The sequence below is a fragment of the Massilia aurea genome, assembly GCF_040790145.1.
GTDB lineage: Bacteria > Pseudomonadota > Gammaproteobacteria > Burkholderiales > Burkholderiaceae_D > Telluria > Telluria aurea_C.
This window is the reverse complement of the sequence record NZ_JBFMMP010000008.1, coordinates 115,344-173,014: the sequence shown is the minus strand read 5'-3', so window position 1 is coordinate 173,014 and position 57,671 is coordinate 115,344. Positions and strand designations below refer to the sequence as shown.

Here is a 57,671-nt window from a genome sequence, read left to right as displayed (position 1 = left end):
AATAATAATTGCGGCCGAAACGGGCCCAGTGCGCGGCCAGCAGCTGTTCGACCGTCTCGCCGCGCACGGCCAGCAGATTAAGCCAGAACAGCACGGCCCACAGGCCATCCTTTTCGCGAATGTGGAACGAGCCGGTGCCGTAGCTCTCTTCGCCGCACAGGGTCACGAGGTTCGCATCCATCAGGTTGCCGAAGTACTTCCAGCCGGTGGGCGTTTCGAAGCACGCGATGCCCAGGGCCTCGGCCACGCGGTCGGCGGCCATCGAGGTGGGCATCGAGCGCGCGATCCCGGCGATGCCGTCCGCGTAGCCCGGCGCCACGGTGGCGTTGGCGGCGATGATGGCCAGGCTGTCCGATGGTGTCACCGCGATGCCGCGACCCACGATCATGTTGCGGTCGCCGTCGCCGTCGGAGGCGGCGCCGAAGTCCGGTGCATCTGGCGCGGCCATCGCGGCGATCAGCTCATGGGCATTGACGGGGTTCGGATCCGGATGGCCGCCGCCGAAGTCTTCGCTCGGCACGCCGTTGACGACGGTGCCGGCCGGCGCGCCGAGGATGCCTTCGAGGATCGTGCTGGCGTACGGGCCGGCCACCGCGTGCATGGCGTCGAAGCGCATCGAAAAGCCGCTCGCGAACAGGCCGCGGATCGCGTCGAAATCGAACAGGCGGCCCATCAACTCGGCATAGTCGGCGACCGGGTCGATCACCTCGATCACCATGTTCTCGAGGCGCGTCGTGCCCAGCACGTCGAGATCGACGGCCGGCGCATCGCTGATGCGGTACTGCGTCACCGTCTGCGTGTGCGCGAAGATCGCGTCGGTGATTTTCTCGGGGGCCGGGCCGCCATTGTCGATGTTGTACTTGATGCCGAAGTCGCCATCCGGCCCGCCCGGATTATGGCTGGCCGAGAGCACGATGCCGCCCTGGGCCGCATGCTTGCGGATCACGCAGCTCACGGCAGGCGTGGACAGGATGCCGCCCTGCCCCACCAGCACGCGCTCGACGCCATGGGCCGCGGCCATGCGCAGGATGGTCTGGATCGCGTCGCGGTTGAAGTAGCGGCCATCGCCGCCGACGACTAGGTGACGGCAGGCGCCCTCGCCCAGCGTCAGGAAGATCGACTCGACAAAGTTCTCGAGATAGCCGGGCTGCTGGAACTCGGTGACTTTCTTGCGCAGCCCCGACGTGCCGGGCCGCTGGCCGGCGAACGGGGTGGTCGCGACGGTCTGGATGGTCATGCTCTCTCCTGTCAAAAGTAATCGTCCACAACATGGTCGGACAGTGCCGACAATGTTGATAAAACGTTACGATACGACAGACGCCTGATTTGCGGCGCGCATTCGCGCTATAAATTTCACACGGCGGCCTTGACCGGCGCCGCCTTGTCCGTCACCAGAAGGGTCAGCAGCGCGGCGACGAGCATGCAGGCGCCGCCAAGCACCAGCGTCAATACCGCGTGGCCGCCGAACAGGTGCTTGGTGACGAAGCCGAGCAGCAGGCCGCTGACGATCTGCGGGATCACGACGAAGAAGTTAAACAGGCCCATGAAATACCCCATGCGCTTGGCCGGGAGCGAGCCGGCCAGGATCGCGTACGGCATCGTCAGGATCGACGCCCAGGCGATGCCGATGCCGATCATCGGCACGACCAGCATCTGCTTGTCGGTGATGAGGAACACGCTGGCCAGGCTCAGGCCACCGATGGTGAGGCACGTCGCGTGCACGATCTTGCGACTGGTGGCGCGGGCGAACACCGGCAGGATGAACGCGGCCAGCGCCGAGACGCCGCTGTACACGGCGAACATGATGCCGACCCAGCTGCCGGCGTCCTGGTAGGCGGCCGACTGTGCATCGGTGGTGCCGTAGACGGTGTCGGCAATCGCGGTGCCGGTGTAGATCCACATCGCGAACAGCGCGATCCAGGTAAAGAACTGCACGAACGCCAGTTGCACCATCGTGCGCGGCATCTTGGCGAAGCCGCCGAAGATTTCGCCGATGGCCACGCCCACGCTGCGCGAGGCGGCGCGCTCTTTCTTGAACGCCTCCATGTCGGGCGGCGGCAGTTCGTCGGCGAACACCACGGTCCAGGTCACGGCCAGGAAGAACACGAGGCCGCCGGCGTAGAACGCGTAGCGCACCGTATCGGGGATCACGCCGCCGACGACGGCGTTCGACACGCCCAGGCTTTCGAAGAAGGTCGGCAGCAGTGACGCGATCACCGCGCCGCAACCGATGAAGAAGGTCTGCATCGCGTAGCCGGCGGTCTGCTGCGACGGATCGAGCTTGTCGCCGACAAAGGCGCGGAACGGCTCCATCGACACGTTGATCGCGGCGTCCATCATCCACAGCACGGCCACGGCCATCCACAGCGCCGTGGAGTTCGGCATCAGGAACAGGGCAATGGCGGCCAGCACGGCGCCGACGAAGAAGAACGGCCGGCGACGGCCCCACTTCGGGTGCCAGGTGTTGTCGCTCAGGTAGCCGACGATCGGCTGCACCAGCAACCCGGTGACCGGTGCTGCGAGCCAGTAGAGGGAAAAGTTTTCGGGGTCGGCGCCGAGGGTGGCGAAAATGCGGCTGGTATTGGCGTTTTGCAGCGCGAAGCCGAACTGGATGCCGAAGAAACCGAAGCTCATGTTCCACAACTGCCAGAACGACAGGCGCGGCTTGAGCACGATCGATTGCATATCCATGGGTGTCCCTAATCTGGCCCGCCGAAAATACGGGCTATGTTATCTATATCTGTAGCAAAATAACATGAGGGTATGCGAGTGTCAATCGTGACTATCCCATAGAGAGACTGGGCGACGGTTCAGTGGTGCGGATGGGGTTTTGTAGTCAAACAACAGTGGCAAAAAGCTGACGCGACCCCAGACCGCCACCCCAAAAACGTCGTTCCCGCGGAGGCGGGAACCCAAGTCCGTTGTGCGGCCACTTACAGTTGATGTAGTGGCGGCACGAAGAAACTTGGGTTCCCGCCTGCGCGGGAACGACGTGCTCAAGTACGTAGAGAAAGGGTTAGTCCTTGCTGCTCTCACCCTTGCGATGCGGCTTCTTGCCCGGCATCGGCTTGTCGGTCACGCGGCGGTCGGCGCCGCTTTTCGTGAACGGCTTCTTGGCGCCGGGCGCCGCCACGGCTGGCGTTTCGCCATCGCGCGTGATTGCCAGCTGGCGGCCGGCGACCCAGATCGACTTGAGCTGCGTGAACAACTCGGCCGGCATGTCCGACGGCAGGTCCAGCGTCGAATAATCGTCATAGATCTCGATGCGGCCGATGTGCTTCGACGGGATGTTCGCCTCGTTGGCGATCGCGCCGACGATATTGCCCGGCTTGGCGCCATGGGCAAAGCCCACTTCGATGCGGAACGTCGCCATGCCTGGCTCCGGGTCGCGCAGTACGCGCTCTTTCTTGAAGCCCGGCTCGCGCGCAGGGCGCGCCGGACGCTCTTCCCAGTCGCCACGTGGTGCGCGCTCGTGGCTGCCGCCAAATTCGCGCTGCGACGGCATGCTTTCGGGACGCGTCTCGCGGTCTGGTTTGGTCAGCAGCAGCGGCTCGTCGCCGCGCGCCATCTTGGCCAGTGCGGCGGCGATGTCGATCGCCGGCACGTTGTCGTCGCGCTCGACGTCTTCGATCAGGGCGCGGAAGACTTCGAGGTTGCCTTCGGCGAGCGTGGCGCGGATCTGGTCCTTGAAACGCGTCATGCGCACTTCGTTGACGGCTTTCACGGTCGGCAGTTCAAGTGGCGAGACCGGCTGGCGGGTAGTGCGTTCGATCAGCTTGAGCAAGCTGCGCTCGCGCGGGGTGATGAACAGGATCGCTTCGCCGCTGCGGCCCGCGCGGCCGGTACGGCCGATGCGGTGGGTGTAGCTCTCGGGATCCGATGGCACGTCGTAGTTGATGACGTGGCTGATGCGCTCGACGTCGAGGCCGCGCGCGGCGACGTCGGTCGCGACCAGGATGTCGATCTTGCCGCGCTTGAGGTTATCGATCGTGCGCTCGCGCTGCTGCTGGGCGATGTCGCCGTTGATGGCAGCGGCCGAGAAACCGCGCGCCTGCAGCTTGGTCGCCAGTTCTTCGGTGCCGAGCTTGGTGCGCGCGAAGATGATCATGCCGTCGAATGCTTCGGCTTCCAGGATGCGGGTCAGCGCGTCGAGCTTGTGCATGCCGGCCACCAGCCAGTAGCGCTGGCGGATATTGTCGGCGGTGCCGGTCTTGGCCGCGACCGTGATCTCTTGCGGCTCGCGCAGGTAGGTCTTGGCGATGCGCTTGATCGCTGGCGGCATCGTGGCCGAGAACAGCGTGGTCTGGCGCGTGGCCGGGGTCTTTTGCAGAATCTGCTCGACGTCGTCGATGAAGCCCATGCGCAGCATTTCATCGGCTTCGTCCAGCACCAGCGTGGTCAGCTTCGACAGGTCGAGCGAGCCCTTCTGGATGTGATCGATGACGCGGCCTGGCGTGCCGACGACGACGTGGACACCACGGCGCAGCGACGACAGTTGCGGGCCGTAGCTCTGGCCGCCATAGATCGGCAGCACGTGGAAACCCTTGATGTGGGCGGCGTAGCTCTGGAACGCTTCGGCGACCTGGATCGCCAGTTCACGCGTCGGCGCGAGCACCAGCGCTTGCGGCGCGGTCTGCTTGACGTCGATGTTCGACAGGATCGGCAGCGCGAAGGCCGCGGTCTTGCCGGTACCGGTCTGGGCCTGTCCCAACACGTCGCGCCCTTCCAGCAACAGGGGAATGGTGGCTGCCTGGATCGGCGACGGCGTTTCGTATCCGACGTCTTTCAATGCTTTCAGGACAGGCGCCGAGAGATTGAGGTCGGAAAACGATGGGATTGGGGTGTCTGACATAGAGGAAGTTGCTCTTAATAGTAGGTACGAAAGCGACAGTTTATACCGTTGCCTCGTTAGGGGCGCGAAATTGCAGGGACGCAACGGTTAAACCGCTGAATCCGAAAAATGAAAAATGCCCTTGCAGGCGCACCTGCAAGGGCATTGGCGACTTGGGCAGCACCGCATCGAGCAGCGCCACCATCGCGAAAATACCGGATTACAGCTTGTAGTTCAGGCCGAACAGCATCTGGCGGCCATACTTGGCGTAGCCACGTGGACGGTCTTCGGTGCCGGCGTAGCTGCGGAAGGCGGTGTCGGTCAGGTTGTTGACCTGGAACAGCACGGACAAACCTTCGACTTGCTTGAAGTCATAACCCAATTGCAGGTCGACTACTTTATCAGCTTTTACGTAAGTCAGCTCGGTTGCACCGCCAATTCCGCCAATTTCACCCACAAAATCGCTGCGATAGCGCTGGCTGACGCGGGCCGAGAAGCCATTTTTCTCGTAATACGCCGTCACGTTGAACACGCGCTTGGACAGGCCCGGCAGCGGGATCGCGAGGCTGCCGAAGCGCTGGTCGACGATCGAGATTTCGCTGTTGGTGAACGACGCGTTGGCCGTGATGCCGAAGCCGTCGAGCATCGGGTGGATCATGTCGAGCGGGGTCGACGCGGCAAATTCCAGGCCGCGCAGGCTGCCGCCCTCGCCGTTGCGAGGCTGCGTCAGGGTGCCGATATTGGTCAGCGCACCCTGCAGGTTGAACTCCGAGAAGTCATTCGGCACGGTCACGTTATAGATGTACGAGGACAGGTCCTTGTAGAAACCGGCAGCCGAGATATAGCCCTTGTTGCCGAAGTATTTCTCGTACGACAGGTCGACCTGCTTGGCGCGCCATGGGTCCAGTTGGGCATTACCGCCGTTGCCCCATGGGGTGCCGGTGGTCTGCGCGGTCAGGCCCACTTCCAGGGCCGCGTTCAGCTGGTTCAGCTTGGCGCGGGCCAGCGTCTTGCCGGCGCCGAAGCGCAGGAATTGCTGGTCAGGCAGGCTCCACGCCAGGTTGATGCTTGGCAGGTAGTCGGTGTACTTCTTGCCGTCGGTCTTCGGTACCAGGTCGGCGAACGGCCAGGCGCGCAGCGTGTTCGCGGTCGAGCTCTGGTCGGTTTCAATGACTTGCATGCCGATATTGCCGCGCAATGGCATCGACATCAGTTCGGTGTCGATGTTCAACTTGGCGTAACCGGTCTTGACCTTCTCTTCGATCGACCAGTTCTTGGTCGCGCCCCATGGCACCAGCACGGCCGGCGTGAACGGGCCGAAGTTGTTGGCGAGCACCGCGTCGATATCCCAGCTCAGGCTGTTTTGCAGGCCGTACAGGCCTTGCGAACCGTTGATCACGCCAGGCGCGAAGGTGCCGGCGCCGATTTTCGAGAAGCCCGTTTCCAGGTGCTCTTTTTCTTTTTCGCGCTTGGAGTAGTTGAAGCCCAGCTCCAGGCTGCGGAAGTGCGCGTTGTCGAACTTGCGCTCGATGCTCGTGCGGAACGAGGTCATCTTGTCGGTCATGTTCGGGGCATTGACATAGCCTTCGCCGAACTGGCCGCCAATGGCGATCTGCGACGGATCGTCGTAGCTGCCGGTCAGGGCCAGGGTTGGGATCGTGCCGCCGTTGTAGCTGTAGTTCAGCGTCTGGCGCGCGGCGCGGCCGGCGTTGATCTCGATCAGCTGTTCCTTGTGATCGGCCTTCGAGCGACTGATGTCGACGATGCCGACCCAGTCGCCGGTCGTGTAGCGGTTGTTCCAGCCGAATGCGGTCAGCTTGTCGTCGCGCGTCTGGCGGTTGTTCCGCACGACCGGATTGACGTTGTTGGCGGTGCCACTGATCATCGTGCCGTTCACGACGGTCGGGTTCGAGAAGCGTACTTCGCCGTCATCCTTGAGCGGCATTTCGATGCCGCGGCGAATTTCTTCCTGGTCGAAACGCGAGTGGTACACGTCGAGCGTCGAGCTGAAGTTGCGGTTTGGCCGCCATTCGAGCACACCCATCAGGCCATCGCGCACCTGGTTGCCGGTAATGGCCATCGACTTCATGCCTTTTGGCACTTTGACGGTCGAGCCGGGCACGACATTGGTGTCGTCCACCCAGTCCCACGTTTCAAACTGTTGACCGACGTTCGGCTTGTCTTGACGTGCGTAACCGATTGCCACACCGATCGTGCGGTTGGCGAACTGGTCGATATACGAAGCGCTGACGCGGCTGCCGGTGTCGGGCGAGCCGGCGCTGATTTCGCCTTTGGAATTCTTTTCGCCGCGCACATTGACGGTCACGACGCGTTCGCGCAGCGACAGCGGCTTGATGGTCTGCAGGTCGACCGTGCCCGACAGGCCCTGGCCAATCACGGCGGCGTCGCCGGTCTTGTACACGGTGACTGCGCTGATCAGTTCAGATGGATACTGGTCGTATTCGACGGTACGGTCCGAGCTGGTGGTGACTTGTTCGCGGCCGTTGAGCAGCGCGGTCGACAGGTCGCCCGAGGTGCCGCGGATGCTGATCGACTGGGCTTGACCGTTGACGCGCTGGGCCGACAGGCCCGGCAGGCGGGCCAGCGATTCGGCGATCGACACGTCCGGCAGCTTGCCGATGTCTTCCGACGAGATCGCTTCGACGATGCCGGTCGATTCGCGCTTGACGGCAATCGCGTCCTCGATGGCACGGCGGATACCGGTAACGGTCACGGTGGCAACTGGCACGTCGCCGGTTGCGGCGGTGTCAGTCGTGGCGGCGGTCTGCGCCTGCGCGCTGCCGGCCATGATGGTGACGAAGATGGCGCACCCGGCGGCCACTGGGCTCAGCTGGAATGTGGAACGCTTGTTGGCGAAATTTTTCATGATCTCCTCAGAACGACGTAATTTCCCGCGAGCAGCTTTTACCGCCTTATCCGGGACTTTGTTATGGCACGCCTCAACAGCAACGCTGGGCGGGATTCTGTATTAAAACTAGATGCACTGTCAACGGGAGTGTATTGCTGTTGTGCGCGGGATATAGTCCTGAACATATTCATTTAAAAACAATTAGTTACGATATATGAATGCATTATGCCATCCTGACAAAGCTGTGTAGTCCGGCTACAAACGCTCTAAAAAGCAACGAATCAACCGCAAATTCACCAAATCGGTGCGCCGGATGTAGTAAAACCTTCACCCCCTGGTTGACGCCCTGTAACTTCACTACAGAAATTTGGCATTTTTACAACAGGCGAAAAAAATCCCCCGGAAGCCTGGAGGCTGCCGGGGGATTCCTGGAAGTGAAACGCTGCTACACAGCCAGTTCGATCATCAGAACTTGTAGTTCGCGCCGAACTGGTAGGTGCGGCCGTACTCGACGCGACGGGTGATCGAATTGCTGTCGTTCGTGTATTCCTGGTACGGCGCGTTGTTCCAGTTGTTGGCCTGGGCAAACACCGACAAGCCCTTGGCGAAGCCCGACTGGATTTCATACGACAGCTGGAAGTCGACGATGGTCTCGCCCTTCACGAACGTGTACTGCAGCGTGTCCGAAAAGTCCGGCGACTGGCCCAGGAAGTCCGAACGCTTGCGCGCTGCGGCGGCGATCTGGAAGCCGTTCTTCTCGTAGTACAGGCGCAGATTGCTCACCTTGCGCGACAGGCCCGGCAGTGGAATCGACTGCGCCGAGGTCTGCACGTTGCCAAAACCCAGGGCCGGGATATCGATCGCCGAGCTGGTGTTCGAGTAGTTGGCCATGATGCCGAAGCCGTCCAGCCAGTCGCTCGCCATGTTCAGCGGAATGTTCACGGCCAGCTCGTAACCCTTGATGCTGCCGCCTTCGCCGTTTTCAGGGCGGTTCAGTACGCCAATGGTCGAGCCGGTGAAGTCGCCGGTGGTCGGCAGCGGCGTGGTCGAGGTTGCCCATGGCGCGAAGTCGTATTCCGACGGCGTGCGCAGGATGAAGGTGTCGAGCTTCTTGTAGAACACGGCCGCGCTGACGTAGCCCTTCTTCGCGAAGTACTTTTCGTACGACAGGTCGAACGCCTTGGCCTTGAACGGTTGCAGCTGCGGATTGCCGCCGCCGCCGCTCAGGAACGGATTGGTCACGCCGGTGTTGACGCCAAAGCCGATTCCGCCGCGCAAGTCGTCCAGGTTTGGCCGCGACAGCACCTGGGCCAGGCCCATGCGCAGCACCTGGTCGTTCCTCAGGTCGAACGACAGGTTCAGGCTTGGCAACACGTCCCAGTAGCTGGCGCCATCGACGACGCGCACGGCCGGACACGCATCGGCAGTTTCGCCGGTGCAGTTGCCGCTGTTGTAGCCGCCGCCCGTTTGTTTCGTGTGCACGAACTGGGTGCCGACGTTGCCGCGGTATTCGAAGCCGAACAGCTCACCATTGAGGTCGCCCATCAGGTAGGCGGTCTGGACGGTTTCTTTCACATCCCAGAACTTGGTCAGGATGTCGGCATTGATTTTCGTGGCCAGCTGGTACACGGTACCGAGCGAGCCGGATGGATTCCACGAGGCGATCGGGATACCGGTGGTGCCGGCAACGGCCGTGCCCGTGCCTGGCATCGGCAACGCGGCAAACTGGGCGCCGCCCAGGATCTCGAGGCGGCCTTCTTCGCCGCTGCGTGCTTTTTCGCGGTCGGTGAAGTTGTAGCCGAACTGCACGGCCGACATCGGGCCCCACTCCACCGGACGCTTGGCGTTCAGGCGGATCGACTTGAGTGTGTCTTCCACATACGGCTGGGCCAAGTAACCGGCCTGCGGCAGGATGTTGGTGGCGGTGCCCGACCAGCCGTTCACGTCGGTCAGTTGCGCGACGGCACGATCCGAATAGTTCAGGCCGGTGCGCCAGGCGACGTCGGTGAAATTGCCGCCATTGAAGCCCGACCACGAGATCGTGTCCAACGGGCTGGCATTGCCCGGCAGGCCGGCGGTGGTTTCGTAGCGCGCGCTCAGCTTGGTCGCTTTCGACCAGGTGATGTCCGCGCTGGTGCTCCATTCGCCCAGTTTGAGCTCGTTCTTCCAGCCGACCGTTTTCAGGTCATCTTCCGACGTTTCGACGTGGTTGCGCACCACGCCCTTGTAATTGGTCAGCGTGCCGCTGGTAGCGATGCCGTTCTGCACGACGACGTCCTGCAGCACGCCGGCCGGGTCATACAGGCCCGACGTGTTCGAGCCGACCGCGCCTTCGAAGCCGCTGCGCTTCAGGCCCGTCTCGCCAGCCGAATAGAACAGGTCGAGGGTCGAACGGAAATCACGGTTGGGGCGGAACTGCAGCGACATGAAGGCGCCGTCACGCTTGTGCGACGTCGATTCGGTGTCGGCGGTAAAGCCCAGCGGCACCAGCACATTCTGGCCGTTGTACGGCAGCGCCGCGGTGTTGCCGCCCCAGGCGTCGAACTTGCGCTGCTCGCCGCCGGTTTCGTCGTACGAGGTGATGCCCAGCGCGATGCCGAACTTGCGGTCGGCAAACTGGTCGATGTACGAGAACGAGACGCGGTCGCCATCGCCTTCTTCGGCGGTGCGCACGCCCAGGCGGCTCTTCTTGTAGTTGGCGGCGATCACGCGCTTGCCGAAGTCGAGCGGCTGCACGGTCTTCAGGTCGATGGTCGCAGCCAGGCCCTGGCCGATGACGCTTGCGTCCGGCGTCTTGTAGATCACGACGCCGCCCATCAGTTCGGATGGGAACAGGTCGAATTCAGGGTTGCGGGCATTGCCGGTCGAGGCCATTTCGCGGCCATTGAGCAGCGTGCCGTTGAAGCTTGGCGACAGGCCGCGCACCGAGATTTCGGAGGCGCGTCCCGAACCGCGGCTGCGCTGGGCGGTCACGCCCGGCAAGCGCGCGATCGATTCGGCGACGGACGTGTCCGGCAACTTGCCGATGTCTTCGGCCGAGATCGCTTCAACGATCGAGTTCGAATTGCGCTTGATCGAGATTGCGGCTTCGATGCCGGTGCGGATGCCGGTGACCGTGACGGTCGAGACCGCGTTGCCGGGGAAGACAGCAGGCGCGGCGGCAGGCGCAGGGGCGACGACGGCGGCTTCTGCCGGGGTCTCGACCGTGGCGGCGCTGACTGGCGTATTCGGTGCAACAGGGGTGGCTTCTTCGCTGCCCGAGGCTTGCGCGTAAACATTGCCAGCCATGACCGACAGCAGCACGGCGCAGCCGGCGGCAAACGGGTTCAGCGGGAATGCGAAAGTGGCTGCGGTGCGACGGGCGCGGGTGGCCCGAATGGCGATGGCTTTCATGTGTCTCCTCGATTGACTTTTTATCAGCCCGCCGCACAAGCGCCGAACCGTATGTATCGAGAATGATGGCAGCTTTGCGCGCCTAAAACATCGAGCACGTTGTACTTGGACTACAGATTTAATGCCAGGAGGCGACATTCGCACCGAATCTGAAGGCAATCTGAAGATTCGCGGCGACCGCCCCAGTAGGCGCAAGCCGATTACACGCCTCGCGAATGATTGTTGTGCGCCGGGGTTTATAGTAATCTCCCGCCAACACAACAATATCCAGCCACATCGATTTCTCGGCCCTGCCAATCCTGTAGTCCGACTACGCGCAGGCTGAACAGAACGACCTGGCTCTACAGATCATGAGACAACTCCTCGCCACCATCGTGCTCGGCAGCGCTTCGCTTGCCGCTTTCGCCCAGGCTCCAGCCATCGACCGCATGGAGCCGCCGTTCTGGTGGGCCGGCATGCATGACAACAAGGTGCAGTTGATGGTGCATGGCGAGGCGATTGCCGACCTGACGCCGACGCTGAACTACCCCGGCGCGCGCATCGCGACTGTCACGCGCACGCCAAACCGCAACTACCTGTTCATCGACCTCGTGCTCGACCCGAAGGTTGCGCCAGGCAGCTTCGACATCACGTTTACCGGCGCCGGCCGCACGGCCACGCACACGTACCGCCTGCTGGCGCGCGAGCCGGGCTCCGCCACGCGCCAGGGCTTCTCGAGCAAGGACGCGATCTACCAGATCATGCCGGACCGCTTCGCCAATGGCGACCCGTCCAACGACAATGTCGCCGGCATGCTCGACAAGGCCGACCGCAAGGGTGGCCTGGGCCGCCACGGTGGCGACATCCAGGGCGCGATCAATCACCTCGATTACATCGCGGGCATGGGCTTTACGCAGCTGTGGCCGACGCCGCTCATCGAAAACAATGGGCCGGGCTACTCGTACCACGGCTATGCGGCGACCGACCTGTACAAGATCGACCCGCGCTACGGCAGCAACGAGGATTTCGTGCGTCTCTCGACGGAGGCTGGCAAGCGCGGCATCGGCATCATCCAGGACGTGGTGCTGTCGCACATCGGCTCGCACCACCGGTGGATGAAGGATCTGCCGGCGCCGGACTGGATCAACTACGACAACAAGTTCGTGCCGACGCAGCACTACCACACGGCGGTGCAGGACCCGTACGCGTCGAAGGAAGACGCCGACAACTTCACGCGCGGCTGGTTCGTCAAGAGCATGCCCGACCTGAACCAGTCCAATCCGCTGCTGGCCAACTACATCATCCAGAACAATATCTGGTGGATCGAATACGCGAAGCTGTCGGGCCTGCGCATCGACACCTTCGGCTATTCGGACAGCGCGTTCCTGTCCGAGTACACCCGCCGCATCATGGCGGAATACCCGAACCTGAACCTGGTCGGCGAAGAATGGAGCACCAAGGTGCCGGTCGTGGCGCGCTGGCAGCGCGGCAAGGTCAACTTCGACGGCTACCGCGCGTACACGCCAAGCCTGATGGACTTCCCGGTCGCCGAAGCGATGCGCACCGCGCTGGCCGACAAGGAAGGCGGCAACGTGTTTGCCGACGTGTACGAGACGCTGTCGCTCGACTACCTGTATCCGGAACCGGGCAACCTGGTGCTGTTCGCGGACAACCACGACATGTCGCGCATCTACAGCGTCGCCGGTGAAGACTTCGACAAGTACAAGATGGCGATGGTGTTCATGATGACGGCGCCGCGCATTCCCCAGTTCTATGTGGGCGACGAGCTGCTGTTTACCAGCCCGACCAAGAACCGCGACGATGCCAGCTACCGCGTCCCGTTCCCGGGCGGCTGGGCCGGCGACAAGGTCAATGCCTTTACCGGCGTGGGCCTGAAGGACAAGCCGCGCGCGGCGCAGGCATTCGTGCGCAAGCTGACCAACTGGCGCAAGGGCCAGCCGGTGATCCACAGCGGCCGCATGATGCATTACGGGCCCCAGAACAATACGTACGTCTACTTCCGCTATAGTGGAAACGGCAGCGAGGGCAAGAAGGTGCTGGTGGCGTTCAACAACAACGCCAAGGAGATGACACTCGATGTCGACCGCTTCCGCGAAATGCTCACAGGCGTCAACAGCGGCGTGGATGTCTTGACCGGCAAGACGTTCGACCTGCGCTCCAAGCTGACCCTGGCGCCGCGCGCGTCGGTGATTCTGGAACTCGAGGCGCCACGATGAAGCGCAGCGCGATCGCACTGGCCGCCCTCTTCGCCTGTGGCGGAGTAGAGGCGCAACTGCAGGCGCAGACCGACGCGCCGTTGTTCGTGCGCGGCGCCTTCAATGGCTGGGGCACGGCCGATGCGCTGGCGCCGCAAGGCAAAGGGATCTACCAGGCCGACGTCAAGGTAGCGCCGGGCAACCACGCCTTCAAACTCGGCAGCGGCGACTGGGCTGCCGAGTGGGTGATCGATCCGGACAAGAGCGTCAACGTGGCGCCCGGCGAGACCCACGTTCTGCAGCGCCAGTCGGGGCCGGAGACGTTCCTGTTCGTGCGCACGTCGGGCACCTACCGCTTCACGCTCGACGCGAGCGATCCAGCCAGGCCGGCGCTGAAGGTCACGCGCATTGCAGACGCGAATAACGCCAACGCGCCCGATCCGCATGCCGGCCATGCCGTTGCCGTGACCGAAGCGTGGCCGACCTGGGACGGCAAGGCGGAAACCGTGCGCTACTCGACGCCGGACGCGAATGCGCCCCTGCGCCAGTACGTCCAGTCGAGCACCATGAGCTTGCGCGATCCCGGCCCGCAGCACGTGCAGTATGCCGAGCAGGATGGCCTGCCGCGCGCCCGTACCGGCAACCTCGCCTTCGACGCGCTGTTCGCGCTGGCCGGCGCCGAGATGCGGCTCAATTCAGTCAGCCAGATCAAGGACGGCAACTACAACGGCGGTAACGCGATCGATTGCGACTGCTTTTCCACCGGCGAGAAGTGGGCGTATGTGTGGACGCGCGACCTGTCGTATGCGGCCGACCTGGGCCTGGCCCTGCTCGACCCGCAGCGCGTGCGCAATTCGCTCGACTTCAAGCTCTCGGGCTGGCGCGATGGCGTCACGCCGGTGACGCAGATCCCCGCTTCGGCCGATGGCTTGCAGATCGTGCAGGACACCGGCAGCGGAGGCAGCTGGCCGGTGAGCACCGACCGCCTGACGTGGGCGGTTGCGGCCGAAGAAACGCTGCGCACGCTGCCGGCCGCCGAGCGCGCGCCGTTCGCGCAGAAGGCATTGGCGGCGCTGTCGAACACGATCGAGATCGATCGCGTGGCGGCGTTCGACGCGGCCACCGGCCTGTACACGGGCGAAGAATCGTTCCTCGACTGGCGCGACCAGAGTTACGCGGCGTGGATGCCGGGCGACCTGGCGTCGATGGCAAGTTCCAAGGCGCTGTCGACCAATGTCGTGATGTTCCAGGCCTTGCAACTGGCGGCGAAGCTGGCGCGCGAACAGGGCAATGTGACCAAGGCCGATCGCTATGCACGCTGGGCCCTCGATCTGAAACACGCGATCAACACCGAACTGTGGCTGGCCGACGAGGGCATGTACAGCAGCCTCACGGCCGGTCACCTGGACGGCGCGCCGCTGCACAAATTCGACTGGCTCGGCCAGGCGCTGGCGATCGTCAGCGGCGTGGCCGATGCACAGCAGACGGCATCGATCCTGGCGCGCTATCCGCACGGGCCGATGGGCGCGCCGGTGATCTGGCCGCAGCAGATCGGCGCGCCGGTGTACCACAACCGGGCCATCTGGCCCTTTGTCACGGCGTACGGCTTGCGCGCCGCGGTGCACGGCAACAATGCGGCGGTGGCCGATGCCGCGTATCAGACACTGATGCGCGGCGCGGCAGTGAACCTGTCGAACATGGAAAACCTCGAGTGGCTGTCGGGGCAACCGTTGCTGCTGGATGAAAAGACGCCGGGCTTGAGTGGCCCGGTGATCAATTCGCGCCGTCAGTTGTGGTCCGTCGGCGGGTACCTCGGCATGGTGGTCGAGAACGTGTTCGGCGTGAGCGCGCTCGATGATGGCATCGCGCTGCGTCCGTTCGTGACCGCGAAGCTGCGGCGCGAGACGTTCGGCGACGCCAGCGAGATCGCGCTGCATGACCTGCGCCTGCACGGCAAGCGCATCGACGTGGTGCTGCGCCTGCCGCCAGCGGCGAAGGGCGATGGCTTTCACCGGGTCGAGCGCATCGTCGTCAACGGCAAGCCGGTCACGGACACGCTGCGCACGCGCGACCTGCTCGCTGCAAATCGCATCGAGATCACCTTGGGCAAGCTCGTTCCCGGCAATGGGACGATCCGCCGCGTGACGGCCAGTCCGTATGAAGAATCGCCCGTTACGTTCGGACCGCGCGAACCGCTGATCGAGGCGCTGGCACGCCAGTCGCCGGGCGCTGTGGCGTTGACGATCGGCGCCAATGGCAATGGCGCGAACGTGACTTACCGCGTCTACCGCGACGGCACGCTGGTGGCCGACAAGCTGCCGGCCGGCGCATGGATCGACAAGCGGGCCGGCGTGGCCTCGTGCTACGCCGTGGAAGCGCGTTTCGCCGACAGCGGCAATGCCAGCCACCACAGCCAGCCGCGCTGCGCCGATGCGGGCGTCGAAATTGGCGTGACCGACCCGCGCGTGACGTCGAACCTGACGGCTACCGCACCGGATGCGCGCTTCGCCCTGCCGGCCTTGCGCGACTGGGGCCGGCCGCAAGACCGCTTCGCCGTCGATGGCATTCGCATCGATGGCGCAGGCGACTATCGGGTGCAGGTGCGCTACCACAATGGCGCGAACCAGGTGAACCTGGGGATCAGCGGCGGCGTGAAGTGGCTGGCGCTCAAGGACCATGCCGGCAAGGTGGTGGCGCAGGGTGTGATCCAGCTACCGCACGCGCCGCTGTTCAAGGGCGCGACGCCGACCGTGTACTCGACGCCGCTGGCAGCGCGCTTGAAAGCAGGCAGCTACCGCCTGGAGATGACGGACTTCTACAATATGAGTTATCTGGAGAGTAACCGCACCTTCACGGGCGCGGGTGGGGGCAAGCCGGCGAACCGGTTCGATATTCACGGGGTGCGGGTGCTGCGGGTGAAATAGGGATCAGTTCTTAACGCCGCGCCATATGAACCGTCGTACCCGCCACCGGCGGCTACGACTTCCCGCGGAGGCGGGAACCCAAGTTCGTAGCACGCCGGTAGCATTAAACGTCGCCACCAGGCATGCAAAACTTAGGTTCCCGCCTTCGCGGGAATGACGGTGTTGTCGCTATCGGGCCTCACGTCAGCCTTCGGCGCCGCCAGCAACAACTTGAGCCGCCCTTCCAGCACGCGAAACTCGAACGGCGTCGCCATCTTGCTCACCTCGCCATCGACGGCGACCTTCAAGCGCTTGCGCCCATACAGCGACGGCGTGCGCACCGTCATGCGCTTGAACGAAAACGCGACAACGTCGTCGGCGCCGCCCAACTTGCCCAGCGCACCACGCACCAGCAGCCCCAGCAGCCCGAGCTTGCCCATCGGCTTGGGCGCCAGTGCCGCCAGTTGTCCGTCTTCGACCGCGTCGGTCAGTTGCTCCATGCCGACCTGTTCCATCTGTAGCCGGTTGTTGCCGACAAACAGTGTTGTGGTGCGCAGGCGCTGCTCTTTGCCATCGAGCTCGAGCCGGATGTGCAGGTGGCGGTGCGCCCGCAACGTCATCTTGATGGCCGAGAGAAACGCAACGACCCGGCTGCGACCAAATTCGCGCTTGTCGTGTTCGCGCTCTTCGAGCAGTGCCGGATACAGGCCGACACTCGCATTGACAAGGAATATCTTGTCGTTGAGCATGCCCACCTGCACCGGCTTGATCGTGGCGCGCAGGAGCGCGTGCACCGCCTCGGCCAGGTCTTCCGGGATGCCGTGGGTGCGCCCGAAATAGTTGAAGGTGCCCTGCGGCAGCACGCCGAACGGGCAACCGGCCAGCACCGCCTGGTGCGCCACCGTATTGATGGTGCCGTCGCCGCCGGCCGCCACCAGCACGCCATTGCTGGCGACGGCCTTTGCGGCCAGGTCGCGCGCAATCTGTTCGAGCCGCTCGGGCTCGTCCACTACTTCAAGATGGCACACGCGGCCACCCGCCTCCATGACCTCGTTGATGGTGGAGATGCGCATCTCGGTTTCGGCGTGCCCCGACCCCGCGTTCAGGACGATGAAGAAAGGAGCGTCAGGTAACAACTCGGTGGCTGGCATCGCGGGGTCGATTCGGTAAAAGATGGTTGATCGAGAATGCAGCCATCGTATCACCGGCATTGCCACCGCTAGGTGCGTTACTCAACCGTCGCGTGCAGGCGCCAGATCGGCCATGTAGACGTTGACCGCCGGCTGGTCCGGCGCCAAAACGGCCAGGCGCTCGAAGCGCAGGCCCAGGCGCAGCAGCAGCGTGATCGACGCCGCGTTCGCCGGCGCCGTGAACGCCGCCAGGCGCCCGATGCCGAGTGCGCGAGCATGCGCCATCACGGCCTGCGCCGCCTCGAGCGCATAACCCTGCCCCCGCGCTTCGGGCAGGAACGCGTAACCGATGTCGACATGCTCGAGGAATTCGCGCTTGACGAGGCCCGACAGCCCGAGCGGCGCCCCGCCCCCGATGGGTTCGACGAGATAGAGGGAATGGCCGTACCTGGCCTGCATGGCGATCGGGCCGTCGCGCAGCGCGCCTCGCGCGGCCTCGACGCTATGCAGATTGCGCTGGCCGATGTGTTCGATGAAAGCCGGGTCGTTGACGAGTTGCAGGAAGAACGGCGCATCGGCCTCGGTCACGAGGCGCAGCTGCAGGCGTTCGGTACGTAAGCTGACCATCACACTCCTGGTGCGTCGTCGGCCGTCGGCCAGTGATCGGGATCCTGCAGCAACTGGTACATCACATACGCATCGACATAACCCAGGCGCTTGTGGCGAAACGCCTTGGGCAAGGTGCCGACAATGGAAAACCCGAGCTTCTTCCACAGCCCGATGGCCGGGCCATTGGTACTGACCACATGGTTGAACTGCATCGCCAGATAGCCGTGGCTGCGCGCCTGATCCAGGCTGTGCTCGCCCAGCATGCGGCCAATACCGGCGCCCTGCGCGGCCGGGCTGACCATGAACGAGGCATTGGCCACATGGTGGCCGCGTCCCACCTGGTTCGGCACCAGCCGGTACATGCCAAGCACCCGCCCGCCCGCGCTCGCCGCGACAAAACTGCGCACGCCTTGGCCCAGCCAGTATTGATAACCGGCCTCGCGCGATGTCGCGGTGGTAAATACATAGCTCTCACCCGAGACAATATGGGTGCAGAAAATAGTCCAGATCGACTCGAAATCGGATTCGAGCGCCGGACGAATGACAATATCTTTCACAACAGCCTACTACAGGAGTGCCAGAACCAGGACGGTCCGCTATTTTGCCTGAAAATACACGAATTATCACGCTCTATATTGACATTCTAGCTACGGCTGAGGCGGAAGTCCGCGTTGTCAGGCCGGCCCGCCAAGTGCAAACGGCTGGCGCTCGATGGCGCTTCGGCCACGACCTGGCCACGCCGCAGCACGAAGCGGCGCACCGCGCGCAGGCGGATCGCTTCGACGGTCGAACCGGCATCGAGGATCACGAGGTCGGCGTGGCAGCCCGGCGCCAGGCCGTAGCCTTCCAGGCCGAGGATGCGCGCCGGCGTCTCGGTGATGGCGGTAAAACACGACTGCATCGCTTCCAGTCCCGTCATCTGCGCCACGTGCAGGCCCATGTGCGCCACTTCGAGCATGTCGCCCGAGCCCATGCCGTACCACGGGTCGAGCACGCAATCGTGGCCGAAGGCGACGTCGACGCCAGCCGCCATCAGTTCGGGCACGCGCGTCATGCCGCGCCGCTTCGGGTAGGTATCGTTGCGCCCCTGCAGCGTGATGTTGATGAGCGGATTGGCAATGGCCGCCACGCCGCTCTCGGCAATCAGCGGGATCAGCTTGCTCACATAATAATTGTCCATCGAGTGCATCGACGTCAGGTGCGAGCCGGCCACCCTGCCCTGCAGCCCCAGGCGCTGCGTTTCGTACGCCAGCGTCTCGATGTGGCGCGACATCGGATCGTCGCTCTCGTCGCAGTGCATGTCCACGCGCAGGCCGCGCTCGGCCGCGAATTCGCACAGCAGGCGCACCGACTCGGCGCCCTGCGCCATCGTGCGCTCGAAGTGCGGGATGCCCCCGACGACATCGACGCCCATGTCGATCGAGCGCTTGAGGTTGGCGAATGCGTTCGCGCTGCGCAGCACGCCGTCTTGCGGAAAGGCGACCAGTTCCAGATGCAGGTACGGCGCCACGCGGCGCTTGACTTCCAGCAGCGCTTCGACCGCCAGCAGCCGGTCGTCGCACACATCCACATGGGTGCGGATCGCCAGCAGGCCGCGCGCCACCGCCCAGTCGCAATAACGCAACGCGCGCTCGATCAGCGCATCCTGGCTCAGCTGGGGTTTCAGCTCGCCCCACAGCGCGATCCCCTCCAGCAAGGTGCCGCTGGCGTTCACGCGCGGCAAGCCGTAACTGAGCGTGGCGTCCATGTGAAAGTGGGCGTCGACGAACGGCGGGCTGACCAGGTCGCCGGCCGCATCGATCTCGCGGATGCCACGCGCTGCCAGCTGCGGCGCGAGCGCGGCGATGCGGCCGTCGAGAATGCCGATGTCGATGCCGGTGCGGCCATCGGGCAGCGTGGCGTTGCGGATGACGAGGTCCATGATGACTCCAGGTAGATGTTGTTCGATTGTAGCAACTGTGGCAGCTCAAAACGACAATGCTGCAATGCAAGATTACCCGGGTTAAATAAGCACCGGTACTGCGTTGCACGGCCTTGCAATCGTGGGTACACTTACTTTATTGCAGCGCGCCATACTTGATAGATAGGAACTTCCATGACCTTACTCTCCGAGCAGTTGTCCGCAGCATCGAACAACTACCTGACTGCACCGGTGAACGCCCAGTTCACCATGTTTAATGCCCTTGCCACCCAGGCGCTCGACAACGCCAGCCGCATCACGGCGCTGAACCTGTCCACATCCCACGAAGTCCTCGAGCGCTCAACCCAGACCGCGCGCCAGCTGATCGGCGCACGCGACCCGCGCGACCTCGCCGTGCTGCGCAGCCACGCCGAAGAACAGGTGCGTAGCCTGTTCGCCTACAGCCGCGAACTGTTCGGCATCGCCACGGGCGGCCAGCCGTTCATGTTGCGCACCGTGACGCCCGAAACGCTGGCGGCGCCGCTCGAGCAGGCCACGCAAGCTGCGGTCGATGCTGGCAAGGATGCCATCGAGACCGCGCAGCTCGCGGCCGAGCGCACGATCGAAGCGGTCGCAGTGCCCACGGCGCCGGAACCTGTCGCCGCAGCGCCGGAACCCGAACCAGCGCCAGAACCCGAACCACAGGCTGCCGCACCCGAGACGCCCCCGACTGCCGAAGCGGTGGCCGCCGTGCTGCAAGAAACGACGCCGGACGACGCGCCGGCCCTCACGCCGAAGGCACCGCCGGCCAAGCCCACGCCGATCGCCCAGGCCGCCGGTAACGGCGCCGCCCTGGCGGCCATGCCTGCCGAGCCGGTGGCGGCGCCTCTCGAGCGGCGCGATCCCGACGCGACACCGACGCCCGCCACGCCGCGCCGGCGCCGCAAGTAATCCCTCGCTGGACAAGCGCTTCGACAACGGTACTGCGCTGCGCCGGATAGGTAAAACGACTACACTAGCGGGCTCTGGCCCGCTTTTTTTTCGGGCGCAACAGCAAGGAATTCGAATGAGTTTGTCCAGGCTGATCGGCGGCTTCGTGCGCCGGCATTGGCAGTCCTATGCCTCATCGGCCGTAATGCTCGTCGGCGTGGCGATCTGCACGGTCCTCATCCCCCGCAAGGTCGGCGCACTGGTCGATGCCCTCGCCGCCAACCGGCTGGGCCAGCAAGATCTCTTGACCGGCATCGCGCAAGTGATCGGCCTGGGCATCGCCATCTACGTGCTGCGCGTGTGCTGGCGCATCCGCCTGTACTCGGCCGCCTACCAGCTCGGCGTCGAGCTGCGCACGCGCCTGTACGCGCGCCTGGCCGCGCAAGGCCCCGCCTTCTACCAGCGCCAGCGCACCGGCGACCTGATGGCGCTGGCCACCAATGACATCGACGCCATCGAGATGGCCGCCGGCGAAGCGCTGCTGGCCGCGTTCGACGGCACGCTCACGCTGGTGATGGTGCTGGGGATCATGACCCTGGGCGTCGACTGGCGCCTGGCGCTGGTCGCGCTGCTGCCGTTTCCGCTGATGGGCCTGGCGTTCTGGTACATCTCGACCCACATCCACAAGGCCGAAGGCGATGCGCTCAAGGGCTTTTCAAAGCTGAACGACCACGTGCAAGAGTCGCTGTCGGGCGTGCGCACGCTGCGCGCCCTGGGCCTGGAAGAGCGCAGCGCGACCCAGTTCGGCGTGCTGACCGCCAACGCGGCCAAGGCCAGCCTCACCGCGCAGAAATGGGAAGCGGCCTATGAGCCGGCCGTCGGCCTGGCCCTGACCGCCGCCACCGGCCTGACGCTGGGCCTGGGCGGCTATCTGGTGTGGCAAAACCAACTCACGGTCGGCGCGCTGACCAGTTTCACGATGTACCTGGGCCAGCTGATCTGGCCAATGTTCGCCGCCGGCTGGGTGCTCACGCTGATCGAACGGGGCCGCGCCGGCATGGCGCGCCTGCAGCCGCTGCTCGAAGCGCCGCTGTCGGTCGAAGACACCGGCACGATCGACCGGGTTGGCCAGGGTTCGCTGGTGGTCGACGACGTCACATTTACGTATGGCGTGAACGATGGCGTGGATGCAGGCACGGCACACACACAGGCGCCGGCGCTGGCCGGCGTGTCCGTCACCCTCGAGCCCGGCCAGACGCTGGGCCTCGTCGGCCCCACCGGTTCCGGCAAATCGACGCTGCTGCGCGTGCTGCTGCGCCAGGCGACACCGCAGCAGGGCCGCGTGAGCTGGGCCGGGCAGCCTCTTGACGCCTATCGCCTCTCCGCCCTGCGCGGCGCCACCAGCTGGGTGCCGCAAGAGTCGTTCCTGTTCTCGGCCACCATCGCCGAGAACATCGCGCTGGCCCGGCCCGGCGCCTCGCGCGCCGAGATCGAAGGCGCGGCGCGCATGGCCGCCATCCATGACGACATCCTGCGCTTCCCGCACGGCTACGACACGCCGGTCGGCGAAAAAGGCATCACGCTCTCGGGCGGCCAGCGCCAGCGCGTGGCGATCGCCCGTTCGCTGCTGGCCGACAATCCGCTGCTGCTGCTCGACGACGCCCTGTCGGCGGTGGACACCGGCACCGAAACCCGCATCCTCGAACACCTGGCCGAGCTGCGCGCGGCGCGCCCCGAACGCGCCGCCATCATCGCCAGCCACCGTTTGTCGGCAGTGGTCGCGGCCGACCACATCGTGGTGCTGCGCGCCGGGCGCGTGATCGAAGCCGGCACGCACGACGAACTTTTGCTGCTGGACGGCTGGTACGCCAGCCAGTGGCGCTATCAACAACTGGAGGCCAGCCTTGACGCAACCTGAAGCAACGCTGGAATCGAACGCGGCATCGACGACCACACCACCGCCACCGCCGCCAAAAACCGACAACAGCCTGGAACGCGGCGTCATGCGCGACCAGGCGAAACTGGCCACGCGCCTGCTGCGCCGCGCCGCCGCGCCCGAACAGCGCCACCTGGTCATCGCCACGCTGTGGCTGATCCTGGCGGCCGCCTTTGAAGTGGTCGGCCCGCTGCTGGGCAAGGCGCTGATCGACGACCACCTGCTGCCGCGCAATCTCGACTGGCCGCAGATGGCCCTGCTGCTGGGCGGCCTGGTGGTCACCGGCTGGGTCGCGAGCTGGGTGCGCTACCTGCAACTGATCCGCCTGTCCGGCGTGGCGATGCGTTCGGTGCAGCGCCTGCGCGAATGGGTCTATGGCCATGTGCTGCGCCTGCCGATGGCGTTTTTCGATCGTGCCATCACGGGCCAGCTGGTCAGCCGCGTGACGAACGACACCGAGGCAGTCAAGACGCTCTACATCCAGGTCTTGTACGTCATGCTCGACAACTCGATCGTGTTGATCGGCACGATGATTGCGATGGCCTGGCTCGACTGGCGCCTGATGCTGATCGTGCTGTTGCTGGTGCCGGCGGTGGTCGGCATCGTCTGGCTGTACCAGCGCTTGTCGGCGCCGGCCGTCACGCGCGCGCGCGCCCTGCGCAGCGACATCAATGCGCAGATGGCCGAGTCGATCGGCGGCATGAGCGTGCTGCAGGCCAGCAATGCCGAGCTGCGCTTCGGCGAACGTTTCCTGGTGACCAACCGCACGCACTACACGGCGCGCCTGGCCGAGCTGCGCGCGAACGCGTTCCTGCTACGCCCCGCGCTGGATCTGCTCAACGTGGCCTTGCTGGCGCTGGTGATCTTCGCCTTCGGCCAGCGCGAGATCGGCGCCGTCGAAGTGGGCGTGCTGTACGCGTTCGTCAGCTATATCGCGCGCGTGGTCGAGCCGCTCATCCAGATCACGATGCAGTTCAGCGGCCTGCAGCAGGCCGTGGTGGCGGCCGCGCGCGTGAACACGCTGCTCGATGAAGCGGGCGCGCCGGAACACGACGCGGACCGCGTCCACGGTCAGAATGCGTTTTCGCCCGACGCCCCGGCGGTCAGCGTGCGCAAGGTCGAATTTGCGTATGTGCCGGGCCAGCCGGTGCTGCACGACCTGTCGCTCGACGTGCCGCAGGGCGCGTTTTTCGGCATCGTCGGCCACACCGGCAGCGGCAAGTCGACGCTGCTCTCGCTCCTGCTGCGCTACTACGTCGTCGAACAGGGCAGCATCGAGATCGGCGGCGTGCCGCTGGCGAAGATCGGCAATGCGCGCTTTCGCAACGAAGTGGGCCTGGTGCCGCAAGACCCGTTCATCCTGGCCGCCAGCGCGCGCGAGAACATCGACATGGGCCGCGGCCTGCCGCTCGAGCGCCTGATGGACGCCGCGCGCGCCGCGCATGCGCACGATTTCATCAGCGCGCTCGAACAGGGTTACGAGACGCAGCTGGGCGAAGGCGGTTCGCGCCTGTCGTCGGGCCAGAAGCAGCTCATCGCCATCGCCCGCGCGCTGGCGGGCGAGCCGCGCATCCTGCTGCTCGACGAAGCGACCTCGCGCATCGACAGCGCCACCGAGCAGGTGGTGCAAGAGGCGCTGGAAGAATTGCGCGGCAAGGTGACCATCATCGCCATCGCGCACCGCCTGTCGACGATCCGCGACGCCGACCGCATCATCGTGCTCAATCACGGCCGGATCACCGAGGCCGGGCCGCACGAAGCACTGATGCGGATCGACGGTGGCCTGTACCAGCGCCTGTACCTGTTGCAGCAAATCGCTCTTTAGGCGTTGCGATACCGATTGTGCATGGCTTTTACCTGCGACAGATTATGATGGGGCTCCACCGCCTTCTCCCTCGACCATGACTTCACCGCCAGCCGCAGTCCCCGCGTTCAACCAGGCTGGCCGGATGGCGCGCCGCCTGCGCGAGCATGACTGGCGCGCCTCGAAGCTGGGGCCGCGCGCCACCTGGCCGCACAGCCTGAACCTGGCCCTGAACATCTGCCTCGACTCGCATTTTCCGATCGCGGTCTGGTGGGGGCCCGACCTGGTCCAGTTCTACAACGACGCCTACCAGCCGATCATCGGCGACGACAAGGACATCACCGGGTTCGGCGCGCCTGCGTTCGATTCGTGGCAAGAGATCTGGGACACGATCGGCCCGATGGTCGAGCAGGTGATGCAGCAAGGCGAAGCGGTCAGGGGCGAGGACCTGCCACTGTACACCTACCGCAACGGCGCGCTTGGCCTGGCCCACTTCACCTTCTCGTACAGTCCCATTCGCGACGAGACCGGCGCCGTGCTCGGCATGTTCACGGCCGCCGTCGAGACCACGGCGCGCATGGACCTCGAACGGCGCCAGGCGTTTCGCCTGAAACTGGCGCAGGAACTGCGCCAGATGCCAGGGCCCGAAGCGGCGATGCAGGCGGCCAGCCTGGCGCTGAGCGACTACCTGGCTGCGCCGTTCGTGCGCCTGGGCATGATCTCGCTGGGAGAACCCCACGCGGCCTGGCGTACGGCGCTGGAGGCGGGCGAGCCGGTGCGGATCGACGACCTGCGCGGGCACGCCGCGCTCCAGTCCCGGGTGCCGGAGCTGCCCGAGCTGCCCGAGCTGCCCGACCTTGCAGCGCTGCTGATCGTGCCGACGGTCGAGGATGGCCGCGCGGGCACGGTGCTAATCATCGGCAAGCACGCGCCATACCGCTGGACCGATGGCGACGTGCTGTCGGCCCGCGAAAGCCTGGACCAGATCGAGGGCGTGCTCAGCCGCCTGCGCGCCGAGCAGCTCGTGCGCCAGAACCTGGCCACCGAGATCGAACGCCTGCGCCAGCTGTTCGACCAGGCGCCGAGCTTCTTCGCCGTTACGCAGGGGCCGCAGCATGTGTTCGACCTGGCCAATGCAGCCTATCTGTCGCTCATCGGCAAGCGCGACATCCTTGGCCTGCCGGCGCGCGCAGCATTGCCCGAGGTCGAGGGCCAGGGCTTCTTTGAACTGCTCGACCAGGTGTATGCCACCGGTGTGCCGTTTGTCACGCATGGCATGCCGGTCAGGCTCCAGCGCACGGCGGGCGCCGCCCTCGATGAACTGGTCATCGACTTCATCTACCAGCCGGTTACCGACGCCGAAGGGACAGTCACCGGCATCCTCATCGAAGGCACCGACGTCACGCTGCAGTACCGTGCCCAGGCCGAACTGACGCGCGAGCGCGACCTGAGTCAGCACGTATTGTCGAGCATGAAGGAAGGCTTTGCCATCGTCGGCGCCGACCTGGCCGTGCAGCAGGTGAACGACGAAGGCGTGCGGCTGGCGCAGCGCACGCGCGCCGAGATCGTCGGCCTGCCTGTCGCCGCCGTCTGGCCCGGACTCGACGGCGACGATACCGATACACTGTTCCGGCGCGTGCTGGCCACCCACGTCGCCGAGATCCGGGACGCGCCGTTCGCGTGGCCGGACGGGCGCCAGGCCTGGATGGAACTGCGCATCTACCCGTCGCTTGACGGCGGCATGGCGTTTTTCTTCCGCGATATCACCGAGCGCAAGGTGGCCCAGCGCCAGCTGCGCGACGCCGACAAGCGCAAGGACGAATTTCTGGCCATGCTCGCGCACGAGCTGCGCAATCCGCTGGCCCCGATCGGCGCGGCGGCCGACCTGCTGCGCATGGCGCAGCTCGATGAAGCGCGCCTGCGCCAGACCAGCGGCATCATCACCCGGCAAGTCAAGCACATGACAAGCCTGATCAATGACCTGATGGATGTCTCGCGCGTGACGCGCGGCCTGATCACGCTCGAACACGACATCCTCGACGGCAAACAGCTCATCGCCGATGCGGTCGAGCAGACCAGGCCCCTGATCGCCGCGCGCCGCCACAGCCTGGATGTGCACACGCCGCACGAATCGGCCTTTGTGCGGGGCGACCAGAAGCGCCTGGTGCAGGTGCTGGCCAACCTGCTGGGCAATGCAGCCAAATACACGCCGGAAGGCGGCGAGATCGCGCTGTCGATGGCTGTACGTGCGGGGCAGGTGAGCTTTACCGTGCGCGATAACGGCATCGGCATGGCGCCGCCGCTGATCGCCAGCGTGTTCGAGCTGTTCATGCAGGGCGAGCGTTCGTCGGACCGTTCGCAGGGCGGCCTTGGCATCGGCCTGGCGCTGGTGCACAGCCTGGTCGAACTGCATGGCGGCACCGTGTCGGCGCGCAGTCCGGGCCCGGGCCTGGGCAGTGAATTCAAGGTCGTTCTGCCGGCGGTGGCGTGCGACGTCGAGGCGCTACCGGCGCCGGACCACCGCTTGCCGGCGCCGGCCGGGCCGCACCTGCGCATCATGGTCGTGGACGACAACGTCGACGCGGCGCAGATGCTCTCGATGTTCCTCGAAACGGCCGGGCACGATGTGATTACCGAACACAGTCCGCATGCGGCGCTCGAGCGCGTGCGGACCGAGGCGGTCGATGTATTCCTGCTCGATATCGGGCTGCCCGACATGGACGGCTACGAACTGGCGCAGCGCCTGCGCCAGCGCGTCGGCAGCAAGAACGGCGCGGGCGCCACGTTTATCGCCATTACCGGCTACGGGCAGGAATCCGACCGCGGCTCGAGCCTGAACGCCGGCTTGTCGTACCACTTCGTCAAGCCGGTCGACACGCTCGAACTGGCGCGCCTGCTGGCGACACTGGCCGAGAAACCGGCCAGGCTCAAGGCCGGCTCCAGCTGATGCAGCTGCCCGGCGCGCCGGCGCAGCCAGCGCCAGCCCAGCGCCAGGCCGGTATGGGTCGGCAGCTTGACGGGCACGCACCGTTGCCAGTCTGTGAACACGACGCCAGGCGCCCCTGAAGCTGTGTCATTTTTGTGACATTCCGCGACAAAGTGAATTTCTACTTTGCAACAGCAATATAATGTCCCAAACCAATTTTCGCCGGTTTCCCCGGTGCGATGAGACCACGGCATGTTCGCTGTCCTGCATCACGCGCAGTCGCGCACCCGATTTTACGTAGCCGCCCTGGCGCTCTGCGTTGCGTCGGCCTGCGCAGTCGCCAGCGATGATACGCCGCTCGCCGTGCGCTTGGCCGAGATCCGCGAAGTCAACCGCATCGTTCCCGAACGCGCCCTGCCGATGCTCGAACTGCTCGAGGACGAGGCGCGCGTTGCCCCACTCGCGCAGCGGATTGAATTCTTGACCCAGCTCGCGGCCGCCCGCCACGGCATGGGCCAGCACGCCCAGTCCGTGGCGCTGGCGAATGAACTCATCGCCCTCGGGCGCCAGCACGACCACACCGGCGCGCTCGCCAAGGGTCTCCTGATGCAGGGGTATGCCGCGTTCGCGCAGCACCGTCCGGGTGAGTCCCACCGTCTGATCTGGGAAGCCGAGAGGCTGGCCAACACCACCGACGACATCGACCTGCGGGTGCGCGCCGCGATTTCGTCGGGCGAAGCCTATGCCGAGGCGGGCAACCTGCCGCGCGCACTCCAGGGCTTGCAGAACGCAGCCTCCCTGGCGCGCTCGAACGGCGATCCGATCCACATCGTGATGGCGCTGTACTCGCTGGCCCGCCTGTACTCCCAGATGCGCGAGCCCGAAAAAGGCTTCGATGTGCTGGACGAAGCCTACGCTGCCGCGGCCAGCGCCAATTCGCCGGGGCGCACGGCACTGCTCAAGCGGATCGAGTACGGCCTGGCAATCGACACCGGCCAGAACGAGCGTGCTCTGCGCACCCTGCAGGATGGCCTTGCGCTCGAGCGCAAGATCGGCGCCACCAAGCGCGTCGCCGGTACCCTGGTCAACCTGTCGGACTGGTATCTCAAGATGGGCGACTACCGCCAGGCTGTCACCTACGCGCAGCAGGCGATCGAAGCGACGCAGCCGCTGAATGACCGCCGGCTCGATGCGCTCGCCCACCTGAACCTGGGCCAGGCCTTGCTGGCCACGGGTCGCCTGGTCGATGGCAAGCGCCATATCGAGACCGGCATCACCGGCTTCGAGGAAATGGGCGACATCCCCGAACTGCAAACCGCGCTGGTGGAATACGGCGTGGCGCTCGAGCGCGCGGGCGACCAGACTGGCGCCCTGCAGGCGTATCATCGCGAGCGCAAGCTGTCCAATGAGTTGTTCGAACGGCGCCGCCAGCAGACCATGCTCGAGCTGCAAGAAAAATACGAGGCTGAACGCAAGCAGCGCCAGATCGAACTGCTGCGCAGCGAGAATACGGTCAAATCGGCCGAAATCGATAACCGCCGCCTGCAGCAGCGTGTGTGGTGGCTGCTGCTCGCGGTGTTCGCGCTGGCGGCGGCGGTGGTGGGCCTGTTGTACCGCAAGGTGCGCCACGCCAACGCGCAACTGCATGCCAAGAACCACGAACTCAAGCAACAGAGTGTGCGCGATCCGCTGACGGGCCTGTACAACCGCCGCCACTTCCTCGAGTACATGCGCGCCCTGCCCGCCTCAATCCCGGCAGCGACCGGCGAAAACGGCGTGGGCGCGCTGTTCCTGCTCGACGTCGATCACTTCAAGCATATCAACGACACCCATGGACATGCGGCCGGCGACACGGTGCTGACCACGATCTCGGCCAGCCTGGCCGAGATCCTGCGCGAGACCGACATGATCGTGCGCTGGGGCGGTGAAGAATTCTTGGCCTTCCTGCCATCGGTGCCGCGCCACCGCATGGACGAAGTGGCCGCGCGCATCCTGGGCGGCATCAACGCCACCGTCATCGACCATGGCGGCGAGCGCATCACGGTGAACGTGTCGATCGGCTTTGCACCGTTCCCGCTGGCTGTCGGCAAGCAGCTGATGGCGTGGGAACGCGTGGTCAACCTGGTGGACATGGCGCTCTACATGGCCAAGTCGCATGGCCGCAACCGCGCCTACGGCGTGCGCGGCTTCGCCGATGGCGAGCGGGTGAATCTCGATGTGATCGAGCAGAACCTGGAACACGCCTGGCGCTCGGGCCACGTCGACATGACGATCGTGCATGGCGATGCCGACATGCCCCGGGCCGCCAACGCCTAGTCGTCCTCTAGTCGTCTTTTTCGTCGCCGGCGTTTTCCTGGATTTCCTGGCCCGCGCGTTCGACCGACCTGCCCACTTCTTCGGTGGCGCGCTCCAGGCCACGGCTGGCTTCCTCGGTCGCATTCTCGACCTTGTCGCGCGCATCCTCGACCGCGTCGTTGGCACGCGCCAGTTCATCCCTCACCGAATTGGTCACCTCGGCGGTGGCGTTGTCCAGCGCCTGGCCGATGCGTTCGGCCGGGCCCTTGTCATCGTCGTCGCGCCCGCAGCCGGCCAGCGCCAGCAGCATTGCCGACGCCAGCAGCGTGGTCGTCATGATGGCTTTCATGCTTCGCTCCTTTTTTTTAACGCGCTCGATGATACACGCGGCAGGCCGGCCTGGCTGTCCTTACAAGGCTACCGCGAAGGATCGGCCAGCGGATGATCGCGCTTGCCGGCGTCGATGCGCGCCTTGACCTCGCGCGTGCGGTCGTCTTCGCCCCAGCGCCGCGTGAAGGTGGCCAGGCGGCTGCGCGCCTTGTCAAGGCTGCCCGCGTGCAGCAGGCGCTCGATGGCATTGTTCGCGGTGGTCCATGCGGTGCGGCGCTGCGCGGCGCGCGTGCAGGCGGCGGCCGCCGTATTGAGGGCACTTTGCACCTGGCGCAGCTGCTCGGGCGTCGCGCGCGTCTTGCGCAGGGCGATCAACTCGTCCTGCGCTTCCTTCGGCTTGCATTCCTTCGCCAGGGCCGTGCTCGAGGCCATGCGGCGCTCGATGCGGGCTTCGGTCGGCTTGGTCAGCATCCAGGCGAGCCACAGGGCGCCCAGGCCGAACAGCCACCAGCGCAGCCGGATCGGTTTGCGGGACGGCGTGGCCGGACGCGGTGCGGGGTTGGCGCGGATGGGCGGCGGCGGCGGCTGTGGGGCAGGCGCTGGAGCCGGCGGCGGGATGATTGGCGCAGCCATGACCGGCACGGGCGGCGCGGGCGGTCGCTCGACGATCGGCGGCGCCGGCCTGGCCATAACCGGCGCCTGCGCCGCGCCGCACCACGGACAGAAATCGACCGGGTGGGGAAAAGCGCGGCCGCAGCCGGTGTTGATGCAGGAATCTCCGTGTGCCATGTCGTCCCGTATTTCGCTGTTGCCCTGAATGCCGAAAGACGGCCTGCCAACCGCTGTTATCGTCGTTGTCAAAGGTGGCATCATAGCGCCGCGCACGCTCGCGCGGCGCGCTGTTCGCCCGGTAGCGCCACGTGATCCCGCCAGGTTCAACCGAACGTATAATGCCCGCTTCGCCCTCCCTTGCCTCGCGCCGATGACCTCTGCCGCCCCACTCCCTTCCGACGATGACCTGCCCGCCAACGTCGTCGACACCGCGACCGCGCACCTGGCGGATGTGCTCTCGATCGCCCTCGAACACGGCCCGGCGCACAAGGCGCTGGTGGTGTACGACACGCGCACGCCGCTGGCGCGCGCGCTGCTGGCGGGCTACCGGCACAATCTGCCAGGCGCCGAGTTCGTCGACTTCGACAGCGTCATGGCCGACGCCGTGCTGGCGGCCTTTCGCTCGATGGCCGCGCACGACCTGGTGGTGCTGGTCCAGTCGACCAACTTCCGCCTCGACGGCTTCCGCATCCGCGTCGAGCTGTTCAAGCTCGACCTGAAAGTGATCGAGCACGTGCACCTGTCGCGCATGCCCGGCGTCCAGGGCGAACACTATATCAATGCGCTGGCCTACGACCCGGCGTACTTCCGCGGCACCGGGCGCGCACTGAAGGCGCTGATCGACCGCGCGCCGCATGGCCGCGTGATCGGCGGCGGCGAAACGCTCACCTTCGCCTCGCCGTTCGAATCGGCCAAGCTCAATATCGGCGACTACAGCGAGATGAACAACGTCGGCGGCCAGTTCCCGATCGGCGAGGTATTCACCGAGGCGCAGGATCTCGAGGCCGTGCATGGCCGGGTGCAGATCCACGTGTTCGGCGACACCAATTACCGGTCGAACCATCCCGACGTGCCGGTGACCCTGGTGATCGAGGCGGGCCGCGTGGTCGGCACCGAGAACGCCACTCCGGCCTTCCAGCAGGTGCTCGACAACATCCGCCTGGAAGAAGGCGAAGTCTGGGTGCGCGAGCTGGGCTTTGGCCTGAACCGCGCCTTCACGCGCGAACTGCGGGTGGACGATATCGGCACCTACGAGCGCATGTGCGGCATCCACCTGTCGCTCGGCGCCAAGCACGGCGTGTACACCAAGCCCGGCTTCAAGCGCAAGGATGCGCGCTTTCACATCGACGTGTTTGCGGTGACCGATGCAGTGTTCCTGGGCGACGACCAGGTGTATGCCGACGGGCGCTGGCTGGCCTGATCCGGCAACACGGAAACGCCGGTGTTATCATTCTGGTCTTGTTCATCGAGGCCCCATGATGCCGCCATCCGTTGCTCTTCACGTCAGGGAAATCCAGTCCATCGCCGCCGTGCCGCGCGTGCTGGAAACGGTAGCGACCATGACCGGGCTGGGTTTCGTGTGCATCGCCCACGTGACTGCCACGAGCTGGACCACGTGCGCCGTGCATGACAAGCTGGGTTTCGGCCTGCAGCCGGGCGACCCGCTCGACGTCACCACCACCATCTGCGAAGAAGTGCGCGAGACGCGTCAACCCGTCATCATTGACAACGTGCGCGACAGCGAACGCTATCGCGATCACCATACGCCGCGCCTGTACGGCTTCCAGAGCTATTTTTCGATCCCGATCTTCCGCCCCGACGGCCTGTATTTCGGCACCCTGTGCGGCCTGGATCCGGCGCCGGCGAAACTGAGCGATGGCGCCACGGTGTCGGCCCTGACCCTGTTTGCCGAGCTGATTTCACGCCAGCTCGAATCGGAACGCTGGCTGAAAGAGACACGTTCCGAACTGCTGTCCGAGCGCGAAACGGCCGAATTGCGCGAACAATTCATCGCAGTGCTGGGCCACGACCTGCGCACGCCACTGAGCGCCATCCTGACTGGCGCCGAACTGCTCAAACGCCGCAGCACCGATCCGGCCACCGACAAGGTCGTCGAGCGCATGCGCAGCAGCGCCATGCGCATGGCGGGCCTGGTCGACAACGTGGTCGACTTCACGCGCGGGCGCATGGGCTCGGGCCTGGCGCTCGAACTGGGCCACAGCGCCGACGTCCACCTGATGCTCGACCAGGTGGTCGACGAACTGCGCGGCGTGTACCCGGACCGCGCGATCGAATCCGGCATCGCGCGCGGCATCGCCCTGCGCTGCGATCCGCAGCGCCTTGGCCAACTGCTGTCCAATTTGCTCAAGAACGCGCTGGTGCATGGCGACAGCGCGCAGCCGATCCACGTGAACGCCCGCGTGGACGGCCCCAGCTTCGTGCTCGACGTGAGCAACGCCGGGCCAGACCTCGCCCCGGCCATCATCGACCAGCTGTTCAAGCCCTACTGGCGCGCCACCTCGCGCGCCGGCGACGAAGGACTGGGCCTGGGCCTGTACATCGTCGACCAGATCGCGCGCGGCCATGACGGCGCGATCGGCGTCACGTCGCAGGACGGGCACGTCACGTTCACCTTCAGCATGCCGGCGGTATAACCCCTCCTGAATCGCTTGCCGGCCGGCCCGCGACTACCCATACTGTTTGCCATTTGTGCAATCACCTGGAGAAGTCGATGCGTTCACCCCTGCCCCGATACCGTTCTTCCTTGCTGTGCCTCGCGTCCTGCATCGCGACGCTGGCCGCTGCCGGCGCGCACGCCGATGACAGCAGCGCCGCCATCGCGCGCGTCGAATCTGGCCTGCGCCCGCTCGTTGCGCTGGCCGATGTGCCGGTACCGCCATTGGCCCTGGTCGACGAGATGAAACGGTTGAACGTGCCGGGCGTGAGCGTGGCCGTGATCAAGGACGGCAAGGTGGCATGGACGCGCGGCTACGGCGTGGCCTGGACCGGCGGGCCGGCCGTCACGCCGCAGACGCTGTTCCAGGCAGCGTCGATCAGCAAACCCGTGGCGGCGATGGCGGCGCTGCGCATGGTCGAACAGGGCAGGCTCGATCTGGATGCCGGCATCGACAAGGCGCTCACTGGCTGGACGCTGCCCAAGGGCGACGGCACACCGAGCGTGCGCCAGCTACTGTCGCACACCGGCGGCATGAGCGTCTCGGGCTTCCCCGGCTACGCCGCCGGCAAGCCTGTGCCGACGCTGCAGCAGGTGCTCGATGGCGCCGGGCCTGCCAACACCAGGGCGATCCGGGTCGATGCAGCGCCAGGTTCGGCCTTCCGCTACTCGGGCGGCGGCTACACGTTGCTGCAGCAGGCGATGATCGACCGCGCCGGCCAGCCATTTGACGCGATCGTGCGCGAGCTGGTGCTGGCGCCACTGGGCATGGCCGACAGCACCTTCGCCCAGCCGCTGCCGCCAGAGCTGGCGCCAACTGCCGCCCGGCCGCACGACCGCAATGGCAAGGCCTTCCCCGGCGGCGCCTTCACCCATCCCGAGCAGGCCGCCGCCGGCCTGTGGACCACGCCGCAGGACCTGGCGAAGTTCGCGATCGCGATCCAGCAAGGTGCAGCGGGCCAGGCGGGCGGCGTGCTCACGCCGGCGATGACGCGCACGATGCTCCAGCCGGTCAAGAACAACTATGCGCTGGGGCTGGCCATCGAAGACGCTGGCAAGGCCTTCGGCCACAATGGCAGCAACCAGGGATTCAAGACGGTCATGCATGCCTCGATCGCCGACGGCAATGGCGCGGTCATCCTGACCAATGGCGACAATGGCATGGAGATCACGGCGGCCCTGATGCGCGCCATCGCCCACGAATACCAATGGGCGGGCAGCCAGACCAAGTTGCGCAAGGCCGTCGCCCTGGCGCCCGAAACGCGGCGCAGCCTGGTGGGCCGCTACAAGCATGAAGGCCTGCCCGATTTCGAGATCGCCGAGCGCAAGGGCCAGTTGATGGTCAACTCGCGCGCGGGCCAATGGGAACCGCTGTACGCCGAATCGGACAAGGTCTTGTTCGTGCTGTCGCGCGATCTCGAACTGCGCCCGCACGATGCCGACAGCGGCCTGAGCGTACTCGGCTCGTCGGTACGCGCGTATGCGCGCGTGACGGATACGTATTAATTAAGCACTAACACGCAAGTGCGCGCGCCATTGGTGTGGCGCGCGCCACATGTATCCGGTTTTTTACAAATACCTTAAGCAGTTGATGAATATCAACGCTAGAATTCCTGTCATATTTCAACAACAAATCCAGGGGAATCATGTTTCGTTTGCCTATCGGCGTGGCAGCGCTATGCCTTGCCGCATCATCGTTTGCCGCAGCACCCTTCGACGACAAATTCCGCCAGCTCGACGAGCTGCTGCCGACACCGGGCACGATCCGCACCGCCTCTGGCGCGCCGGGCCACGCCTACTGGCAGCAACGCGCCGACTACACGATCCGCACCACGCTCGACGAAGCGAACCGCGCGCTGAGCGGCGCCGGCACGGTCACCTACCATAACAATTCCCCGGATACGCTCAAATATCTCTGGCTGCAGCTCGACCAGAACATCTACAAGACCGATTCGGACGCGCGCCAGAGCGCCATCCTGCCGTCGCGCGAAGCGTGGGCCAACGGCACCGCGACGACCGGCCTGAAATACGACGGCCTGCGCACGCTGCTCGAGCAGCGCACCTTCCCCGGCGGCTTCGACATCCTGGCGGTCAAGGACTCCGGCGGCCGCGCGCTGCCGTACACCATCAACAAGACGATGATGCGGATCGACCTGCCGCAGCCGCTCAAGCCGGGCGCCAAGGTCTCGTTCAGCGTCGACTGGCGCTACAACATCAATGAGCAGAAGATTCTCGGCGGGCGCGCCGGCTACGAGAAATTCGACGACAAGAACGACCTGTTCGAGATTGCCCAGTGGTTCCCGCGCATGGCCGCCTACTACGACGTGTATGGCTGGCAGCACAAGCAGTTCCTGGGCTCGGGCGAATTCACGCTCGAATTCGGCGACTACGACGTGCGCATCACGGTGCCGGGCGACCATATCGTCGCCTCCACGGGCGAGCTGCAAAACCCGGGCGAAGTCTTGAGCGCCGCCCAGCGCGAGCGCCTGCAACAGGCGAAGACGGCGAAAAAGCCGGTCATCATCGTCACCCAGGCCGAAGCCGAAGCGGCCGAGAAGGTGCGCAGCACGGCGATGAAAACCTGGCACTTCAAGGCGAAGAACGTGCGCGACTTCGCGTTCGCCTCGAGCCGCAAGTTCATCTGGGACGCGCAGGCGGTCAAGAGCGGCAAGCAGGACGTGCTGGCGATGTCGTACTACCCGAAGGAAGGCAATCCGCTGTGGGAGAAGTACTCGACCCAGGCGATCATCCACACCATCGAGCAGTACAACAAGTACTCGTTCGACTACCCGTACCCGACCGCGATCTCGGTCAACGGCCCGGTGGGCGGCATGGAATACCCGATGATTTCGTTTAACGGTCCGCGGCCCAGCAAGGACAAGAAGACCGGCGAACTGACCTACTCCCAACGCACCAAGTATGGCCTGATCGGCGTGATCATCCACGAAGTGGGCCACAACTACTTCCCGATGATCGTCAATTCGGACGAACGCCAGTGGACCTGGATGGACGAAGGCCTGAACTCGTTCGTGCAGTTCCTGGCGCAGGAAGCGTGGGAAGCCAACTGGCCGGGTGGCCGCGGCGACCCGCGCGGCATCACCACCTACATGAAGAGCCGTAACCAGGTGCCGATCATGACCAACTCCGAGTCGGTCCTGCAGTTCGGGAACAACGCCTACGCCAAGCCGGCCACCGCCCTGAACGTGCTTCGCGAGACGGTGCTGGGCCGCGAGCTGTTCGACTTCGCCTTCAAGGAATACGCCGAGCGCTGGAAATTCAAGCGTCCGACGCCGGCCGACTTCTTCCGCACGATGGAAGACGCCTCGGGCACGGACCTCGACTGGTTCTGGCGCGGCTGGTTCTACACCACCGATGCGGTGGACGTGAGCGTCGACGGCATCACCGAGTACACGGTGTCGTCCAAGGACCCGGAAGTCGAGAAAGCCCTGGCGCGCGCGCGCCGTGCGGAAGAACCGCTGTCGATCACCGACCAGCGCAACAAGGGCATGCCGCGCCGCGTCGACGCGCATCCCGAGCTGAAGGACTTCTACAACGAGAACGACGAGTTCACCGTCACCAACAAGGACCGCAACAAGTTCGCGGAAACGACGGCCGAACTGGAAGACTGGGAAAAGGCGCTGCTCAAGGAAGGCAAGCACCTGACGCTGGTGGACTTCTCGAACGTGGGTGGGCTGGTGACGCCGCTGGTGGTGGAACTGACGCTGAAAAACGGCCAGAAGACGATCGAGCGCATCCCGGCCGAAGTGTGGCGTTATTCGCCATTGAGGATCACCAAGCTGTTCGTCACCGATGAACCGATCGTCGCGCTGACGCAGGACCCGTACTGGGAAACAGCCGACGTCGACGTCAGCAACAACAGCTGGCCACGCAAGGCCACGCCTTCGCGTCTCGAACTGTTCAAGACCGAACGCGATCCGAACAACCTGATGCGCGACTTCAATTCGAAGCTGAAGACGAAGGACGAGCAGGCCGCGCCAACGCCTGCGCAGTAAGGCAGATGCCCAATTAAGTTAGCCCCAGATACGTCGTTCCCGCGCAGGCGGGAACGACGTATCTGGGGCCAACGAAGAAATCCATTTATCAAGTACCACGATCATGCACATCAAGCACCTGCACGCTGCCTTTGCCACCTTTTCCCTCGGCGTGGCCATTACCGCCGGCGCGGCCGGCCCCGCCTTCGACGACAAGTTCCGCCAGCTCGACGAACTGCTGCCGACACCCGGCGTCACGCGCAATGCAGCCGGCGCGCCGGGCCACGCCTACTGGCAGCAGCGGGCCGACTACAAGCTGCGTGTCACGCTCGATGAAACCAGACGCGCCATCAACGGCGCCGGCACGGTCACGTACCACAACAACTCGCCCGACACGCTGTCGTACCTGTGGGTGCAGCTCGACCAGAACATGTTCCGCAGCGACTCGGACAACCGCAAGATCACGACGCTGCCATCACGCAGCGCGTGGCAGGCGCGCGGCAACGATGGCGTGAAGTTCGACGCGCTGCGCTTCACGCTCGAGGCGGGCAAGTTCGCCGGCGGCATCAACATCAGCAGCGTGACCGGCAGCGACGGTCGCGCGCTGGCCCACACGATCAACAAGACGATGATGCGGATCGACCTGCCGCAGGCACTCAAACCAGGCGCGAAGGTGTCGTTCAACGTCGCCTGGAACTTCAACATCCCCGAGATGAACGTGCTGGGCCGCCGCATGGGCTTCGAGCGCTTCAAGGACGGCAACGACATCTACGAAATCGCGCAGTGGTTCCCGCGCATGGCCGCCTACTACGATGCGGCCGGCTGGCAGAACGCGCAATACCTGGGCGACGGCGAGTTCACGCTGGAATTCGGCGACTACGACGTGGCGATCACGGTGCCGGCCGACCACGTGGTGGCCGCGACGGGCGAATTGCAGAACGCCGGCGACGTGCTCACGGGCGTGCAGCGCGAGCGCCTGCAGCAGGCCAAAAAGGCGGGCAAGCCGGTCATGATCGTGTCGCAGGCCGAAGCCCAGGCGACGGAAAAAGGCCGCGCCACCGGCAACCGCACCTGGCGCTTCAATGCGAAGAACGTGCGCGACTTCGCGTTCGCCTCGAGCCGCAAGTTCATCTGGGATGCGCAGGGCATCAAGAGCGGCAAGCAGGATGTGATGGCGATGTCGTACTACCCGGCCGAAGCCAATCCGCTGTGGGAGAAATACTCGACGCCGGCTGTGATCCACACGATCGAGCAGTACAACAAGTACTCGTTCGACTACCCGTATCCGGTGGCGATCTCGGTCAACGGCCCGGTGGGCGGCATGGAATACCCGATGCTGTCGTTTAACGGACGCCGCCCGGTCAAGGACGCCAAGACCGGCGAGGTCACGTACTCGAAGGCCGCCAAGTATGGCCTGATCAGCGTGATCATCCACGAGGTGGGCCACAACTACTTCCCGATGATCGTCAACTCGGACGAGCGCCAGTGGACGTGGATGGACGAAGGCATGAACAGCTTCCTGCAGTTTCTGGCCGAAGAAGCGTGGGAAGAAAACTATCCGGCACGCCGGGGCGAACCGCGCGACATCGTCGACTACATGCGCAGCACGAACCAGGCGCCGATCATGACGAACGCCGAATCGACGCTGCAGCGCGGCGCCAACGCCTACGCCAAGCCGGCCACCGCCTTCAACATCCTGCGCGAGACGGTGCTGGGGCGCGAGCTGTTCGACTTCGCCTTCAAGGAATATGCCGAGCGCTGGAAGTTCAAGCGTCCAACGCCAGCGGACTTCTTCCGCACGATGGAAGATGCATCGGGCACGGATCTCGACTGGTTCTGGCGCGGCTGGTTCTATACCACCGACGCCGTCGACATCAGCGTCGATGGGATCACCGAATACACGGTATCGAGCAAGGACCCGGAAGTCGAAAAAGCCTGGCAGCGGGCGCGCCGCGCGGCCGAGCCGGTATCGGTTACCGACCAGCGCAACCAGGGTATGGCGCGCCGCGTCGATGCCCATCCCGAGTTGAAAGACTTCTACAACGAACACGACGAGTTCACCGTCACCAACAAGGACCGCAACAAGTTTGCCGGGACGAGCGCCGAACTGGAAGACTGGGAACGCGCGCTGCTCAAGGAAGGCAAGCACCTGACACTGGTCGACTTTTCCAATCGCGGCGGGCTGGTGATGCCGCTGATCGTCGAACTCACCCTGAAAAGCGGCCAGAAGACGATCGAGCGCATCCCGGCGGAAGTGTGGCGTTACTCGCCATTGAGGATCACGAAGCTGTTCGTCACCGACGAGCCGATCGTCGGCCTGACGCAAGACCCGTACTGGGAAACGGCCGACATCGACGTCAGCAACAATAGCTGGCCAAGGAAGGCCGCGCCGTCACGCCTTGAATTGTTCAAGACCGAGCGCGATCCGAATAACCTGATGCGCGATGCGGCCACGCCGCTCAAGGCTGCGCCGAAGGTGACGCAATGAGCATGCGTGGATTGAAGTCGCTGCTTCTGGTGCCGCTTCTGGCGCTGCTGCTGTGTGTCAGCAGCGCCGCCAGCGCGCACCGCTTCCACTTCGGCATGACCGACATCTCGTACAACGCGCGCACGGAGAGCACGGAGATCGTCCACACCTACACGGCGCACGATATCGACGCGCTGCTGCTCAATCTGTACGGGCGTCAGTTCGACCTGAGCGACGAAGAAGACCAGGCCGTGCTGCGCACCTACGTCGAGCGCCACTTCTGGCTCGCCGACAAGGACGGCAAGAAGCTGCCCGTGCGATGGGTGGGCATGACGGCCGACGCACAAAGCGTCGTGATCTACCAGGAGCTGCCCGGCACGCGGTTATCCACCACGGCCGTGATCCGCCAGGGCATGCTGGTCGACTTCTTGCCCGAGCAAGTCAACACCGTGAACCTCAACGAAGGCGGCGCCGTGCGCTCGCTGACCTTCATGCGCCAGGCGCTCGAACAGCGCGCGCGCTGAACCTTATCCTGAATTTTCCCATGCTGCTTCGTCCCATCCCCTGCGTGCTCGCCGCGCTGTTTGCCGCATCGAGCGTTCACGCCGATGACTTCCAGCTCCAGCGCGTGCTGGTCGAAGGCGCGCGCGCCAGCCAGCTTGGCATCGCCGACTCGGCCGGCGCCGGCAGCGCCGGTGCGAAAGACCTGGCCGGCCGCATCGCCTACCGTCCCGGCGAACTGCTCGAAGTCACACCCGGCCTGATCGCCAGCCAGCACAGCGGCGAAGGCAAGGCCAACCAGTTCTACCTGCGCGGTTTCAATCTCGATCACGGCACGGATCTGGCCACCTGGGTCGACGGCATGCCGGTCAACCAGCGCAGCCACGCGCATGGCCAGGGCTGGACCGACCTGAATTTTTTGATTCCCGAACTGGTCGGTCGCCTCGACTACCGCAAGGGCCCGTACTCGGCGCGCGAAGGCGACTTCTCGTCGGCCGGCGTGGCCTCGCTGACGTATGCCAATCGGCTGGTCAAGAGCCTCGCCTCTGCCACGATCGGCCAGGACGGCTATGCGCGCACGGTGCTGGCCGGTTCGCCCGAGGTCGGCAGCGGGAGCCTGCTGTACGCACTGGAACTGATGAAGAACGACGGCCCGTGGACGCGGCCGGACGGCTACCGCAAGGTCAACGCCGTGCTGCGCTACAGCCAGGGCTATGCCAACAATGGCTGGAACGTCACCGCAATGAGCTACAGCGGCCACTGGAATGCGACCGACCAGATTCCCTTGCGCGCGGTCGACGATGGCCGCATCGGCCGCTACGACCTGATCGACGACAGCGATGGCGGCGAAGCACGCCGCCAGAGCATCTCGGGCATCTGGCGCCAGACGGATGCCGACTCGGCCTCGAAAGTCAGCGCTTACGTAATCCGCAACGAGCTCGAACTGTTCTCGAACTTCACCTACTTCTTGAACGACCCGGTCAACGGCGACCAGTTCGCGCAACCCGACCGGCGCGTGACCACGGGCGTCGACGCCAACCACACCTGGCATATGCACCGCAGCGAGACGCTGTCGTCCGACCTGACCGTGGGCGCGCAGCTTCAGAACGACAATATCTTCAACGGCCTGTACGACACCCGCAAGCGCGCACGCATCGCCACCACGCGCGAAGACCATATCGTCGAGACGAGCGGCGCGGTGTTCGTCGAGAATGCCACGCGCTGGAGCGATGCGCTGCGCACGGTCGTCGGTGTACGCGCGAATAACTACCGCTTCCGCGTGGACGGCGACCGGCTTGAAAACGCTGGCAAGGCGCACGACACGCTGGTCACGCCGACGCTGAACATCGCCTACGGCCCGTGGGCGTCGACCGAGCTGTATGCCAACTACGGCCACGGCTTCCACAGCAACGACGCGCGCGGCACGGTGGCCACGGTCGACCCGAAAACGCTCGAGGCAGTGGACCGCACGCCGGGCCTCGTGCGCTCGCGCGGCGTGGAATTCGGCCTGCGCACCGAGGCGATCCCGAAGATGCAGATGTCGCTGGCCGTGTACCGGCTCGACTTCGATTCCGAACTGACCTATATCGGCGACGCCGGAAATACCGAGGCGGGCGATCCGAGCCGCCGCTACGGCATCGAGTTCTCGAACTACTACCGGCCGTATAAATGGCTGTCGGTCGACTTCGACGCCGCCTGGGCGCGCGCCCGCTCGCAAGGCGGCAATCCGGATGGTGATCATATCCCCGGCGCGATCGAGGGCGTGGCCCAACTGGGCGTGACGATCGACCGCAGCGGTCCGTGGTCGGGCTCCCTGCGCCTGCGCTGGTTCGGCCCGCGCCCCCTGATCGAGGACGACAGCGTGCGCTCGACAGCCAGCGTGACGCTCAACGGGCGCGTCGGCTACCAGCTGGCGAAAGACCTGCAACTGGAACTGGAAGCGTTCAACCTGACGAACCGGCGCGCATCCGCCATCGACTACTTCTACGAGTCGCAACTGGCAGGCGAAACGGCGCCGGTGGCGGACGTGCACTTCCACCCGATCGAGCCGCGCTCGCTGCGCCTGACACTGGTCAAGACGTGGTGAGGCCTGGCCCCGTGGCAGTGAAACCTGCTACGCTAGCGGGATGACCACACCGCACCTGCCCTACCTCGATCCGTTACAGCTGACGGAGGCCCTGCGCAACAACGGCTACGCCCTGCTGCGCCCCGACGACGTCGCGCTGCTGGCCGGCTGCAGCCTGCTTGATCTCGACACGCTCGCGCCGAGCTGGGATCGGCTCGAGCTGGACGAATACCTGAAGGATGGCGGGCGTTATCGGCGCCGCCGCCACTCGTGCTTCATCGACGATGGCGATTCGCTCACGCAGACGCCGCACCGCGCGCACTGGCAGCCGGTCGAGTACAACGCGCTGCACGGCGGCATGCACCGCCTGTTCGCGCCGATGGAAGCGGCCAGCGTGGCCAACCCGGCCTGGGAGCGCCTGCTGCGCGCGCTCGGCACGGCGTGTTCCGCCGTGATGCCGGCGCATCCCTGGTTCGTCGAAGCGCACCAGTTCAGGATCGACACCACCGACGGCATCGGCCGCCCGACACCCGAAGGCGCGCACCGCGACGGCGTGAATTTCGTGGCGGTGATCCTGGTCAAGCGCCACGGCATCAAGGGCGGCGAGACGCGCGTGTTCGACGCCGACGGCCCATCCGGCCAGCGCTTCACGATGACCGAGCCCTGGACGTTGCTGCTGCTCGACGACGCCGCCGTGATCCACGAATCGACGCCGATCCAGCCGCTGGGCGAGCACGGCTACCGCGATACGCTGGTGCTGACCTGGCGCGCCGAATCGTTCCAGGGCGAGAACGCGTAGGCGTTTATCGGTGGGCTGCAACGCTTGAACGTGCCGGAGGCGCACCGCTGTCCGGGATTACCGCTGACCTGAAGACCGTCGTTCCAGCGCAGGCTGGAACCCAAGTTTCTCGGCATTGTGGCAAGCTCGCGCTATAACGCTTCGCGCGCATGCTTGGGTTCCAGCCTTCGCTGGAACGACGTTGGTGAGGGAAGTGGCGGTACGGGGTGTACGATCTCAACGGCTCCACAGCCCAAAAAAAACGCCCGCAGAACCTGAGGGTTGGCGGGCGGCAAATCCAATTTTCGGAGAAAACTGGAGGAGACAGGTCCAATATATCGCTTTTTATTGTGCAGTGCAATACGGTAGTTCTACTGTTGTAAATTCGCAGAGTGCACCTTGCCATCATGATTTTTGCCGCACTGCGCCAGACGGTATATGCCACCTGTAACGGTTTGTAATGACATCACGTGCATCCGTCCTGGATAGCGCGCATTTGCTACACTTAGTTGCTCCCCGGATTGCCGGATGCCACCACCAGATACCATGAAAACAATTCGACATCCGCGTACCCTTGCCATCGCTCTCGGGGCCGCGTCGCTGTGCGCCGTCATCGCGCTGGCGACGATGAACCGTGCCGACGCCAAAGAAGAAAAGGCCGCCCCGCGCCCTGCCCTGAGCGTGACCACCGCCCGTCCCGCCACCACCAGCCTGCCGATCAACCTCACCGCCAACGGCAGCATCGCCGCCTGGCAGGATGCCGTCATCGGCAGCGAGTCGAACGGGCTGCGCCTGAACGACGTGCGCGTCAATGTCGGCGACGTGGTCAGGAAGGGCCAGGTGCTGGCCGTATTCGCGGACGAAACCGTGCGCGCCGATATCGAAGGCGCACGCGCGGCGCTGCTCGAAGCGCAGGCCAATGCCCAGGAAGCGAAGGCCAATGCCGACCGCGGCCGCGCTTTGGCGAGCTCCGGTGCGTTCAGCGCCCAGCAGGTTACCCAATATGTCACGGGCGAGCGCACCGCCGCCGCCCGTGTGCAATCGGCGCAAGCCACGCTCACCCAGCAGCAGCTGCGCCTGAAGTACACGCAGGTGACGGCGCCCGACAGCGGCGTGATCTCGGCGCGCGGCGCCACCGTCGGCGCGGTGGTCGGCGTGGGCACCGAACTGTTTCGCATGATCCGCCAGGGGCGCCTCGAGTGGCGCGCCGAAGTGACGGCGCAAGACCTCGGCCGCATCAAGCCCGGCACCCGCGCCATCGTGCGCGGCGCCAGCGGGCTCGAAGTGGCCGGCAAGGTGCGCATCCTGGCGCCGTCGGTCGATCCGCAGACACGGCTTGCGCTGGTGTACGTCGACCTGCCCCCGACCCTGTCGAGCGACATGCCGCTCAAGGCCGGCATGTTCGCCAGCGGCCGGTTTGAACTGGGCACGTCGAACGCCATCACCGTGCCGCAGCAGGCCATCGCCGTGCGCGACGGCTTCAGTTATGTGTACCGCTTGAATCCGGACAGCCGCGTGAGCCAGCTGAAAGTCACCACCGGTCGCCGCCTGGGCGACCGGGTCGAGATTGCCGGCGGTCTGTCTGTCGACACGCCGATCGTGGTCACCGGCGCGGGCTTTCTCAATGACGGCGACCTGGTACGCAATATAAGTATGCCTGCGCCCATGCCGGCAGCGGCATCCAACAAGGCCATCCGATGAATTTTTCCGCCCTGTCGATCCGCAACCCGATCCCGGCGATCATGCTGTTCGTCCTGCTCACCGTGGCGGGACTGATGGCCTTCAATGCCAGCAAGGTGCAGGATTTCCCGGACATCGAACTGCCGATCGTCACCGTCACCGCCGTCCTCGACGGCGCCGCCCCGGCGCAGCTCGAAACCGAAGTCGCGCGCAAGATCGAAGACTCGGTCGCGACCCTGCAAGGCATCAAGAACATCTATACGCGCGTGCTCGATGGCGTGGCCACCGTCACGGTTGAATTCATCCTGGAGCGCGATTCGGCCGAAGCCGTCAATGACGTGCGCGACGCCGTCTCGCGCGTGCGCGCCGACATGCCGGCCGAGCTGCGCGAGCCCACCGTGACCAAGGCGGCCACCGCCGGGCGCGTCGTCTCGACCTTCACCGTCGCCGCCGCCGAAGGCTCTGGCCTGGATGACCAGGACCTGAGCTGGTTCGTCGACAACGACGTGGCCAAGCGCATGCTGGGCGTGCCGGGCCTGGGCGAAATCAGGCGCGTGGGCGGCGTGACGCGCGAGATGCGCGTCGAGCTCGATGACCAGAAGATGGCCGCCCTGCGCGTCTCGGCGCTGGACATCTCGCGCCAGCTGCGCAATGTGCAGCGCGAGGCGCCGGGCGGCCGGGGCGACGTCAGCGGCGTCGAGCAGTCGGTGCGCACGCTGGCCACCGTCGGTACCGCGCAGGCCCTCGCCGCGATGGAAATCCCGCTGCCGGACGGGCGCCACGTGCGCCTGGACCAGGTGGCGCGCGTGCTCGACACGGTGGAAGAACCGCGCGCGGTGGCCGAGCAGGATGGCCGCCGCGTCGTTGCTTTCGAGGTGTTCCGCACACGCGGCGCCGGCGAGATCGACGTCGCCCAGGGCGCGCGCGCCGCGATGGCGCAGCTGAAAACAGAAAATCCCAAGCTGATCGTCAACGAGGTGATCGACAACTCGTTCTCGGTCGAAGAAAACTTCGACGCCTCGATGCACATGCTGTACGAAGGCGCGCTGCTGGCGGTGCTGGTGGTGTGGTGGTTCCTGCGCGACTGGCGCGCCACGCTGATCGCCGCCGCCGCCCTGCCCCTGTCGGTGATTCCGGCCTTTTTGGGCCAGTACCTGTTCGGGTACACGCTCAATATGGTCACGCTGCTCTCGCTGGCCCTCGTCATCGGCGTGCTGGTCGACGATGCCATCGTCGAGATCGAGAACATTTCACGCCACCTCCATATGGGCAAGACGCCGATGCAGGCGTCGCTCGAGGCGGCCGACGAAATCGGCATGGCGGTCATCGCCACCACCTTCGCGCTGGTGGCGGTGTTCCTGCCGACCGCCTTCATGGGCGGCATCCCCGGTAAATTCTTCAAGCAGTTCGGCTGGACCGCCGTGCTGGCGATCCTGGCCTCGCTGCTCGTGGCGCGCCTGCTCACGCCGATGATGTGCGCGTACCTGCTCAAGGCGCCCAAGAACGCCGGCGTGGCCGGCAACGAGCCACAGGACGGCGCCATCATGCGGCGTTACCTGGCCGTGATGCAGTGGTGCCTGCGCCGTCGTGGCCTGACGATGATCGGCGCCGCCGCATTCTTCGCGGCCTCGCTGGCGCTGGTGCCGCTGCTGCCGACCGGCTTCATGCCGCCGGCTGACCGCTCGCAGACCCAGGTCAATGTCGAGCTGCCGCCGGGCGCCACGCTGGCCCAGACCCGCGCCGTGGCCGAGCAGGTACGGCTGGAGCTGATGAAGGTGGCCGGTGTCACGAGCGTCTTCAGTTCGATTGGCGGCGGCTCGAGCGGCGACGCGTTCTCGCCCGGCGCCGCCGCCGAAGCGCGGCGCGCGGTCCTGACCGTCAAGACCGTGGAGCGGCGCGAGCGCGACGTGAAGCTGGGCGTGATCGAAAACACGATCCGCGAGCGCGTGGCCGCCATTCCCGGCGCGCGCTTCACGGTGGGCATTCCCGACGCCGGCACCAAGATGCAGCTGGTGCTGCGCAGCGAAGACGCCAATGCCCTGAGCGTGGCGGCGCGCCAGGCCGAGCGCGAATTGCGCGGCCTGGCCGGCATCGGCAACGTCAGTTCGAGCGCCTCGCTGGTGCGTCCCGAGATCATCGTGCGCCCGGACTTTGCGCGCGCGGCCGACCTGGGCGTCACGGCGGCGGCCATTGGCGAGACGGTGCGCGTGGCCACCGCCGGCGACTATGAGCAGTCGCTGGCCAAGATGAACCTGGACGAGCGCCAGGTGCCGATCCGGGTCAAGCTGCCCGACGCCGTGCGCGCCGACCTCGATGCGATTGGGCGCCTGACGGTGCCCGGCAATAACGGGCCGGTGCTGCTCTCGACTGTGGCCGACATCACGATGGAAAGCGGCCCCGCGCAGATCGACCGCCTGAATCGCAGCCGCAATGTCACGCTCGATGTCGAACTATCGGGTCGCTCGCTCGGCGAGGTCAATACCGAGGCGCGCGCGCTGCCCGTGTTCCAGTCGTTGCCGACGTCGGTAACCATCGCTGAACTGGGCGACGCCCAGGAAATGCAGGCGCTGTTCGCCAGCTTCGGCCTGGCCATGCTGATCGGCGTGCTGTGCATCTACGGCGTGCTGGTGCTGCTGTTCTCGGACTTCATGCAGCCGGTGACCATCCTGGCCGCGCTGCCGCTGTCCATCGGCGGCGCCTTCGTGGCGCTGCTCGTGACGAGCAACGCGCTGTCGATGCCGACGATGATCGGCCTGATCATGCTGATGGGGATCGTGACCAAGAACTCGATCCTGCTGGTGGACTACGCGATCCTGGCGCGCGAGGCGGGCATGAACCGCTTCGATGCGCTGGTCGACGCCTGCCACAAGCGCAGCCGCCCGATCGTGATGACCACCATCGCGATGGGCGCCGGCATGCTGCCGCTGGCGCTGGGCTTCTCGGGCGATCCGAGCTTCCGCTCGCCGATGGCGGTGGCCGTGATCGGTGGGTTGATCACGTCGACCTTGCTGAGCCTCCTGGTGGTGCCGGCCGTGTTCACCTATGTGGACGACTTCGAGGGTTGGCTCAAGCGCACCGCACGCAAGGTGCGGCGCCAGCCCGCGCCGGCCGGCAAGGTGGAGCGCACTTCGGCCTGAATTGTCTACGGCGTCACCGGGGTTCTTCGAATCCGGCACATTGCACTACCTGCCAGATCGCGAAGAACTTCGCCCCGTCGCTCGCCGGGCAATGCCTGGCGAATGCAGCGTTGAACGGCCCGTCCATCGCGTTGATGATGGTCGCGATCAGCGCCACATCGTCGCCCTCCACGATCGCCAGCGGGTGCGCCCACCGCGGGCGCCCGGCTTCGCGCCCGAACAGCCAGCGTGGAACAACGCATAACAGCAGCAGTGGACACATGGCGGGAACCAGCCAGGTCCACCATGGTGACCACAGGGCGCCGACCAGGAACGTCAGCACGAGACTGGCGAGGATCGTCGCGACATACAATTGGCTGCTGCGCCGCTCCAGCCAGTCCGGCGGATATTTCCCGGCCAGCCGGCGCACCACGCCTTGCAGGCGCAGGTAGTCGCTGCGCGACAGTGGCTGGCGCGGCGGGTGGGGGACACGCCAGCGCATGTTCATGCCATCCACCCCGTTCTGGCCGAACAGAAGCGGCGGCGCTCGGCATTGGCGCTCGCGATCAGCGCCAGCACGATGGCGCACGCGATCCAGATCGACCACAGCGTATGCGTCATGAAATGGGCGCCGCGCAGCTGCTGCAGATAGCCGACCAGCGCGCCGAAGGCGATCGCCAACAACGCGGCGCGGGCCGCCATCGATGGCCTTGCCGGCAACCAGCAGACGGCCAGCGCCACCAGCCAGAGGGCGCTCGATGCGTGACCGGCAGGCAGGCACTGGCCCGGCATCGCGTCGGCCGGGAACGCGCCGAACAGGCGCACATACGGCTGCGCGCCGCCATACCGCAGCAGATCCCAGGGACAATGCGATGCGCTGATCTGCTTCAGCGCGCTGGTCACGGCCGGCACGAGGATGGCGGACAACGTGACGACGCGCAGCCGCAGGCGACCGCTGGCGCCCAGCCCGGCGTGGGGATGGCAGGCATCGATGACCGCGTAGCCGATGGTGCCCGCGGCGAGCAGCGTCAGCAGCCACTTCAGGATGATGTGATTGAACGTGACGGTCAGCCAAGCGTCGCGCCATGGAAAGATGCCGCTGCGGGCGTCAAATACCATATCGGCCAGCGCCAGGTCGAGATCGGTGCAGCGCCCGACCCAGAGGATCGCCAGCGCAGCAGCTGCCAGCATGGCCGCCAGGCGCCGTATCGTGCGCGCCGGCAGCAGCGGTTCCTGCAGCGCGTGGCCGGCCGCCACCTCACGCACCGCGGACGCAGGCATGGAACAGGTCCAGGCGCGGGTTGAGCACTGCCGTGTTCACGTCGAGCATCCCGAGCACAGAGTGAAAGACATTGTCATGCGATAGCGGTTCGCCCCGCCGCGCGGCCAGGCAGCGCCGGTCGATGCGAAAGCGCTCGCTGAAGCCGTCCGACATCCACAACATCATCGGCACCTCGGTCTGCTCACGCGGCGCGAACATATACGGTGTGCCGTGCAGATAGACATTGTTTTCGCCGAGCGACTCGCCATGATCGGAAAAGTACAGCATCGCCGTATCGGCATCCTGCGCGGCGGCCATCGCGCGCAACCTGTCGATGGTCTTGCTCAGGAAGTAGTCGGTGTACAGAATCGTATTGTCATAGGCGGCCCGGATCGATTCGCGCGAACATTTTTCAAAGTCATTGGTCGAACACACCGGGCCGAATCGCCCGAACCCGTGCGGGTAGCGGCTCGCATAGGCCGGGCCATGGCTGCCCTTCTGGTGCAAGACCACGACCAGGTCCTTGCTGCTGCGGCCGAGCAGTTCGGGCAAGCCTTCGAGCAGGCGCTCGTCATGGCACTCGTCGCCGCTGCAATAGGGATCCTTGCCATCCGGGCGCGACAGGTCTTCATACTTGACGCGGTCGCACGCACCCTTGCAGCCCGAATTATTGTCGCGCCAGAGCACCTCGAAACCGGCATGGGCCAACACGTCGAGCAGCCCTTCCTGGCTCGCCGCTTTCGACTGGCTGTAGTCGTCGCGACCGAAGGCAGAAAAGACGCACGGCACCGATACGGCGGTGGCGGTCCCACACGAACTGACACGAGAGAAATTGATCAATCCAGCTTGCCGCGCCAGCAGCGGGTTGGTGTCGCGGGCATAGCCGTTGAGCGAGAAATTCGCCGCCCGCGCCGTTTCGCCAACGACGATCACGGTCAGCGTCTTGCGCTGGTGGCCGGCCCAGGCGGCGCCTTTCACCGCATCGCGCCCAAGCGGGGCGACCACGACATCGGCCGCCCAGCGGTTCTTCAGATAGCCATGCACGGCCTGGATAAAGTTGGTGGGCGTGAGCAGGAAGCGCAGTTCGCGGTGTTCATGCAGCGTCGGCGCCAGGCTCTTGAGCAGCAGCACCAGCAGCACGAGCGCCAGCAATAGCGAGCCCCCGGCATTACTGCTGCGCTTGACCAGCCCTTTCAGTCCGCTGGGGAACTGGATATTGGCGCGGGCGATCAAGAGCGACGGCAGCACGCCGAGCAAACCGATCCTGGCCGCCATCTGCCAGCTGATCAGCTCAGTCGCTTCGCGGGTATCGGTCTCGAAGACGTTCTGGATCATGGCCTTGTCGATGACGATCCCGTAGGCCGCAATGAAATAGCCGGCCGCCGACGCCGCCAGCACGAGGGCGATCAGCACCGGCTTGGCGACATAGCGAAAGCTGGCCAGCGTCAGGCAGGCATTGAAGAACAGGACAACGATCAGGAACGTGCCTGCCAGCATGGGCAGGCTGGCGGGCGAGGCGCCACCGGCAGCGTGGGCCAGCACCGTCCAGAATGTCACGTTGCCCAGGCTTGCCAGCAACAGCGCCACGACCAGCACGAGCAGCGACGCATCGACACGCCTTGCAAACAGCTTTTCCATTTCACGTCCTTGTCAGCATCGCAGCGACCATTGCTGCAGTACGTCAAGGATAGGAAGGGCGGCGGCAAGCCACTGTCAACGCGGCGTTAGGATGGCGTGAACGGCGCAGGAAAAAGAATCGTGAAGCGGCTGCCGCCACATGGCCGGTTTTCGTAGACGAGCGACGCACCCAGGTATTCGCAGATGCGCTTGACCAGGGACAGGCCCAGCCCGGTGCCGGCGGAACCGCTCGACGGGATCGGCAAGACGCCCTCGCCCAGCGTTTGCCGCACTGCTTCCGGCAGGCCCCGGCCGCTGTCTTCGACCGAGATACGCCCGGGTTCGATGACCACCGTCACCTCGCCCTGCTCGGTGTACTGGCAAGCATTGCGAATCAGGTTGGCGATGGCCGACACGCACAGCTCGGCAGGCGCGCAGATATGGAACGACGCGTCGCCGGTGCAGCGCAGCGTGACCGGCTTGTCTGCCACCATGGCCTGGTAGCGCTCGGTTTCGCGGCGCGCGATATCGCTGACCGATACCGCCGCAAACTGATCGAGCTGCGGCGCGCGCGCCAGCACCAGCAGCACCGTGACGCACTCCGTCGCTTCCTGCGCCGCGCGGTAGATGCGTTGCGCCGGCGCCCGTACTGCCGGGCTGGCGCCGTTCTCGATCAGGATTTCGGCCGCGCCCATGATGACGGTGAGCGGCGTGCGCAACTCGTGACTGACGTCGCCGGTGAAAAAGCGTTCGCGGTCGAGGAACCCGCGCAGCTCGGTCGTGTGCGCCGCCAGCGCGCGCGCCAGGGTCCCCAATTCGTCGGTCCGTTCGGTGTGCGGCAGGGCAAACGCACCTTGCCCGACGGCGTCGGCCAGTTCGCGGATCGGCATCACGATACGCCGGCCGACGAATCGGCCGAGAAACAGCGCCAATGTGACAAAGCCGGCGAAGAAGGCGGCGAACATCGAGTACACGAGGATCTCGATCTGCTCATAGTCGCTTTCGTGATCGACCACCACATACGGCCCGCGCTCGTCGGCGCCGGACAGGACATGCAGCCCGATGCCGTCCACGTCGGCCTCGGACACGCCCGCCGGCAGCGCGCGCAGCGACAGCGGGATGTCGTCGCCACGGTGGAAGCGCAGGCCGGCCGGCAAGTCGGCCGGCAGCCCGGCAGCGGCCCGGGGCCGCGCCCATTTCTCGACTTCGGCGAGGCGTTCGTCGACCAGGTGGACTTCGATCCCCTCGACTACCAGCGCGGCCAGCACCGCGAAGAACAGCGACAGCACGACGCCGAACAGGATGAAGGCGCCGACGATCGGGCGGCTGAGCGAACTAGCCGCGCGCATCGGGCATCGCGAGTTTGTAGCCGACACCGGCAATGGTCTGGACCATCGGGAACGCAAACGGCTTGTCGACCGCCTGGCGCAGCGCGTGGATGTGCGTGCGCAGGGCGTCGCTCTCGGGACGGTCTTCGCCCCAGACGGCCTGCTCGAGCGCTTCGCGCGAGACGATGCGCGGGGCCGCAGCCATCAGTCCGCGCAGCAGGACATAACCGGTCTTGGTGAGCGCGATCTTCACGCCGTCGCGCGAAGCCTCTTGCTGGTCGGGATCGAACACCAGTGGACCGAAGCGTAATACGCGGCTGATCGCGTGCTGCCCGCCCGCGCGGCGCGCCAGGGCTTTCAGGCGCACGTCGAGTTCGACGAGCGAAAATGGCTTGACCAGGTAATCGTCGGCGCCGCTGTCGAACCCCAGTACCTTGTCCTGCAGGCTGTCGCGCGCCGTCAGCATCAGCACCGGCGTTGCGCTGGCCAGATCGGTGCGCAGCTTCTGGCACAGCTCCAGGCCGCTCAATCCCGGCAGCATGACGTCGAGGATGATCACGTCGTAGTTGTTTTCGGACGCCAGCGCCAGGCCGCCGTAACCGTTGCGCGCCGAGTCGAGCGTATAGCCCTTCGGCTCCAGGAACCCGTACAGGTTGGCCAGAATGTCGGGGTTATCTTCGACGATGAGGATGCGCATGCCGGTCATTGTAAGACCAAACGCGAGCCGAATCCGCGCCGGCCTTCAGGGCAAACGATAGCGCTGCTCCCGATACAAAATCGACGGCAGGATGACGTGCGCCATCGCCTTGTCGACCTGCGCCTGGGTCGCGCTGCCGCTGCCCGGGCTGAAATGCCCGCTGGCAGCGTCGTACCGGCCCGGCAGCGGCGCCTGGCCGGGGCGCAGCACCGTGGCCGATGCGCCTTCCAGATACGCAAAATAATCGTTGAACTGGATCAGCGCGCGGCCCGGCGTCGTGCTGTCCCTGACCAGGTCGCGCCCGATCATCGGATGCGTGCTCGACACGCCCAGCAGCGACAGCAGCGTCGGCGCCAGGTCGACCTGGCTGGCGATCGTCGTGATGCGCTTCGGTTCGATGTCGGCGCCCAGGATCAGGCCCGGGATGTGGAACTTCTTGATCGGCACCAGGCTGTCGCCGTACACGCGGTTGTCGTGGTCGGCCACGATCAAAAATACGGTGTCCTTCCAGTAGGCCTGCCGTTTGGCTTCGCGGATGAATTTCCCCAGCGCGTAATCGGCATACTTGACCGCGTTGTTGACGGTCTGTTTGTCGGCATCGTGCAGCGTGACTTTCCCGTCCGGGAATTCAAACGGCTCGTGGTTCGACGATGTGAAGATCAGGCTGAAGAACGGCTTGTTTGCGGCGTGCAGGGTGTTCAGGCGCTCGAGCGATTTGTCGAACAGGTCTTCGTCCGACGCGCCCCAGCTCGCCACGAACTTCGGCTTCATGTCGCCGATATCGACGATGTTCTGGAAGCCGTTCCCGGTGAAGAAGCTGCGCATATTGTCGAAGTGCGCTTCGCCGCCGTAGACGAATTCGGTATGGTAGCCCTGGTCGCCCAGGCCGGCGGCCAGCGTGTAGAAATTCTGCTGCGACAGCGACAGCTTGACCGTGCTGCGCGCCGGCGTGGGCGCGTAGCCGGCCACCACGGCCTCGATGCCGCGCACCGAACGCGTGCCGGTGGCGTACAGCTGCTCGAACCACCAGCCCTCGCCCTTGAGCTTTTCCAGCTCGGGCGTCACGGCCACGCCGCCAAGCGACTTGACGAACGTCGCGCCCAGGCTCTCCTGCAGCACGATGACCAGGTTCAGCGGCTTGGCGCGCGTGATGGCAGCTGGCTGGTAGTGCAGCGTTGGCAGTTCGGGGTGGGCGAACTGGTAATCGCGCAGCCACGGCGCCGCCTTCACTTCAGCGAACACCTGCTCGCGCGGGAAATCGCCGTAGATGTCGGACGACTTGGCCTCGTTGTCCATCGAGCGCATCGCGTCGAGCACCGACCACGCCGAGTTGATGACCAGTGAATTGACCATCGCGTCGCCCGTGAGCGCGAACATGGCGGGATTGGCGGGCCGGTGGCCGGTAGTCGAGCGGATCTGCATGAACACGAGCAGACACAGGACCGGCCACACCAGCAGAACTTTGCGGCCGTGCCACATCGTCATGGTCGACGACGCGCGTTTCAGCAGGCGCACCAGCGCCACGCCCAAGAGCAGCGTCAGCGCGCAGCCCGTCAGCACCGCGGTGCGAAAGCCATGCCACAGCGTGGAGAAGACTTCTTGTGGATGGTTCAGGTATTCGATGAACAGGCGGTTCGGTCGCGCATCGTATTGCATGATGAATTGCGGCGACGCGACTTCCATGAACAGGATGAAGATCAGGGCCGTCGTCGTCCAGCCGAACGTGAAGCGCTGCCACACGCGGGCCGTGCGGCGATGCGCCAGCAAGGGCGCCAGCAACAGCGGGATGGCCACGAAGTAGCCAAGCAGGATCAGGTCGGCGCGCACGCCCTGCACGAGGATCTCGGGGACGATGCCGGTGGCGCGCACGCGTTCCCATTGCCAGACCAGCATGGCCAGGCGGAAGCTCGAGAGCAGCACCAGGCCGATGAGCAGCATCTGGATGAGCGGTGCGAACGGCCCGGCAAGGCGCGTACTGTGTGCCAGCCAGGAAAATGCAGGGGGCCTCGACGCCTTGGCTGCCCCGCGCAGATAGAGCTTGTCAGTGTTCATGGATCCGCCGGACTTGCCAGGCTACCTACCGCCTGGCGATGAATCAATCACGCGGATCTGAATCCAACGCGCTTTCTGATGCGATATGGATGGTAGGTTGCCTACCGTCATCGCAACGTTAGTCAGGCGTTAAGAAAGCGTTAAATGTGGCGCTGTACTCGTTAGCTATGGATGAGTACTGAACTGCTGAGCTGCCGCGCGGTCCAACCCCTGTTGCCATCGACAGGAGCGGCCCATGAAAGCGCCTCGGTTCACCAACTGGTTCGCCAATCTGCGCCTGCTGAATCAGCCACAGCGCCTGCAGGTGCTCGATGCCCTGCATCCGGCAGCCGGCCTCGACCAGGTTATCGCCCTGATCGGCCAGATCCGCGCCGCAACTCGCCAGTGCCCGCAGTGTGCCAGTCCGCACTGGCATCGGCATGGTCATGCCAACGACCTGCAGCGCTTTCGCTGCTGCGACTGTGGCCGCACCTTCAATGACCTCAGCGGCACGCCATTGGCACGGTTGAGATTGCGCGGCAAATGGCTCGACTACCTCAATACCCTGCTCGACTCCACCACCGTCCGCCGCGCCGCGACCCGTGTCGGCGTGCACCGCAACACGGCATTTCGCTGGCGGCACCGGTTTCTTCACTGGGTCAAGCTCGATCGTCCGGCGCAGTTGGGCGGCATCGTCGAGGCGGACGAGATGTTCCTGCTCGAATCCCAGAAAGGCTCGCGCAAGCTAGACCGGCCGCCACGCAAGCGGGGCGGCGCCGCCAGCAAACGCGGGATTTCCAATGACCTCGACTGCATCCTGGTGGCGCGCGATCGGCATGGCGGCACCATCGACGCCGTCGTTGGCCGTGGCGCCTTGAAGGCGGTGCAGCTCGAACAGCACCTGCTGCCGAAGCTACATCGTGAGGCGCTGCTGGTCACCGATTCAAACGCTGCCTACCGTGCCTTCGCGCGCCGGCACGGCGTGGCGCACCAGAGCGTCAACCTGCGCGCCGGCGTGCGGGTGCGGGTGCGCCCGGGCATCGAGGGCGCCATTCACGTGCAGAACGTGAATGCCTATCACAGCCGCTTTCGCGGCTGGCTGGCGCGCTTCAACGGTGTGGCGTCGCGCTATCTGCCGAATTACCTGGGGTGGCGCTGGGCCGTGGACGGGGGGCGGATCAGTACCGCAGAACAATTGCTGCGCGCTGCAGTCAGCCTCATCCACAGGTAATGGGCACAGCGCCTTAAATGTTGATATGAAAAAAGCCCGGCCAGCAGATGCTGGGCGGGCTTCCGATCAACCGGGGAAGACCCCCGGTCTCAATCCACGCTATCAGTCGCGGTAGTTGCTGTAGTCTTTGCGGTAGTCGCTACGGTCGCTCGAGCCACCCAGCAGCTTGGCCAGGATGAAGCCGACGCCGACTGCAGCCAGCAGTGCGCTGCCCGGGTTGTTCTTGACGTATTCCTTGCCCTGGGCCGACAGGTCCGAGTACTTGTCGGTCAGCTGGGTCGAACGGTCGCCGAATTTCTCTTGCGCGGTGCTGATCAGGCCAGTGACCTTGTCAACGCCGGCATGTGCCTTCGATGCGATGTTGTCGACGACTGGCTGGGCTGCTTGCGCTGCCTTGTCGATGGCGCCGTGCGCTTTCTCTGGCGTGATCGACGAGATCGCTGCCTTGATACCGCCAGCGGTGGTGGTGGTGTCGGCGGCCGATGCACCGGTGGTCGACGGGGTGGTCGACGAACCGATGGTCGAGCCCGACGTGTTGCCGGCGGTGGTGCTGGCGCTGCTGCCGCTGTTGCCCAGACCGCTGTTGCCGGTCACGCTGCTGGTGCCCAGGGAGCCGGTGCCCGTGCTGGTGCCCAGGTTGCCCGACGACGACGCATTTTGCTGGCTGCCCGACGCTGGATTGGTTGCGTTGATGCCTTTACCTTCGTTCGACTTTTGATTATCCATGATGTAACCCTCATAAAATAGTGACCAACGCGGAGTAGACCGAAATTCGACTAGCACCACATTTTTGATTGAATAAGTCCGATACAACACGCGGGAACGGTCTTGGACTGCGCTACGTCAACATCAATTTCACTCGATGCCTCTGTACATTTTCTTTGCGTCCCATCCCAGTCACCCGCCTTGCGGCGGCTTTCCGAGGCGCAGTATCGGATTCACTGCGTCGCGATACAAAAAATACAATGGCCACCACGCACAGACCGTGCGCTGACTAACAGAACCATGACATCGGTTCATAAAGCGGTCATTTTGGGCGATTTAGGCGCACTTTACGGGCCGCTGGCGGTACCATACGGCCCCCATCATAGGCAGGATCGGTAGACATGGTAGTAGAGAACGACGCGGGCGCGGCGCGCCTGCCGCCGCTGCGGCGCACGACGGCGGATGATGCACTGGACGCAGCGGCGCGCGCGCAGCGCGATGCGCAGGTGCGCGGCGTCGATTCGATTCCCGGCATGCGCGAGGCGATCAAGGCCGCCGCGCAAGCCCTGCCGCCATTCACCGAGGTGCCGCGCCTGGCGCGCCTGGATGCGGCGGCGTTTCGCGCGCGCGCCAGGGCCGGCATGCCGTTCCTGGTCACCGACGTGGTCGGGCGCTGGCCCATCGTACAACTGGATTTTGCCGCGCTGCGCGCGCAGCATGGCCACCTGCCCGTGCGCGCCCGCGTGGGCGACTACGTGCACACCGCCTTCGCACCGGACCGGGCGATGCAGGACATGCTGCTGCGCGAGTACCTGGATTTGTCGACGCCGGTGGAAGCGGGTCTGCCGCCGTACGTGGGCAACCT

37 protein-coding genes (2 of these 37 cut by a window edge) are annotated in these 57,671 nt (G+C 65.3%); 19 read left to right on the top strand and 18 right to left on the bottom strand.

The genetic code is table 11. The features are described from left to right. The 5 genes from AB2N08_RS13835 to AB2N08_RS13815 form a co-directional block, all read right to left on the bottom strand. Positions 1-1,237 carry the 5' portion of an alpha-D-glucose phosphate-specific phosphoglucomutase gene (locus AB2N08_RS13835; RefSeq protein WP_367611230.1) on the bottom strand. The gene continues 395 nt to the left of window position 1, outside the view, so only the first 1,237 of its 1,632 coding nucleotides appear in the window; it begins with the start codon at positions 1,235-1,237; the stop codon falls past the left edge of the window. Between the two features lie 116 nt (positions 1,238-1,353). After that, a complete protein-coding gene (locus AB2N08_RS13830) occupies positions 1,354-2,691 on the bottom strand; it encodes an MFS transporter (protein ID WP_367611229.1) in 1,338 nt (445 codons plus the stop codon). Between the two features lie 325 nt (positions 2,692-3,016). After that, the gene (locus AB2N08_RS13825) at positions 3,017-4,852 is read right to left on the bottom strand and encodes a DEAD/DEAH box helicase (RefSeq protein WP_367611228.1); all 1,836 of its coding nucleotides are present in this window, start codon (positions 4,850-4,852) and stop codon (positions 3,017-3,019) included. 199 nt (positions 4,853-5,051) lie between these two features. Continuing rightward, positions 5,052-7,718 (bottom strand): TonB-dependent receptor, encoded by a 2,667-nt coding sequence (locus AB2N08_RS13820; RefSeq protein WP_367611227.1) that lies wholly within the window; start codon positions 7,716-7,718, stop codon positions 5,052-5,054. Positions 7,719-8,165: 447 nt separating this feature from the next. Continuing rightward, positions 8,166-11,093 (bottom strand): TonB-dependent receptor, encoded by a 2,928-nt coding sequence (locus AB2N08_RS13815; RefSeq protein WP_367611226.1) that lies wholly within the window; start codon positions 11,091-11,093, stop codon positions 8,166-8,168. A gap of 350 nt (positions 11,094-11,443) precedes the next feature. Here AB2N08_RS13815 and AB2N08_RS13810 point away from each other — a divergent pair, with 350 nt between their 5' ends. Both AB2N08_RS13810 and AB2N08_RS13805 read left to right on the top strand, forming a co-directional pair. Then, positions 11,444-13,309 carry a glycoside hydrolase family 13 protein gene (locus AB2N08_RS13810; RefSeq protein WP_367611225.1) on the top strand — a complete coding sequence of 622 codons (1,866 nt, stop codon included), beginning with the start codon at positions 11,444-11,446 and terminating at the stop codon, positions 13,307-13,309. After that, a complete protein-coding gene (locus AB2N08_RS13805) occupies positions 13,306-16,212 on the top strand; it encodes an MGH1-like glycoside hydrolase domain-containing protein (protein ID WP_367611224.1) in 2,907 nt (968 codons plus the stop codon). The genes AB2N08_RS13810 and AB2N08_RS13805 overlap by 4 nt, the downstream gene beginning before the upstream one ends. A 131-nt stretch (positions 16,213-16,343) precedes the next feature. On the opposite strand, the gene AB2N08_RS13800 is transcribed toward AB2N08_RS13805, so the two are convergent. The 4 genes from AB2N08_RS13800 to AB2N08_RS13785 all read right to left on the bottom strand — a co-directional run bounded on the left by AB2N08_RS13800 (position 16,344) and on the right by AB2N08_RS13785 (position 19,851). Beyond that, positions 16,344-17,342 carry a diacylglycerol/lipid kinase family protein gene (locus tag AB2N08_RS13800; RefSeq protein ID WP_367611223.1) on the bottom strand — a complete coding sequence of 333 codons (999 nt, stop codon included), beginning with the start codon at positions 17,340-17,342 and terminating at the stop codon, positions 16,344-16,346. 81 nt (positions 17,343-17,423) lie between these two features. Next, a complete protein-coding gene (locus tag AB2N08_RS13795; RefSeq protein ID WP_367611222.1) occupies positions 17,424-17,948 on the bottom strand; it encodes a GNAT family N-acetyltransferase in 525 nt (174 codons plus the stop codon). After that, the gene (locus tag AB2N08_RS13790) at positions 17,948-18,487 is read right to left on the bottom strand and encodes a GNAT family N-acetyltransferase (protein ID WP_367611221.1); all 540 of its coding nucleotides are present in this window, start codon (positions 18,485-18,487) and stop codon (positions 17,948-17,950) included. The genes AB2N08_RS13795 and AB2N08_RS13790 overlap by 1 nt, the downstream gene beginning before the upstream one ends. Before the next feature lie 86 nt (positions 18,488-18,573). After that, positions 18,574-19,851, bottom strand: a complete 1,278-nt coding sequence (locus tag AB2N08_RS13785; protein WP_367611220.1) for an amidohydrolase family protein — start codon at positions 19,849-19,851, stop codon at positions 18,574-18,576. Between the two features lie 174 nt (positions 19,852-20,025). On the opposite strand from AB2N08_RS13785, the gene AB2N08_RS13780 reads away from it, so the two are divergent. From AB2N08_RS13780 to AB2N08_RS13760, 5 genes are all read left to right on the top strand, one after another. Further along, entirely contained in the window at positions 20,026-20,781 is a 756-nt protein-coding gene (locus AB2N08_RS13780) for a phasin family protein (RefSeq protein WP_367611219.1), read from the top strand. A gap of 115 nt (positions 20,782-20,896) precedes the next feature. Continuing rightward, positions 20,897-22,678 carry an ABC transporter ATP-binding protein gene (locus tag AB2N08_RS13775; RefSeq protein ID WP_367611218.1) on the top strand — a complete coding sequence of 594 codons (1,782 nt, stop codon included), beginning with the start codon at positions 20,897-20,899 and terminating at the stop codon, positions 22,676-22,678. Positions 22,679-22,763: 85 nt separating this feature from the next. After that, complete coding sequence (locus tag AB2N08_RS13770) at positions 22,764-24,521, top strand: ABC transporter ATP-binding protein (protein ID WP_367611241.1); 1,758 nt, start codon at positions 22,764-22,766, stop codon at positions 24,519-24,521. Positions 24,522-24,597: 76 nt separating this feature from the next. Continuing rightward, the gene (locus tag AB2N08_RS13765; protein WP_367611217.1) at positions 24,598-27,447 is read left to right on the top strand and encodes a PAS domain-containing hybrid sensor histidine kinase/response regulator; all 2,850 of its coding nucleotides are present in this window, start codon (positions 24,598-24,600) and stop codon (positions 27,445-27,447) included. Between the two features lie 231 nt (positions 27,448-27,678). Continuing rightward, the gene (locus AB2N08_RS13760) at positions 27,679-29,742 is read left to right on the top strand and encodes a tetratricopeptide repeat-containing diguanylate cyclase (RefSeq protein ID WP_367611216.1); all 2,064 of its coding nucleotides are present in this window, start codon (positions 27,679-27,681) and stop codon (positions 29,740-29,742) included. Positions 29,743-29,749: 7 nt separating this feature from the next. Here the strand turns inward: AB2N08_RS13760 and AB2N08_RS13755 are convergent, their stop codons facing one another. Both AB2N08_RS13755 and AB2N08_RS13750 read right to left on the bottom strand, forming a co-directional pair. After that, complete coding sequence (locus tag AB2N08_RS13755) at positions 29,750-30,070, bottom strand: hypothetical protein (RefSeq protein ID WP_367611215.1); 321 nt, start codon at positions 30,068-30,070, stop codon at positions 29,750-29,752. Between the two features lie 68 nt (positions 30,071-30,138). Beyond that, positions 30,139-30,840: a hypothetical protein gene (locus tag AB2N08_RS13750; protein WP_367611214.1), complete on the bottom strand. Its 702-nt coding sequence runs from the start codon at positions 30,838-30,840 to the stop codon at positions 30,139-30,141. A 193-nt stretch (positions 30,841-31,033) separates the two neighbouring features. Between AB2N08_RS13750 and AB2N08_RS13745 the strand changes: the two genes are divergently transcribed. The 10 genes from AB2N08_RS13745 to AB2N08_RS13700 all read left to right on the top strand — a co-directional run bounded on the left by AB2N08_RS13745 (position 31,034) and on the right by AB2N08_RS13700 (position 47,957). Beyond that, on the top strand, positions 31,034-32,083 hold the full coding sequence (locus AB2N08_RS13745; RefSeq protein WP_367611213.1) for a hypothetical protein: 1,050 nt from the start codon (positions 31,034-31,036) through the stop codon (positions 32,081-32,083). Between the two features lie 55 nt (positions 32,084-32,138). Continuing rightward, positions 32,139-33,317, top strand: coding sequence for a GAF domain-containing sensor histidine kinase (locus AB2N08_RS13740; protein WP_367611212.1), 1,179 nt, complete (start codon positions 32,139-32,141; stop codon positions 33,315-33,317). A gap of 77 nt (positions 33,318-33,394) precedes the next feature. Beyond that, complete coding sequence (locus AB2N08_RS13735; RefSeq protein WP_367611211.1) at positions 33,395-34,843, top strand: serine hydrolase domain-containing protein; 1,449 nt, start codon at positions 33,395-33,397, stop codon at positions 34,841-34,843. A 140-nt stretch (positions 34,844-34,983) separates the two neighbouring features. Next, positions 34,984-37,350, top strand: coding sequence for a M1 family metallopeptidase (locus AB2N08_RS13730; RefSeq protein ID WP_367611210.1), 2,367 nt, complete (start codon positions 34,984-34,986; stop codon positions 37,348-37,350). 103 nt (positions 37,351-37,453) lie between these two features. Then, on the top strand, positions 37,454-39,817 hold the full coding sequence (locus tag AB2N08_RS13725) for a M1 family metallopeptidase (protein ID WP_367611209.1): 2,364 nt from the start codon (positions 37,454-37,456) through the stop codon (positions 39,815-39,817). After that, positions 39,814-40,320, top strand: a complete 507-nt coding sequence (locus tag AB2N08_RS13720; protein ID WP_367611208.1) for a DUF6702 family protein — start codon at positions 39,814-39,816, stop codon at positions 40,318-40,320. Before AB2N08_RS13725 ends, AB2N08_RS13720 begins: the two co-directional genes overlap by 4 nt. A gap of 20 nt (positions 40,321-40,340) precedes the next feature. Next, positions 40,341-42,383 (top strand): TonB-dependent receptor, encoded by a 2,043-nt coding sequence (locus tag AB2N08_RS13715; RefSeq protein ID WP_367611207.1) that lies wholly within the window; start codon positions 40,341-40,343, stop codon positions 42,381-42,383. 40 nt (positions 42,384-42,423) lie between these two features. Beyond that, positions 42,424-43,161, top strand: a complete 738-nt coding sequence (locus tag AB2N08_RS13710; protein WP_367611206.1) for a 2OG-Fe dioxygenase family protein — start codon at positions 42,424-42,426, stop codon at positions 43,159-43,161. Positions 43,162-43,686: 525 nt separating this feature from the next. Next, positions 43,687-44,841, top strand: a complete 1,155-nt coding sequence (locus AB2N08_RS13705; protein WP_367611205.1) for an efflux RND transporter periplasmic adaptor subunit — start codon at positions 43,687-43,689, stop codon at positions 44,839-44,841. After that, entirely contained in the window at positions 44,838-47,957 is a 3,120-nt protein-coding gene (locus AB2N08_RS13700) for an efflux RND transporter permease subunit (RefSeq protein ID WP_367611204.1), read from the top strand. Before AB2N08_RS13705 ends, AB2N08_RS13700 begins: the two co-directional genes overlap by 4 nt. Positions 47,958-47,970: 13 nt before the next feature. On the opposite strand, the gene AB2N08_RS13695 is transcribed toward AB2N08_RS13700, so the two are convergent. From AB2N08_RS13695 to AB2N08_RS13670, 6 genes are all read right to left on the bottom strand, one after another. Next, complete coding sequence (locus AB2N08_RS13695) at positions 47,971-48,444, bottom strand: hypothetical protein (RefSeq protein ID WP_367611203.1); 474 nt, start codon at positions 48,442-48,444, stop codon at positions 47,971-47,973. Continuing rightward, the gene (locus tag AB2N08_RS13690; RefSeq protein WP_367611202.1) at positions 48,441-49,217 is read right to left on the bottom strand and encodes a phosphatase PAP2 family protein; all 777 of its coding nucleotides are present in this window, start codon (positions 49,215-49,217) and stop codon (positions 48,441-48,443) included. The genes AB2N08_RS13695 and AB2N08_RS13690 overlap by 4 nt, the downstream gene beginning before the upstream one ends. Next, a complete protein-coding gene (locus tag AB2N08_RS13685; protein ID WP_367611201.1) occupies positions 49,195-50,835 on the bottom strand; it encodes a phosphoethanolamine transferase in 1,641 nt (546 codons plus the stop codon). The genes AB2N08_RS13690 and AB2N08_RS13685 overlap by 23 nt, the downstream gene beginning before the upstream one ends. 86 nt (positions 50,836-50,921) lie before the next feature. Beyond that, a complete protein-coding gene (locus AB2N08_RS13680; RefSeq protein WP_367611200.1) occupies positions 50,922-52,163 on the bottom strand; it encodes a sensor histidine kinase in 1,242 nt (413 codons plus the stop codon). After that, positions 52,150-52,839 (bottom strand): response regulator transcription factor, encoded by a 690-nt coding sequence (locus AB2N08_RS13675; protein ID WP_367611199.1) that lies wholly within the window; start codon positions 52,837-52,839, stop codon positions 52,150-52,152. The genes AB2N08_RS13680 and AB2N08_RS13675 overlap by 14 nt, the downstream gene beginning before the upstream one ends. A 45-nt stretch (positions 52,840-52,884) precedes the next feature. Further along, positions 52,885-54,891, bottom strand: coding sequence for an LTA synthase family protein (locus AB2N08_RS13670; protein ID WP_367611198.1), 2,007 nt, complete (start codon positions 54,889-54,891; stop codon positions 52,885-52,887). Between the two features lie 235 nt (positions 54,892-55,126). On the opposite strand from AB2N08_RS13670, the gene AB2N08_RS13665 reads away from it, so the two are divergent. Next, a complete protein-coding gene (locus tag AB2N08_RS13665) occupies positions 55,127-56,101 on the top strand; it encodes an IS1595 family transposase (protein ID WP_367611197.1) in 975 nt (324 codons plus the stop codon). A gap of 102 nt (positions 56,102-56,203) precedes the next feature. Here AB2N08_RS13665 and AB2N08_RS13660 read toward each other — a convergent pair whose 3' ends face one another. Continuing rightward, positions 56,204-56,827 carry a DUF883 family protein gene (locus AB2N08_RS13660; RefSeq protein ID WP_367611196.1) on the bottom strand — a complete coding sequence of 208 codons (624 nt, stop codon included), beginning with the start codon at positions 56,825-56,827 and terminating at the stop codon, positions 56,204-56,206. Positions 56,828-57,207: 380 nt separating this feature from the next. Here AB2N08_RS13660 and AB2N08_RS13655 point away from each other — a divergent pair, with 380 nt between their 5' ends. Continuing rightward, on the top strand, positions 57,208-57,671 hold the 5' portion of the coding sequence (locus tag AB2N08_RS13655) for a cupin-like domain-containing protein (protein WP_367611195.1). Its footprint extends 430 nt past the window's final position; only the first 464 of its 894 coding nucleotides appear in the window; its start codon is at positions 57,208-57,210; the stop codon falls past the right edge of the window.

Bases quoted from the DNA above. Each gene is read 5' to 3' on its own strand.
- AB2N08_RS13760 (WP_367611216.1), top strand. From the start codon at position 27,679: ATGTTCGCTGTCCTGCATCACGCGCAGTCGCGCACCCGATTTTACGTA.
- AB2N08_RS13735 (WP_367611211.1), top strand. From the start codon at position 33,395: ATGCGTTCACCCCTGCCCCGATACCGTTCTTCCTTGCTGTGCCTCGCG.
- AB2N08_RS13745 (WP_367611213.1), top strand. From the start codon at position 31,034: ATGACCTCTGCCGCCCCACTCCCTTCCGACGATGACCTGCCCGCCAAC.
- AB2N08_RS13830 (WP_367611229.1), bottom strand. From the start codon at position 2,691: ATGGATATGCAATCGATCGTGCTCAAGCCGCGCCTGTCGTTCTGGCAG.
- AB2N08_RS13805 (WP_367611224.1), top strand. From the start codon at position 13,306: ATGAAGCGCAGCGCGATCGCACTGGCCGCCCTCTTCGCCTGTGGCGGA.
- AB2N08_RS13775 (WP_367611218.1), top strand. From the start codon at position 20,897: ATGAGTTTGTCCAGGCTGATCGGCGGCTTCGTGCGCCGGCATTGGCAG.
- AB2N08_RS13660 (WP_367611196.1), bottom strand. From the start codon at position 56,827: ATGGATAATCAAAAGTCGAACGAAGGTAAAGGCATCAACGCAACCAAT.
- AB2N08_RS13685 (WP_367611201.1), bottom strand. From the start codon at position 50,835: ATGGAAAAGCTGTTTGCAAGGCGTGTCGATGCGTCGCTGCTCGTGCTG.
- AB2N08_RS13715 (WP_367611207.1), top strand. From the start codon at position 40,341: ATGCTGCTTCGTCCCATCCCCTGCGTGCTCGCCGCGCTGTTTGCCGCA.
- AB2N08_RS13820 (WP_367611227.1), bottom strand. From the start codon at position 7,718: ATGAAAAATTTCGCCAACAAGCGTTCCACATTCCAGCTGAGCCCAGTG.
- AB2N08_RS13780 (WP_367611219.1), top strand. From the start codon at position 20,026: ATGACCTTACTCTCCGAGCAGTTGTCCGCAGCATCGAACAACTACCTG.
- AB2N08_RS13785 (WP_367611220.1), bottom strand. From the start codon at position 19,851: ATGGACCTCGTCATCCGCAACGCCACGCTGCCCGATGGCCGCACCGGC.
- AB2N08_RS13770 (WP_367611241.1), top strand. From the start codon at position 22,764: ATGCGCGACCAGGCGAAACTGGCCACGCGCCTGCTGCGCCGCGCCGCC.
- AB2N08_RS13740 (WP_367611212.1), top strand. From the start codon at position 32,139: ATGATGCCGCCATCCGTTGCTCTTCACGTCAGGGAAATCCAGTCCATC.
- AB2N08_RS13700 (WP_367611204.1), top strand. From the start codon at position 44,838: ATGAATTTTTCCGCCCTGTCGATCCGCAACCCGATCCCGGCGATCATG.
- AB2N08_RS13710 (WP_367611206.1), top strand. From the start codon at position 42,424: ATGACCACACCGCACCTGCCCTACCTCGATCCGTTACAGCTGACGGAG.
- AB2N08_RS13690 (WP_367611202.1), bottom strand. From the start codon at position 49,217: ATGCCTGCGTCCGCGGTGCGTGAGGTGGCGGCCGGCCACGCGCTGCAG.
- AB2N08_RS13795 (WP_367611222.1), bottom strand. From the start codon at position 17,948: ATGGTCAGCTTACGTACCGAACGCCTGCAGCTGCGCCTCGTGACCGAG.
- AB2N08_RS13680 (WP_367611200.1), bottom strand. From the start codon at position 52,163: ATGCGCGCGGCTAGTTCGCTCAGCCGCCCGATCGTCGGCGCCTTCATC.
- AB2N08_RS13695 (WP_367611203.1), bottom strand. From the start codon at position 48,444: ATGAACATGCGCTGGCGTGTCCCCCACCCGCCGCGCCAGCCACTGTCG.
- AB2N08_RS13675 (WP_367611199.1), bottom strand. From the start codon at position 52,839: ATGCGCATCCTCATCGTCGAAGATAACCCCGACATTCTGGCCAACCTG.
- AB2N08_RS13725 (WP_367611209.1), top strand. From the start codon at position 37,454: ATGCACATCAAGCACCTGCACGCTGCCTTTGCCACCTTTTCCCTCGGC.
- AB2N08_RS13705 (WP_367611205.1), top strand. From the start codon at position 43,687: ATGAAAACAATTCGACATCCGCGTACCCTTGCCATCGCTCTCGGGGCC.
- AB2N08_RS13730 (WP_367611210.1), top strand. From the start codon at position 34,984: ATGTTTCGTTTGCCTATCGGCGTGGCAGCGCTATGCCTTGCCGCATCA.
- AB2N08_RS13665 (WP_367611197.1), top strand. From the start codon at position 55,127: ATGAAAGCGCCTCGGTTCACCAACTGGTTCGCCAATCTGCGCCTGCTG.
- AB2N08_RS13815 (WP_367611226.1), bottom strand. From the start codon at position 11,093: ATGAAAGCCATCGCCATTCGGGCCACCCGCGCCCGTCGCACCGCAGCC.
- AB2N08_RS13800 (WP_367611223.1), bottom strand. From the start codon at position 17,342: ATGCCAGCCACCGAGTTGTTACCTGACGCTCCTTTCTTCATCGTCCTG.
- AB2N08_RS13670 (WP_367611198.1), bottom strand. From the start codon at position 54,891: ATGAACACTGACAAGCTCTATCTGCGCGGGGCAGCCAAGGCGTCGAGG.
- AB2N08_RS13720 (WP_367611208.1), top strand. From the start codon at position 39,814: ATGAGCATGCGTGGATTGAAGTCGCTGCTTCTGGTGCCGCTTCTGGCG.
- AB2N08_RS13825 (WP_367611228.1), bottom strand. From the start codon at position 4,852: ATGTCAGACACCCCAATCCCATCGTTTTCCGACCTCAATCTCTCGGCG.
- AB2N08_RS13755 (WP_367611215.1), bottom strand. From the start codon at position 30,070: ATGAAAGCCATCATGACGACCACGCTGCTGGCGTCGGCAATGCTGCTG.
- AB2N08_RS13750 (WP_367611214.1), bottom strand. From the start codon at position 30,840: ATGGCACACGGAGATTCCTGCATCAACACCGGCTGCGGCCGCGCTTTT.
- AB2N08_RS13810 (WP_367611225.1), top strand. From the start codon at position 11,444: ATGAGACAACTCCTCGCCACCATCGTGCTCGGCAGCGCTTCGCTTGCC.
- AB2N08_RS13765 (WP_367611217.1), top strand. From the start codon at position 24,598: ATGACTTCACCGCCAGCCGCAGTCCCCGCGTTCAACCAGGCTGGCCGG.